At 72.6% G+C, this 55925-nt stretch carries 51 protein-coding genes and 2 tRNA genes (1 of these 53 cut by a window edge); 29 read left to right on the top strand and 24 right to left on the bottom strand.

The genetic code is table 11. From position 1 onward, the window contains the following. Positions 1-117: 117 nt before the first annotated feature. Positions 118-930, bottom strand: coding sequence for a DUF5753 domain-containing protein (locus tag ACFWIS_RS15955; protein WP_380458640.1), 813 nt, complete (start codon positions 928-930; stop codon positions 118-120). A gap of 266 nt (positions 931-1196) precedes the next feature. On the opposite strand from ACFWIS_RS15955, the gene ACFWIS_RS15960 reads away from it, so the two are divergent. From ACFWIS_RS15960 to ACFWIS_RS15980, 5 genes are all read left to right on the top strand, one after another. Continuing rightward, positions 1197-1553 (top strand): ATP-binding protein, encoded by a 357-nt coding sequence (locus ACFWIS_RS15960; RefSeq protein WP_380458638.1) that lies wholly within the window; start codon positions 1197-1199, stop codon positions 1551-1553. After that, complete coding sequence (locus ACFWIS_RS15965; RefSeq protein ID WP_380458636.1) at positions 1550-1822, top strand: hypothetical protein; 273 nt, start codon at positions 1550-1552, stop codon at positions 1820-1822. The genes ACFWIS_RS15960 and ACFWIS_RS15965 overlap by 4 nt, the downstream gene beginning before the upstream one ends. A gap of 352 nt (positions 1823-2174) precedes the next feature. Continuing rightward, positions 2175-2579, top strand: a complete 405-nt coding sequence (locus tag ACFWIS_RS15970) for a hypothetical protein (protein WP_380458634.1) — start codon at positions 2175-2177, stop codon at positions 2577-2579. Positions 2580-2838: 259 nt separating this feature from the next. Further along, a complete protein-coding gene (locus tag ACFWIS_RS15975) occupies positions 2839-3051 on the top strand; it encodes a DUF4287 domain-containing protein (RefSeq protein ID WP_380458632.1) in 213 nt (70 codons plus the stop codon). A gap of 256 nt (positions 3052-3307) precedes the next feature. Continuing rightward, on the top strand, positions 3308-3862 hold the full coding sequence (locus ACFWIS_RS15980) for a GNAT family N-acetyltransferase (RefSeq protein ID WP_380458630.1): 555 nt from the start codon (positions 3308-3310) through the stop codon (positions 3860-3862). A 25-nt stretch (positions 3863-3887) separates the two neighbouring features. Here ACFWIS_RS15980 and ACFWIS_RS15985 read toward each other — a convergent pair whose 3' ends face one another. Together ACFWIS_RS15985 and ACFWIS_RS15990 are read right to left on the bottom strand one after the other, a co-directional pair. Then, on the bottom strand, positions 3888-4724 hold the full coding sequence (locus tag ACFWIS_RS15985; protein ID WP_380458628.1) for an NmrA family NAD(P)-binding protein: 837 nt from the start codon (positions 4722-4724) through the stop codon (positions 3888-3890). Positions 4725-5162: 438 nt separating this feature from the next. Beyond that, positions 5163-6152 (bottom strand): zinc-binding alcohol dehydrogenase family protein, encoded by a 990-nt coding sequence (locus tag ACFWIS_RS15990; RefSeq protein ID WP_380458626.1) that lies wholly within the window; start codon positions 6150-6152, stop codon positions 5163-5165. A 110-nt stretch (positions 6153-6262) separates the two neighbouring features. Here ACFWIS_RS15990 and ACFWIS_RS15995 point away from each other — a divergent pair, with 110 nt between their 5' ends. After that, positions 6263-6676 (top strand): ArsR/SmtB family transcription factor, encoded by a 414-nt coding sequence (locus tag ACFWIS_RS15995; protein WP_380458624.1) that lies wholly within the window; start codon positions 6263-6265, stop codon positions 6674-6676. 3 nt (positions 6677-6679) lie between these two features. On the opposite strand, the gene ACFWIS_RS16000 is transcribed toward ACFWIS_RS15995, so the two are convergent. The 4 genes from ACFWIS_RS16000 to ACFWIS_RS16015 all read right to left on the bottom strand — a co-directional run bounded on the left by ACFWIS_RS16000 (position 6680) and on the right by ACFWIS_RS16015 (position 9442). Continuing rightward, positions 6680-7207: a hypothetical protein gene (locus ACFWIS_RS16000; RefSeq protein WP_380458622.1), complete on the bottom strand. Its 528-nt coding sequence runs from the start codon at positions 7205-7207 to the stop codon at positions 6680-6682. A gap of 121 nt (positions 7208-7328) precedes the next feature. Next, positions 7329-8096, bottom strand: a complete 768-nt coding sequence (locus tag ACFWIS_RS16005; RefSeq protein ID WP_380458620.1) for a CDP-alcohol phosphatidyltransferase family protein — start codon at positions 8094-8096, stop codon at positions 7329-7331. Positions 8097-8305: 209 nt separating this feature from the next. Then, positions 8306-8998 (bottom strand): YidC/Oxa1 family membrane protein insertase, encoded by a 693-nt coding sequence (locus ACFWIS_RS16010; protein WP_380458618.1) that lies wholly within the window; start codon positions 8996-8998, stop codon positions 8306-8308. A 150-nt stretch (positions 8999-9148) separates the two neighbouring features. Further along, a complete protein-coding gene (locus ACFWIS_RS16015; RefSeq protein WP_380458616.1) occupies positions 9149-9442 on the bottom strand; it encodes a DUF6412 domain-containing protein in 294 nt (97 codons plus the stop codon). Positions 9443-9662: 220 nt separating this feature from the next. On the opposite strand from ACFWIS_RS16015, the gene ACFWIS_RS16020 reads away from it, so the two are divergent. After that, complete coding sequence (locus tag ACFWIS_RS16020) at positions 9663-9947, top strand: type II toxin-antitoxin system Phd/YefM family antitoxin (RefSeq protein WP_380458614.1); 285 nt, start codon at positions 9663-9665, stop codon at positions 9945-9947. Continuing rightward, positions 9940-10362, top strand: a complete 423-nt coding sequence (locus ACFWIS_RS16025; protein ID WP_380458613.1) for a type II toxin-antitoxin system VapC family toxin — start codon at positions 9940-9942, stop codon at positions 10360-10362. The genes ACFWIS_RS16020 and ACFWIS_RS16025 overlap by 8 nt, the downstream gene beginning before the upstream one ends. A gap of 60 nt (positions 10363-10422) precedes the next feature. On the opposite strand, the gene ACFWIS_RS16030 is transcribed toward ACFWIS_RS16025, so the two are convergent. Beyond that, positions 10423-11511: a Gfo/Idh/MocA family oxidoreductase gene (locus ACFWIS_RS16030; protein WP_380458611.1), complete on the bottom strand. Its 1089-nt coding sequence runs from the start codon at positions 11509-11511 to the stop codon at positions 10423-10425. A gap of 162 nt (positions 11512-11673) precedes the next feature. Here ACFWIS_RS16030 and ACFWIS_RS16035 point away from each other — a divergent pair, with 162 nt between their 5' ends. The 4 genes from ACFWIS_RS16035 to ACFWIS_RS16050 all read left to right on the top strand — a co-directional run bounded on the left by ACFWIS_RS16035 (position 11674) and on the right by ACFWIS_RS16050 (position 15936). Further along, positions 11674-12453: an HAD-IIA family hydrolase gene (locus tag ACFWIS_RS16035; RefSeq protein WP_380458609.1), complete on the top strand. Its 780-nt coding sequence runs from the start codon at positions 11674-11676 to the stop codon at positions 12451-12453. Between the two features lie 82 nt (positions 12454-12535). Continuing rightward, complete coding sequence (locus tag ACFWIS_RS16040; protein WP_380458608.1) at positions 12536-13870, top strand: low temperature requirement protein A; 1335 nt, start codon at positions 12536-12538, stop codon at positions 13868-13870. A gap of 78 nt (positions 13871-13948) precedes the next feature. After that, positions 13949-14677: a uracil-DNA glycosylase gene (locus tag ACFWIS_RS16045; protein WP_380458606.1), complete on the top strand. Its 729-nt coding sequence runs from the start codon at positions 13949-13951 to the stop codon at positions 14675-14677. Between the two features lie 224 nt (positions 14678-14901). Beyond that, positions 14902-15936, top strand: a complete 1035-nt coding sequence (locus ACFWIS_RS16050) for a glycoside hydrolase family 6 protein (RefSeq protein ID WP_380458604.1) — start codon at positions 14902-14904, stop codon at positions 15934-15936. A 136-nt stretch (positions 15937-16072) separates the two neighbouring features. On the opposite strand, the gene ACFWIS_RS16055 is transcribed toward ACFWIS_RS16050, so the two are convergent. The 4 genes from ACFWIS_RS16055 to ACFWIS_RS16070 form a co-directional block, all read right to left on the bottom strand. Next, positions 16073-18004, bottom strand: coding sequence for a galactose oxidase-like domain-containing protein (locus ACFWIS_RS16055; RefSeq protein ID WP_380458602.1), 1932 nt, complete (start codon positions 18002-18004; stop codon positions 16073-16075). A gap of 35 nt (positions 18005-18039) precedes the next feature. Further along, positions 18040-20313, bottom strand: a complete 2274-nt coding sequence (locus ACFWIS_RS16060) for a glycosyltransferase family 2 protein (protein ID WP_380523877.1) — start codon at positions 20311-20313, stop codon at positions 18040-18042. Positions 20314-21002: 689 nt separating this feature from the next. Further along, positions 21003-21617 carry a 3-oxoacid CoA-transferase subunit B gene (locus tag ACFWIS_RS16065; protein ID WP_380461257.1) on the bottom strand — a complete coding sequence of 205 codons (615 nt, stop codon included), beginning with the start codon at positions 21615-21617 and terminating at the stop codon, positions 21003-21005. A 106-nt stretch (positions 21618-21723) separates the two neighbouring features. Further along, positions 21724-22485: a CoA transferase subunit A gene (locus tag ACFWIS_RS16070; protein ID WP_380461254.1), complete on the bottom strand. Its 762-nt coding sequence runs from the start codon at positions 22483-22485 to the stop codon at positions 21724-21726. Between the two features lie 350 nt (positions 22486-22835). Between ACFWIS_RS16070 and ACFWIS_RS16075 the strand changes: the two genes are divergently transcribed. From ACFWIS_RS16075 to ACFWIS_RS16100, 6 genes are all read left to right on the top strand, one after another. Continuing rightward, positions 22836-24110 (top strand): substrate-binding domain-containing protein, encoded by a 1275-nt coding sequence (locus ACFWIS_RS16075; RefSeq protein WP_380461253.1) that lies wholly within the window; start codon positions 22836-22838, stop codon positions 24108-24110. A 5-nt stretch (positions 24111-24115) separates the two neighbouring features. Then, positions 24116-25009: an ABC transporter ATP-binding protein gene (locus tag ACFWIS_RS16080; protein ID WP_380461252.1), complete on the top strand. Its 894-nt coding sequence runs from the start codon at positions 24116-24118 to the stop codon at positions 25007-25009. Between the two features lie 104 nt (positions 25010-25113). Further along, the gene (locus tag ACFWIS_RS16085) at positions 25114-25905 is read left to right on the top strand and encodes an ABC transporter ATP-binding protein (RefSeq protein ID WP_380461251.1); all 792 of its coding nucleotides are present in this window, start codon (positions 25114-25116) and stop codon (positions 25903-25905) included. Further along, positions 25905-26771: a branched-chain amino acid ABC transporter permease gene (locus tag ACFWIS_RS16090; RefSeq protein ID WP_380461250.1), complete on the top strand. Its 867-nt coding sequence runs from the start codon at positions 25905-25907 to the stop codon at positions 26769-26771. Before ACFWIS_RS16085 ends, ACFWIS_RS16090 begins: the two co-directional genes overlap by 1 nt. 248 nt (positions 26772-27019) lie before the next feature. Then, a complete protein-coding gene (locus ACFWIS_RS16095; protein WP_380461249.1) occupies positions 27020-28108 on the top strand; it encodes a branched-chain amino acid ABC transporter permease in 1089 nt (362 codons plus the stop codon). Next, the gene (locus tag ACFWIS_RS16100; RefSeq protein ID WP_380461248.1) at positions 28105-29010 is read left to right on the top strand and encodes an alpha/beta fold hydrolase; all 906 of its coding nucleotides are present in this window, start codon (positions 28105-28107) and stop codon (positions 29008-29010) included. Before ACFWIS_RS16095 ends, ACFWIS_RS16100 begins: the two co-directional genes overlap by 4 nt. Before the next feature lie 181 nt (positions 29011-29191). Here ACFWIS_RS16100 and ACFWIS_RS16105 read toward each other — a convergent pair whose 3' ends face one another. After that, a complete protein-coding gene (locus ACFWIS_RS16105; RefSeq protein WP_380461247.1) occupies positions 29192-30472 on the bottom strand; it encodes a hypothetical protein in 1281 nt (426 codons plus the stop codon). Between the two features lie 356 nt (positions 30473-30828). Further along, the gene (locus ACFWIS_RS16110; protein ID WP_380461256.1) at positions 30829-31416 is read right to left on the bottom strand and encodes a DedA family protein; all 588 of its coding nucleotides are present in this window, start codon (positions 31414-31416) and stop codon (positions 30829-30831) included. A gap of 285 nt (positions 31417-31701) precedes the next feature. On the opposite strand from ACFWIS_RS16110, the gene ACFWIS_RS16115 reads away from it, so the two are divergent. Next, the gene (locus ACFWIS_RS16115) at positions 31702-31866 is read left to right on the top strand and encodes a hypothetical protein (RefSeq protein ID WP_380523879.1); all 165 of its coding nucleotides are present in this window, start codon (positions 31702-31704) and stop codon (positions 31864-31866) included. Between the two features lie 283 nt (positions 31867-32149). Then, entirely contained in the window at positions 32150-33241 is a 1092-nt protein-coding gene (locus tag ACFWIS_RS16120; protein ID WP_380461246.1) for an LLM class flavin-dependent oxidoreductase, read from the top strand. 115 nt (positions 33242-33356) lie between these two features. Here the strand turns inward: ACFWIS_RS16120 and ACFWIS_RS16125 are convergent, their stop codons facing one another. Together ACFWIS_RS16125 and ACFWIS_RS16130 are read right to left on the bottom strand one after the other, a co-directional pair. Continuing rightward, positions 33357-35456 carry a putative bifunctional diguanylate cyclase/phosphodiesterase gene (locus tag ACFWIS_RS16125; RefSeq protein WP_380461245.1) on the bottom strand — a complete coding sequence of 700 codons (2100 nt, stop codon included), beginning with the start codon at positions 35454-35456 and terminating at the stop codon, positions 33357-33359. 494 nt (positions 35457-35950) lie between these two features. After that, positions 35951-36376 carry an OsmC family protein gene (locus ACFWIS_RS16130; protein WP_380461244.1) on the bottom strand — a complete coding sequence of 142 codons (426 nt, stop codon included), beginning with the start codon at positions 36374-36376 and terminating at the stop codon, positions 35951-35953. A gap of 236 nt (positions 36377-36612) precedes the next feature. On the opposite strand from ACFWIS_RS16130, the gene ACFWIS_RS16135 reads away from it, so the two are divergent. Both ACFWIS_RS16135 and lepB read left to right on the top strand, forming a co-directional pair. Beyond that, positions 36613-36948: a chorismate mutase gene (locus ACFWIS_RS16135; protein WP_380461243.1), complete on the top strand. Its 336-nt coding sequence runs from the start codon at positions 36613-36615 to the stop codon at positions 36946-36948. A gap of 217 nt (positions 36949-37165) precedes the next feature. Beyond that, positions 37166-37987, top strand: a complete 822-nt coding sequence (gene lepB / locus ACFWIS_RS16140; RefSeq protein WP_380461242.1) for a signal peptidase I — start codon at positions 37166-37168, stop codon at positions 37985-37987. A gap of 10 nt (positions 37988-37997) precedes the next feature. Here lepB and ACFWIS_RS16145 read toward each other — a convergent pair whose 3' ends face one another. The 3 genes from ACFWIS_RS16145 to ACFWIS_RS16155 all read right to left on the bottom strand — a co-directional run bounded on the left by ACFWIS_RS16145 (position 37998) and on the right by ACFWIS_RS16155 (position 42029). Beyond that, positions 37998-39122, bottom strand: coding sequence for a DMT family transporter (locus ACFWIS_RS16145; protein ID WP_380461241.1), 1125 nt, complete (start codon positions 39120-39122; stop codon positions 37998-38000). Positions 39123-39338: 216 nt separating this feature from the next. Continuing rightward, a complete protein-coding gene (locus tag ACFWIS_RS16150) occupies positions 39339-41732 on the bottom strand; it encodes a transglycosylase domain-containing protein (RefSeq protein WP_380461240.1) in 2394 nt (797 codons plus the stop codon). Between the two features lie 223 nt (positions 41733-41955). Further along, positions 41956-42029, bottom strand: a tRNA-Lys gene (locus tag ACFWIS_RS16155). 217 nt (positions 42030-42246) lie between these two features. Between ACFWIS_RS16155 and ACFWIS_RS16160 the strand changes: the two genes are divergently transcribed. Together ACFWIS_RS16160 and ACFWIS_RS16165 are read left to right on the top strand one after the other, a co-directional pair. After that, positions 42247-43077 (top strand): DUF998 domain-containing protein, encoded by an 831-nt coding sequence (locus ACFWIS_RS16160; protein ID WP_380461255.1) that lies wholly within the window; start codon positions 42247-42249, stop codon positions 43075-43077. Beyond that, positions 43074-43976, top strand: coding sequence for an alpha/beta fold hydrolase (locus ACFWIS_RS16165; RefSeq protein ID WP_380461239.1), 903 nt, complete (start codon positions 43074-43076; stop codon positions 43974-43976). Before ACFWIS_RS16160 ends, ACFWIS_RS16165 begins: the two co-directional genes overlap by 4 nt. A gap of 91 nt (positions 43977-44067) precedes the next feature. On the opposite strand, the gene ACFWIS_RS16170 is transcribed toward ACFWIS_RS16165, so the two are convergent. The 4 genes from ACFWIS_RS16170 to ACFWIS_RS16185 form a co-directional block, all read right to left on the bottom strand. Then, positions 44068-44141, bottom strand: a tRNA-Lys gene (locus tag ACFWIS_RS16170). A gap of 109 nt (positions 44142-44250) precedes the next feature. Then, positions 44251-46308 carry a dipeptide ABC transporter ATP-binding protein gene (locus ACFWIS_RS16175; RefSeq protein WP_380461238.1) on the bottom strand — a complete coding sequence of 686 codons (2058 nt, stop codon included), beginning with the start codon at positions 46306-46308 and terminating at the stop codon, positions 44251-44253. Continuing rightward, a complete protein-coding gene (locus ACFWIS_RS16180) occupies positions 46305-47267 on the bottom strand; it encodes an ABC transporter permease (RefSeq protein WP_380461237.1) in 963 nt (320 codons plus the stop codon). Before ACFWIS_RS16180 ends, ACFWIS_RS16175 begins: the two co-directional genes overlap by 4 nt. Positions 47268-47283: 16 nt before the next feature. Continuing rightward, on the bottom strand, positions 47284-48264 hold the full coding sequence (locus tag ACFWIS_RS16185) for an ABC transporter permease (RefSeq protein ID WP_380461236.1): 981 nt from the start codon (positions 48262-48264) through the stop codon (positions 47284-47286). A gap of 326 nt (positions 48265-48590) precedes the next feature. Between ACFWIS_RS16185 and ACFWIS_RS16190 the strand changes: the two genes are divergently transcribed. Both ACFWIS_RS16190 and ACFWIS_RS16195 read left to right on the top strand, forming a co-directional pair. Then, entirely contained in the window at positions 48591-50294 is a 1704-nt protein-coding gene (locus tag ACFWIS_RS16190; protein ID WP_380461235.1) for an ABC transporter family substrate-binding protein, read from the top strand. A gap of 598 nt (positions 50295-50892) precedes the next feature. After that, positions 50893-52101, top strand: coding sequence for a low temperature requirement protein A (locus tag ACFWIS_RS16195; RefSeq protein ID WP_380461234.1), 1209 nt, complete (start codon positions 50893-50895; stop codon positions 52099-52101). A gap of 100 nt (positions 52102-52201) precedes the next feature. Here ACFWIS_RS16195 and ACFWIS_RS16200 read toward each other — a convergent pair whose 3' ends face one another. Continuing rightward, positions 52202-53176 carry a LysR family transcriptional regulator gene (locus ACFWIS_RS16200; RefSeq protein ID WP_380461233.1) on the bottom strand — a complete coding sequence of 325 codons (975 nt, stop codon included), beginning with the start codon at positions 53174-53176 and terminating at the stop codon, positions 52202-52204. A 269-nt stretch (positions 53177-53445) separates the two neighbouring features. On the opposite strand from ACFWIS_RS16200, the gene snpA (ACFWIS_RS16205) reads away from it, so the two are divergent. The 3 genes from snpA (ACFWIS_RS16205) to ACFWIS_RS16215 form a co-directional block, all read left to right on the top strand. Further along, complete coding sequence (gene snpA, locus ACFWIS_RS16205) at positions 53446-54084, top strand: snapalysin (RefSeq protein ID WP_380461232.1); 639 nt, start codon at positions 53446-53448, stop codon at positions 54082-54084. Positions 54085-54418: 334 nt separating this feature from the next. Then, positions 54419-55057: a snapalysin gene (snpA, locus tag ACFWIS_RS16210; protein WP_380461231.1), complete on the top strand. Its 639-nt coding sequence runs from the start codon at positions 54419-54421 to the stop codon at positions 55055-55057. Positions 55058-55274: 217 nt separating this feature from the next. Beyond that, positions 55275-55925, top strand: the 5' portion of a protein-coding gene (locus ACFWIS_RS16215) for a pentapeptide repeat-containing protein (RefSeq protein ID WP_380459762.1). It continues 9 nt past the right edge of the window; 651 of the gene's 660 nt are visible here — the first part of the coding sequence; its start codon is at positions 55275-55277; its stop codon lies beyond the right edge, outside the window.

A 55925-nucleotide genomic window follows, 5' to 3' on the forward strand; every position in this document is an offset into this window, starting at 1 on the left:
GGCGTCGGGGAGCAGGCTGCTGCGGACGTAGACGGCGTCGGGGGCGATAGCTACCTCCGGGCAGTTGCTCGCATTGGAGCATGCGCTGGGCCGGATCCAGTTGGGGTTCTCCATCGGCTATATCTCCTTCTTGATCTTCGCGATCAGATCGCGGGAGCCCTCGACCGAGAGAGACCTGTCGGCCATCTGCTCGACGACCGAGCGGTACTCCTCCAGATGTTCGGCCCGGTGGAGGAAGATCGGACCCTCCATGGAGTCATAACTCACGGTGTCGAGCCGGGGGACTGGCCCGTTCGCGTAGTTGATGGCCTGGCCGGGCCCCTTGAAGCCTCCAGCGGCGAAGCTGATCACTCGAAGCGTGACATGTGGCAGCTGGGACAACTCCACCATCCAGTCCAGCTGTTCCCGTGCCACGTCGCGGCCGCCGAACTGCATGCGGAGGGCTGCCTCGTGGACGATCGCCGTGTAGGGATGGGTGCCCTTCGCCATCAGCATCTCTGAGCGCCGCATCCGCTGCTCGACACGCGTTTCCACGACGCGCGGAGTCAGTCGGACCTGGTTGTCCTGGAAGATCGCCCGGCTGTATCGCTCCGACTGCATGGGGCCTGGCGGGTGGCAGATTTGGTAGGAGTACATGCCCTGCGCGTGGTGCTCGAACTCGCAGATGTCGAGGAAGCCCTGCGGCACGAAGCCCCGGTATTCGTCCCACCAGCCCTTGCGTCGGTCCTCGGCCATGGCTGCAAGGGCATCGATGTATGCGGAGTCGGTCTCGCCGAACGCTTCGGCCAGTGTCCGGACCCGCTCGGCCGTGATGGGGTAGTGCCCCTTCTCGACCTGAGTGATCTTCGTCCGGTCCAGGCCGAAGACTGCAGCGGCTTGCGCAGTTGTTCGGCGGGCGCTGTCGCGCATCTTCCGCAGCTCGATGCCCAACCGTTCCTGCCGGGCTGTTGGGGTGGTCCGTGGTGGCATGGCCCAAGCATCTACGTCGACTCGTGATCAGTCCAGCGACGACCGGTGGACCATGTTTCGTGATCCGGTGGCACATGTGAGTGGCGATGCCCTGCAGTCTGTGATGCACCGATCACCGAACGGATCGTCAATAACGCCGCTCGGGCACCGAAGAACACCCATGTCCAGTGGGCTTGTTCACGGCGACGCATCCGCCGATCTCACCCGTTCCCCTCTGGGAGATCCCTGTGCGCAACCTCAACTCCCCCTCCCTCGGCCTCTCCCGCGACACCCTCCGGGACGCCCTCGACGGCTGGCCCCCGTCCCTCATCGCCGATGCCCAGCTCGCCCTCGTCGAACTGATCGTCAATGCCTGGCACCACGGTGACACCCCCGCCCCGGTCGTCGTCATCCTCCTCCGCGACCGCACCCTCCGCGTCGGCGTCTCCGACCGTTCCTCCGCCCTCCCCGAGCAGCGTTCGCACGACCTCCTCTCCGAGTCCGGCCGCGGCCTCCGGCTCGTCGCCGGCCTCACCCACCGCTGGGACGTCAGTCCCCAAAAGCTGGGCAAAACCGTCTGGTTCGAGCTGGACGGTGCCGCATGAGCGCCCACCACCCGATCCACCCCGCCGATCCGGCCCTGCTCCACCTCGCCGGCCGCCAGCTCACCGAGCTGATCATCGAACTCCGCACCGAGGGCCGCGAGTTCGGCCTCCTCTGGCCCTCCGCCCATGCTGGCGAGACCAACCTCAGCGGCCGCCGGCTCGTCAACTTCGGCAACGTCCCGGCGAGCACCCTCATCAACCTCCTCGCGCTGCTGCGCGAGTACAAGCGCAACCGCGACGGCGACCACCACCGATGCTCGGACTCCTGATCCTCAACCTCATCGCCGCCCTCTTCGGCGGTCTCTGTGAAACCCGCTCCTCCCGCTTTCGGCGGAAACCGATGGAAGCGCAACCCGCCTCCGGCGGCCCCCGTCACCGGTGAGCAACTCCCACTCGTGCGTAGGAAGTCGGTCCGTTCGACTTCCTACGTACACCCTGCCCGCCCCAGCTCTGCCTGCGAGATCCATAAACACTCATGCGACCGAAGTGGCGCAACGCGATCCTTGCTGCACAACGGACTTGACGTTGTCATCGCGCCGTTGAAAGAGTCGTCGATCGCGCGAACTCCATTGCTAAATAAGCGAGTTCGATGCTAATTCATCGACAGCGGGGAGATGTCTCATGTTCAACAGGAAGATTCCCGTCGCAGCCGTGGCAGTGGCCGCCGCAGGCGTCCTCGGCACCGCAACCACCGCTTCCGCGGCGACCACGGTGTACGACACCAAGACGATCGTCGTGAAGAACGCCAGCGTAGGGACGACCTGCACCTCCCGGACCATCACCCTGGCCGCGGGCTCGTACGGCTGGGGCTGGTACGACATAGCCCCCACGGTGAACACCACCGTCAAGCTCGCCGCGGGCACCTACACCTGGTCCGACTGCCTGACGATGGGCTTCGACTACGACTACCTGGACTCGAAGCTCCAGCTCAACGGCAGCTCCTCGTCCCCCGCGACGATGCGCGTCAGCCGCTGGCTGTTCGACGGCTCCTACACCTTCGGCAGCTTCCTCAAGCCGAACTTCTAGGCCCCGCGGCACGCCGCCCGCCGCAACGATGCCCCGACCAACGGCGGTTGGTCGGGGCATCGCCTACCGGATCGTCCCGGTCGTCGTCCTGGCCGGCTTCGCGGGTTCCGGAGCCACCGTCATCGCCTCCACCTCGGCGCGGGCTTCGGTCTCCTCGCCCTCATCGTGGCCATCGCCCGTGTCAGTGCCAGCCGCTAACGTCGTATCAGCAAGTCAGAGCATCGCCCGTCGCCTGAGACGAGAACAGGACACCCGCGCCATGACCACCCCCGTCAAGGGCCCCGTCAGCTACTTCCCGGCCATCGAGAAGAAGTACGGCCGTCCGGTCGAGGAGTGGAAGGGCCTGATCCGCACCTCGCCGCTCACCAAGCACATGGAGCTCGTCGCCTGGCTCAAGAGCGAGCACGGCCTCGGCCACGGCCATGCCAACGCGCTGGTCGCCCACACCCTCGCCGAGCACCGGGCCGACTGAGCGGCCGCTCCACCCGGCCCTGGCTGGGCTCCGCATCTTTCGTGTGATCCTGCCCCGCGCGGCGGGGTGGCTCGCGGTCGGGCGGGAGCGCGCCGTGTGACTGACCGCACGCTTCCGGGTACGGCGGCCTGCCGCGGTGGTGTCTCACCGCCGGGGCAGGCCGCCGTCTGTGAGGGGGGTGCTGTCAGTCGGCCGGCGGCTGCGCGGTCTCCGAAAAGGGGTTGTGCGGAGGCCCTGAACCGCTGACGATCATCGGATGAGCACAGTGATCAGACGCGTCCGGACCGAGGAATGGGAGCAGGTCAAGGAGATCCGCCTCGCCGCGCTGCAGGACCCGGCGGCGAGCATCGCCTTCCTGGACACCTACGAGAGTGCCGCCGCCAGGCCCGACGGGTTCTGGCAGGAGCGCGCCGCCGGAGCCGCCGAGGGCGACGTGGTGCACCAGCTCGTCGCGGAGGCCGCGGACGGCCGCTGGCTCGGCACCATGACCGTGCTGGTCGAGCGGCCCGGCGGGGACGGCGCCCTCGGTGGCGACGTCATCACCGTCCCGCAGACCCATATCGTCGGCGTCTATGTCCGCCCCGAGGCGCGCGGCACCGGGCTGGCGCACGAGCTGATCCGGGCCGCCCAGGAGTGCTCCTGGTCGCTCACCGAGCCCCGGATCGAGCGGGTCCGCCTGTTCGTCCACGAGTCCAACGCCCGCGCCGAGGCGATGTACCTGCGGGCCGGCTTCCGGCGCTCCGGAGTGTCCGTGCCGGTGCCGGGCGACGAGACCCACCGGGAGATCGAGCTGGCGGTCGAGCGGGGCTGACCCCCGCGCCGCCCGACCCGGCCGGTCAGCGGAAATCCTCCACGTGCTCCCGCACCCACGAGCGGAAGCTGCGGGCCGGGCGGCCGAGCACCCGCTCCACCGTGTCGGTCACCCGTTCCGGCTCGCGGGTGAACGACTCCCAGGCCCGCAGCCGGGCTGCCACGAAGGCTGGGTTCCCCCAGGCCGCCGTCAGCTGCTCGCGGGCCGCCTCCGGGGCCAGCTCCTCCCAGCTCACCTCGGTGCCAAGTTCCTCGCCGATGATCCGCACCAGTTCGGCGTGGGCGATCGACTCGGGCCCGGTGACCAGGTACTTGCCGCCGTGGTGCCCGGCCTCGGTGAGTGCCCGGACCGCCACCTCCGCGATGTCCCGCTCGTGGACCAGCGAGCGCCGGGCCCGTCCGTACGGCCAGCGGACGACGCCCGTGCGGACCTGGTCGGCCCAGCCGAGCGCGTTGCCCGCGAAGTCGATCGCCCGCACGAAGGTCCACTCCAGGCCGGACCGGCGGATCAGCCGCTCGATCTCCTGATGGAAGCTCACGGCCGGCTCCCCGTCCGCGAGGTCCGGCACGTCCGTCGACAGGTAGACGACCCGCTTCGCGTGCTCGGCGATCAGCTCCACCACCCGGGGCCGGACCGGGATCCCGGGCCACATCAGGTAGACGGCCTCCACCCCGCCGCCCAGCGCGGCCGACAGGCTCTCCGGCTCCGCCAGATCACCCCGGACGACCTCCACCCCCGCCGGCAGCGGGACCGTGGCGCCGTCCCGCACCAACGCCCGCACCTCGTGCCCGCCTTCGGCCGACGCGGCCACAACCTGCCGGCCCACACTGCCGTTCGCGCCGATCACCAGAATCTTGGTCATGCCCGCCCCAACGCGATCCCGTCCCGGCCTATGCCCCCCGTGCCTGCCCAGGCCGCTGCACGGGAGGTCGGACCGGCCGACTTTTCGTGCACAGGGCCAGGCCTGGCGTATGCCTGACTCCGTATCCGACTTCGTATTCGACTTCGTTCGACTTCGTGTCCGCCGTCGGCTGCGACCTGTTGCCGTGCGAGGCGGAGGACGATGACCCCGTGCACCCCGGCGCCGAACATGCCGGCGCCGAACATGCCGGCGCCGAACATGCCGGCGCCGAACATGCCGGCGCCGAACATGTCGGTGCTGAACAGGGGGGCGCCGTGGCCGGGTTGGCCGGGCCGGTCGAGCACGCCGACCCGGGGGCGGTCCTCACGCTCCGACCGCCCGGTGCCCGGTGCCCGGTGCCCGTCAACCGGACGGCGAGCCCGCCGCTCCCGTCAGCGGTCAACCACCCACCCGCACCACGTACTTGCCGGTGGCCCGGCCCTCCTGCATCGCGTCGTGGGCGGCCGGGATGGCCTCCAGGCCGGGTAGTTCGGTGAGTGGCACGGTGAGGCCATGGTCGGCCTGGAGGTCGAGGGTGGTGCGGATGGCGCGGGCGAGGCGGTCTGGGGCGGTGGCGGCGAAGGCGCGGTGGCTGTACCCGGTGACGGAGAGGTTGCCGCCCATCAGTCGGCCGAGCGTGGGCAGGTCGCTGACCTCGCCGCCGCCCGCGTTGCCGAACAGGACGATCCGGCCGCCGGGTGCGGCGACGGTGAGGTCGAGGTCCAGGGCAGCGGTGCCGAGCGGGTCGAGGACGAGGTCGACGCCCCGGCCGTCGGTGGCGGCGCGGACGGCGTCGGCGAGCTTCTCGTCGCGGGCGAAGGCGTGGTGGTAGCCGAGGTCGACGGCGGCCGCGGCCTTCTCCGGGCGGCCGACGGTGCCGATCAGGGTGCCTCCGCCGCCGAGCAGCGGGACGAGTTGGGCGATCGCGCTGCCGATGCCGCCGCCGGCCGAGTGGACCAGGACGTTGTCCCCGGCGGTCAGCCGGCCCGCGTCGGTCAGCAGCAGGACGGCGGTGGCCAGGCCGAGCGGGGCGGCGGCAGCGGCGCTGAGCGCCAGCCCGTCCGGGACGGGGACGGTCAGCGCGGCGTCGGCGAGCACGACGTCGGCCAGTCCGCCGCCGACCGGTGCGGCCGCCACCCGGTCGCCCACGGCGAGCCCGGTGACGCCCTCGCCGAGCGCCCGGACCGTACCGGAGACCTCCTTGCCCGGTCGGTGGGGCCACTCGGCGGTGTACCCGCCGTCGCCCCGGCGGGTCATCACGTCCACGAAGTTCAGTCCGGCCCAGGCGACGTCGATCGCCACCTGGCCGGGGCCGGGGTGCGGCGCATCGATCTGCTGGATCTCTGAGTTCTCGGCTCCACCGGGTGCGGTCATCACCAGTGCGCGCATGTCGGGCCCCCTCGACTACGATGTTCGACGAACGACGAAACTGCTGGGGCACAGTGGTACCACCGCGTTTCGTCATTTGTCGAACATCGCAGATCAGAGGAGGTCTGAACATGCCCCGCAGTACCCGCCGCCGACCGGCCCTCGCCCATCCCGCGGCCGAGGAGATCGACTTGTACGACGTCCTGCACGCGCTCTCCGACCCCACCCGGATGACCATCGTCCGGGTTCTGCGCACGGAGTCCGAGCGTGCCTGCGGGGCCTTCCCGGTGGACGTCGCGCCCTCCACCCTCAGTCACCACTTCAAGGTGCTGCGCGAGGCCGGGGTGATCAGCCAGCGCGAGGAGGCCAACCGCCGGTTCTCGGTGCTGCGGACGGTCGACCTGGAGCGGCGCTTCCCCGGCCTGCTGGACACCGTCCTCGCCGCCCTCGCCCGCAACGAGCCCGAGTCCGCGAGCGGGCCCGAGTCTCTCGACGAGCCCGAGCACGTCGACGGGCCGGGCGCCGAACCGGCCTGGCACGGCTAGGAGTTACGCGCCGATCCCACGGTGCCGCCGGTGGTACGAGACGGTGACCGCGGCCAGCAGCGGGCCCCAGGCGACCGCGGGCAGGTAGAGGAAGCCGACCAGCAGGTGCCCGAGCGGGGTCATGTTCGGGTGCGACACCGCCCACCAGGCGAGGAACGGCGTCCAGAGCACCGTCAGTCCGGCCGCGCCCAGCGAGGCCGCCAGTACGACCCGGCGCGGGTTCACCGGCCGCCCGCCGAGGAACGGGACCCAGCGCGGCGGCACCGTGCCCCAGGGGCGGACCAGGCCGAGGGTGAGCAGCGCCAGCGCCTCGGTGAGCACGCTCAGGGTGAGCGGCCACACCGCGTCCCAGCCGGTGAAGCCCACCGCGTGGTAGCCCGCGTCGGTGTAGCCGCCGTGTCGGCCGAGGACCAGTCCGACTCGCCACAGCCCGGTCGGCAGGGCGGTGACCGCGGCCAGGTGGGCGGCGCGGACGGCCCAGCGGGGCGGGGCGGGCACGGCGGGTGCGGCAGTGGCGGGCGACGTCGTCATGGCTCCACCCTCCCCGGCGGACCGCAGTCCCCGCGTCCGCCCGGCGACGGGCATGCGGCGGACCCCTCCCCCTGGCGGGGGAGGGGCGTCTCGGTCCCGCTGCGCAGCGGGACCCGGAGGCTCAGCGCAGCCGTGAGGAGGACAGGATCGACGCCAGGTGCGCCACCACCATCCCCCAGGTGATCACCGCGATCCCGGCGAGCGTCCACCGGGTCGCGTCCAGGTCGTGCAGCCCGGTGTCCACCGCGGCCGCCGCCAGCAGCACCAGCGAGGCCTCGATGCCGTTGGTCACCCGGTGGATCTTGAAGATCGAGGCGAACCGGCGGGCCGTCGCGATGCCCTGGGAGCGCGGCTGGGTCGACTCCTCGTCCGCCGGCGGCTGTCCGCTGCGGGCGCGGGCCACGTCCACCAGGTCCGTCGAGGCCTTGAGCAGCACCACGCCCAGCGCGGCCGCCAGGCCCGCCGAAACCCATAGCTCGGAGCCCCCGCGCGCGGCCCGCACACCCGCGCCGACCATCAGCGCGGCGTCCGCGAGGTAGGCGCCGAGCCGGTCCACGTACACCCCGGCCATGCTGAACCGGCGCTTCCAGCGCGCCACTTCGCCGTCCACGCAGTCGAACAGCAGGAACAGCTGGAACAGCACCGCCGCGAGCACCGCGCCGGTCAGGCCGGGGATCAGCAGGGCCGCGCCGCCGCCGACCCCGCAGACCACCATCACCCAGGTCAGGGTGTTCGGTGAGACCGAGGTGCGGACCAGCTGCCGGGTGGTCCGCAGTGAGATCGCCCGCATGTAGAGCCGGCCCGCCCAGTGCTCACCGTTGCGGCTCTGCAGCTTGGCCTGCGGCTGGCACACCTCGCGCAGCTCGGCGAGCGCCGGAGCAGCCACCATGACGACATCCCTCCACCCGTCCCGAAACGGGACCCGAAACGATCACCACAGGCTACGGCCTACGGAGGGGGCGCCGGACCAGCCGGTACGACCCCTGCGGCAGTCGCCGTGGTGCGGCCTCCACGAAGCGGCCGAGGTGTCCGCCGGCGCCGACCGTCGGCCCCCGGTCGTCCCGGAGCTTCCCCCCGCGTCACTCCCGGGCGACGGGGCTACACCGCCAGCGCGGTCGCCGGAACCTGACCGGTGCCCCGGTACAGCCAGGCCCGCTCGGTCGCCGACCACACGCTCGTCGTCACCAGGTAGAGCGCGGCGGCCACCGGCACCAGCAGCGCGAACAGCACCGAGGCGAAGGACAGGTAGGGCATCAGCGACGACCCCGGCTGCGGGGTGGTCTGCGCCGCCGCCGCCCGCCGGGCCCGGCGGTAGTTGACGTACCCCACGGCCGCCAGCCCGGCCTCCAGCACCGCGAACACCGCGAACTGCCCGGCGCCGTGCGCGTTCCCGACGTGCAGGCCCAGCGGCACCCCGAACAGGGTGTGGTCCAGCAGGTCGTTCGGGGTGGTGAACAGCCGGTACATCACCGAGAAGAACGGGATCTGGACCAGCATCGGCAGGCAGCCGGCGAACGGCGAGACCTGCTCCTTCCGGTACAGCTCGGCGAGCGCCTCCCGGGCCTTCTCCGGGTTGTTCTTGTGCTTCTTGTTCAGCTCGGCGACCTTCGGCGCCAGCTTGGAACGGGCCTTCTCGCCGCGTGCCGCCGCCCGTGCCAGCGGGTGGAGGCAGAGCCGGACGGCGAGGACGAACAGGACGATCGCGAGTGCGGTCGGCAGGACGTGGGCGATCGCGGAGACCAGGCCGTGGGCGACGGTGACGGCCGGGTCGAGAACGGACAGAACGGACATGGTGAAGCGAGCCCTCCGGGGTCTCAGAACATGAGTGGTCGGCGGAGGACGGCCGCGAAAGGTCGTACGGGGAACCCGGGGGAAGCACGGGGCCGTGGCGAGCACGGGAGGACCGTGGACGCACGGGAGTCGTACGGAGGAAGTGCGGGACTACGCGGCCGCCGGGGCCGCCCCCGGCGCCCTGGGGCGTCGCCTGCCCCGGGCGTCCGGATCACGCTGCGGAAGGAACGCCGTACGGAACGCCCGGCGTCGCAGCACTCCGCTGCGCACCGCCGCCGGGGCCCGCGCCCCGAGCAGTCGCCGGCCGGTGAAGGCCCCCGCGACCGCGCCGGCCACCAGGACCACGGCCGCCATGGCGGCGACGGACGCCAGGGCGCCGCCGTCGGTCACCAGCTGTCCGGTCAGCACCCGGAGCAGGCCGAGCAGCATCGCCACGACACCCACGGCGACCCCCCTCTCGGTGTGTTCCCGGTTTCCTGACGTCGGAACGTCCGGACGTTTCGTGTGCCCGGCACTCGCATGCCCGGACGTCATGTGCCCGGACGTCATATGCCCGGACGTTCGGAAGCCCGGACGCCCAGCACGACGATCGTACGGCCCGGCGGGTTCCCGGAGTACCGCCCCGGGCGTAGCCACCGGTGCTACACGGGGCTACCGTGGAGGCATGAAGACGATTACCCAGCGGGAGTTCCGGAACAACTCCGCCGCGGTGATGGACGCGGTCGAGGCCGGGGAGACCTTCCACATCACCAGGAACGGGGTCGAGGTGGCGGAGCTGCGACCGGTGTCCGGGCGGCGGCGGCTCACCGCGGAGGAACTGGTGGCCCGGCACGTGAAGCTGCCGCGGGTCGACTACCAGCAAATGCGCAAGGAGGCCGAGGAGTACTTCGGCCCCGACGAACTGCTGGGCGACGACGGCGACGACCCGTTCGAGCGGCGGCGTGGCTGAGCGCCGGAGAGCACCCCGGCGGCGGCCGGCCGGAGTGCTGGACACCTGCGTCTACATCGACCTCGCCCTGCTCAACCCCGGCGACCTGCCCGCGGTGCCGGAGCTGACCGCGATCACCTTCGCCGAACTCCAGCAGGGCGTCTCGATGGCGCGCGACCCGATCAGCCGGGCGGCCCGGCTGGAGGTGCTGGGCGCGGCGATGGCCGACTTCGACCCGCTGCCCTTCGACGCGGCCGCCGCCGCCCGCTACGGCACCCTCGTCACCCTGACCATCGCCGCCGGACGGCAGCCGCGCCCGCGCCGGATCGACCTGATGATCGCCGCCGTCGCCTCCGCCCACGGGCTGCCGCTGTACACCCGCAACGTGGCCGACTTCCGGGGCCTGGGCTCGGCGGTGGAGGTCATCGGGATCTGAGGCGCCCCAGGGGGAGCCCGCCCCCGGGAGCTCACCCGGCGGCGCTCGGGCCGGCGGCGCTCAGGCCGGCCGGACCGTCGTCCCGGTGGCCGCCGAGGCGCGGGCGGCCTCCAGCACGGCGAGGGTGGCCACCGCGTCGCGCGGGTCGACCGGGGGCGGGGCGCCGGGGGAGGCCAGGGCGGCGGCGATGCCCGCGTAGTAGGCGGGGTAGTCGCCCGGGTCGGTGGGCAGGGAGATCGCGGACTCGTCGGTGCCCAGGGTGCCGTAGTGCGCGGGCAGGTCGGCGCCCCACGGGTGGGCGCCGTCCGGGCGGCGGCCCGCCCGCAGCTCGCCCTCCTGCGGGTCCATGCCGTGCTTGACGTAGCCGGCGGCGTCGCCGAGCACCCGCAGCCGGGGGCCGATCAGCGGGGTGATCGCGCTGGTCCAGAGGTGCGAGCGGGTGCCGGAGGCGTGGGTCAGTGCGAGGAAGGCGTCGTCGTCCACCACCGCGCCGTCGCGCCGCACGTCGATCTCCGCGTACACCGTCTCGACCGGCCCGAACAGGGTGAGCGCCTGGTCGACCAGGTGGCTGCCCAGGTCGTACAGGGTGCCGCCGACCTCGGCCGGGTCGGCGAGCTCGCGCCAGCCCGGCTTGGGCTTGGGGCGGAAGCGCTCGAAGCGGGACTCGAAGCGGTGCACCCGGCCGAGCGCGCCGCCGCGCACCAGCCGGCTCGCGGTGAGGAAGTCGCCGTCCCAGCGCCGGTTCTGGAACACGGACAGCAGCACGCCCCGCTCCTCGGCGAGCCGGCACAGCTCCAGCGCCTCGGCGGCGGTCGCGGCCAGCGGCTTGTCCACGACCGTGGCCAGGCCCGCCCGCAGGGCGGCGCGGGCGAGCGGGGCGTGGGTGCGGTTCGGCGAGGCGATGACGACCAGGTCCAGCCCGTCCGGGTCGGCGAGCAACTGCTCCGGGGTGTCGACGGCCCGGGCGTCCGGGTGCTCACGCCGCAGCTGCTCCCGGCGCTCCGGGTTGGCGGTGACCACGGCGTCCAGCCGCAGCCCCGGGGTGGTCGCGATGAGCGGGGCGTGGAAGGCGGAGCCGGCCAGGCCGTAGCCGATCAGTCCGACGCGCAGCGGGCGGTCGTGCGGGGAGCGGGGGGTCTGCGGGTTCATGCCGCCCACTCAATCACGAGGCGCCCGGTTGCTCCCGGTTTCCGCCGGCCGGCCGTCGCATCCCGCGCAGCGGGACGTCCTGTCCCCGGCCACCGGCGCCGATTAGGCTGTGCCGCGTCAGGGCCCTCCGCACGACGCTGCAACACTTCAGGAGATACGCACGTGGCAGACCGCAAGCCCATCGAGTCCTGGCTGACCGACATGGACGGTGTCCTCATCCACGAGGGCACGCCGATCCCCGGCGCGGAGGAGTTCCTGCGCAGGTTGCGGGAGTCCGGCAAGCCCTTCCTCGTCCTCACCAACAACTCCATCTACACCCCGCGCGACCTCAGCGCCCGACTGGCCGGGATGGGCCTGGAGGTGCCGGAGGAGTGCATCTGGACCTCGGCCCTGGCCACCGCCAAGTTCCTCAAGAGCCAGCGCCCGAACGGCACCGCGTACGTGATCGGCGAGGCCGGCCTCACCACCGCGCTCTACCAGGCCGGTTACGTGCTGACCGACAACAACCCGGACTACGTCGTCCTCGGCGAGACCCGCACCTACTCCTTCGAGGCGCTCACCAAGGCGATCCGCCTGATCAACCAGGGCGCCCGGTTCATCTGCACCAACCCGGACGAGACCGGCCCCTCCCCCGAGGGCGTGCTGCCGGCCACCGGCTCGGTCGCGGCCCTGATCACCAAGGCCACCGGCGTCGATCCGTACTTCGTCGGCAAGCCCAACCCGCTGATGATGCGCGAGGCCCTGAACACCGCCGGCGCCCACTCGGAGACCGCAGTGATGATCGGCGACCGGATGGACACCGACATCGTCGCGGGCATGGAGGCCGGCATGGAGACCATCCTGGTGCTCACCGGTCTGACCTCCGCCACCGACGTGGAGCGCTTCCCGTACCGGCCGACGCGGGTGGTCAAGTCGATCGCGGACCTGGTCGAGCTGGTCTAGCCTCTGCGGTGCAGTCGCGAGCCCCGTCCTGGCCGAGCGCCGGGGCGGGGCTCGTTCGGTACGCGTGGGGAGGGCCGGGCGGATGAGCACGACGGGGGAAGCGGCTAGAGCGGCCGCGGGCGGGGCGGAGGGGCTCGCGGAGAAGCGGGTCACCTGGGCGGAGCTCTACTTCGACCTGGTCTTCGTCTTCGCGATCACCCAGGTCTCCGGGCTGCTGCACCACCAGCACGACCTCACCGGACTGGCCCGGGCGCTGGTGGTGTTCGTGCCGGTGTACTGGTGCTGGGTCGGCACCACCGTGCAGGCCAACATCCGGGACGTCGACAACCTGCGCGACCGCCTGGGCATCCTGCTGGTCGGACTGACCGGCCTGTTCATGGCGCTCGCCGTCCCGGCCTCGTACGGGAGCCGGGGCGTGCTGCTCGGCGCCGCGTACTGGTCGGCCCGGGTGGTGCTGCTGCTCATGCTGCTGCGCGTCCCGGGCGTGTGGCGCGGCCCGTACGGCGCGGGCGTGCTGGTCAGCGGGCCGCTGCTGCTGGTCGGCGGACTGCTGCCGGACGGGCCGCGGCTGGCACTCTGGGCGACGGCCGCGCTCTGCGACCTGTCCGCGCCACTGGTCTTCCGGCGACGGCTCGCGGACGTGGCGTACCACCCCTCGCACATGCCGGAGCGGTTCGCGCTGTTCCTGCTGGTCGCGATCGGCGAGTCGATCGTCGGGATCGGCGGCCCGGCCGCCGCGGCCAGGCTGGACGCGCCCGAACTGGTCGCCGTGGCCGCCGCGTTCACCATCTCGGCCGGGCTGTGGTGGCAGTACTTCGTCTACGCGGCGGACGCCATGCGGCACGCCGTGGAGGTCGCCGACTCGCGGCGGGACGTGATCCGGCGGATCTTCCAGTACGGGCACCTGGCGCTGGCGGCCGGGGTGATCGGGGTGGCGGTCGGTTTCGAGGAGACGGTCGCCGACCCGTGGCGGGCGCTCGGCGCCGGGTCGGTCGCGCTGCTGTACGGCGGGTGCGGGCTGTACCTGCTGACCTTCGGGTACACCCGCTGGATGATGTTCCGCCGGGTGTCCACGACCCGGATCGTGGCGGCGGTGGTCGTGCTGGGGCTGCTGCCCGCGATGGTGCGGCTGCCGGCGCTGGTGGTGCTGGTGACCCTGGCGGTGCTGCTGGTGGCGCTCAACGGGGTGGAGCACCTGCGGGTGGCGCGGGCCGCTGCGGCTGGTGCTGCTGCGGAAGCCGCTGCCGTTGCCGCTGTGGCTGCGCTGGGTGCTCCGGGCGCCCCCGGCGAGGCCGCTTCCTCCCCGGCCCCCGCCGCCGCCCCCGCCCTCACCTCCTCTTCGGCCCCCGCCTCCCCTTCGGCCCCCGCCGCCCCTTCGGCCCCCGCCGCCCCCGGCGAGGCCGTTCCCGTGGAGTGAGTTGTCGGTGGGGCTGTGTAGCGTTCGGGGTGTAAGAGGGCGGGCGGCGCAGCAGCCGCGGTGTGGGAGGTAGATGTCGTGACGGACACGGTCGAGGCGGGCTTGGTCGAGGCCGGCGGGGGCGGCGGGCTGGAGCTGCCCGAGTCCTGGCGTGCGGTGCTCGGTGCCGAGACGGAGAAGCCGTACTTCGCGGAGCTGGCGGCCTTCGTGGCGGCCCAGCGCGCGGAGCACGAGGTGTTCCCGCCGAGCGGCCAGGAGTTCGCCGCGCTGGAGGCCACCCCGTACGAGAAGGTCCGGGTGCTCGTCCTCGGTCAGGACCCGTACCACGACAACGGCCAGGCCCACGGCATGAGCTTCTCGGTGCTGCCCGGGACGAAGACGCCGCCCTCGCTGCGCAACATCTTCAAGGAGATGGACGCCGACCTCGGCATCCCCGCCCCGGACAACGGCTACCTGATGCACTGGGCCGAGCAGGGCGTGCTGCTGCTCAACGCGGTGCTCACGGTCCGCGCGCACGAGGCCAACTCGCACAAGGCCAAGGGCTGGGAGAAGTTCACCGACGCGGTGATCAAGGCGGTGAGCGAGCGCGCGGAGCCGGTGGTCTTCGTGCTGTGGGGCAACTACGCCAAGAAGAAGCTGCCACTGATCGACACCGAGAAGCACGTGGTGGTCCATGGCGCGCACCCGTCGCCGCTGTCGGCCAAGCTGTTCTTCGGCAGCCGCCCGTTCTCGCAGATCAACACGGCGCTGGCCGGCTTCGGCGGCGAGCCGATCGACTGGCGGGTGCCGAACCTGAAGCAGGACTGATGCGCCGTCGGGCCGGTGCCCGGCCGGAGCCGCCGGTTCGGTCCGGTGCGGTGGCCGCGGGTGGACGGGTTCGGATTCCCGTTCGCCCACGGCCACTTGCCGTTCACCGCTGGCGACCGCCCGCCGGGGTGGGGTGTGCTTAGCTGGAGCCGACCGGTCGTCGGAGCGGTCCGACGGGGGTGGGAGTCAGCTCGGAGGGGCGGTACGTGCGCGGGGTGGGACGGGTGGGAACGGTTCGGTGGGCGGCGCTGATCGCCGGTCTGGCGATGCTTGCGGTCTCCGGCTGCAGCGGTGCGGACGGCGGTGCGGCGAGCAGTGGCCCCGGCGCTCCCGGCGTCTCCGCCGCGCGCCCGACGGGTGGCTCCGCCGGCCTCGACCAGCTTCCCGGACAGGCCTTCTACGTTTCCGACCAGACGAATGCCGCCCAGCAGGTCGCCGCGCTGCGCGGCCAGGGCCGCTCGGCCGAGGCCGACACCCTGCTGCGGATCGCCGCCCAGCCCTCCTCCCAGTGGCTCGGCGAGCAGGGCGCCCGGGAGATCGCCGACCAGGTGAGCCGGCGGGCCGCCGAGGCCGGCCGGACGGCCGTCTTCGTCGCCTACGACATCCCGCACCGCGACTGCGGCCAGTACTCGGCCGGTGGCGCGCCCGACGCCGCCTCCTACCGCTCCTGGATCACCGGGATCGGCCAGGCCCTCGGCGACCGCAGGGCCTGGGTGGTGCTGGAGCCGGACGCCGTCGCCCACACCCTGGACACCTGCGGGATCAAGGGCGACCTGGCCGCCGAGCGGTACGGCCTGCTGGCCTTCGCCGTCCAGGAGTTGAAGAAGCACCCCAACGTGCGGGTCTACCTCGACGCGGGCAACCCCGGCTGGGCCCAGGACCCGGAGGAGATGGCCGCCGCGCTGCGCAAGTCGGGCATTGCCACGGCGGACGGCTTCGCGGTGAACGTCGCCAACTTCTACCCGACCGACCGGAACGTGGACTACGGCAACCGGCTCTCCGCCGCCCTGGGCGGGAAGCACTTCGTCATCGACACCAGCCGCAGCGGCAACGGCTCGGCCGGCGCCGAGTCCTGGTGCAACCCGCCCGGCCGGGCGCTCGGCGAGGCGCCGACCGACGCGACCGGGCGGCCCGGGGTGGATGCCTACCTGTGGATCAAGAACCCGGGGGAGTCGGACGGCGAGTGCGGCCGCGGCGAGCCCCGGGCGGGCCAGTTCTGGCTGCCGTACGCGCTCGGGCTGGCGCAGGCGGCGCACTGACCCGCCCGTCGGCGCTGACCGGCCGCCCGTGCTGACTACCGCCCGTGCTGCCCTGTCGGCCGGTGTCTCGCGCGGCCGGTGACCGGCTCGGTGACTCGCGCGCCCGGTGACCGGCTCGGCGGCTCGGCCGCGCCGGTCAGCCGACGACCTGGACCCAGCGGGCGACCGACGGCGTGCCGGCGGCGTCCGTCAGGAACAGCATGTACCAGCCGGGCGGCAACAGGTTCGGGTTGCCCGGGAGGGTGAGCGAGACCCCGTCGGCGGTGCGGCCGGTGATGTCCAGGGCGACCGAGCGTTGCTCGACATCGGTCGCGTGGGTCACCGAACTGGGCCTGATCAGCTTGGCGGTGGTCACCGCGTCGGGCCGGGCGGTGCCGATCTTCAGGGTGCCGCCGGGCTTCGCCGTCGAAGGCGCCGCGGTGACCTCCGGGCGGTCGCCGTGGTACAGGTACGGCGGGGTGTAGATCTCGATGCGCTGCTCGAAACCGCCGGGCTGGGTCTCGGCCTTGTCGGCGAACAGCGGGTTGGAGCCCAGGACGGCGACCCGGCCGTCCGGCAGCAGCAGCGCCTCGGAGTGGTAGTCGCGGCCGACGGCGGGCTCGGCGGCGGTGCTGAAGCTGTTCGAATTCGGGTGGTACACCTGTGCCTTGAGCAGGTCGCTGTCGCCCCGGCCGCGGTAGCCGCTGGAGCCGCCGGTGGTGAACACGGTGTCGTCCGGGAGGATCACGCTGTTGAGGTAGCGGGTGCCGCCGCCCGGCAGGTCCGGGCCCGGAGTGAAGGCGGGCGCGGGGGCGGACAGGTCGACGATGTCGGTGCGGGCCGTGGACAGCGGGGACTCGCCCACCCCGCCGCCGCCGAGCACCATGACCTTCTGCGCCTGCGCGGGCGGCAGCAGCACCGAGGAGGAGGTCTCGGTCAGGTTGGGGTCGCGCAGGCCGGGCACGGGCTGGAAGGAGTCGTTCGAGAGGTCCCAGACGCCGGGCTCGCGGCCTTTGTCGGCGGGGCCGTAGCCCGCGTTGGAACCGGAGTAGAAGAGCTTGCCGCTCGCCGTCAGGAAGATGGACGGGTAGGTCGGGAAGTAGCGGTCGGGGGCCTTGGCCCAGGTCTTGGACTTCGGGTCGTAGACCTCGTTCTCGTTGCCGTCGAGGATCTGCCCGGTGTCGTCCAGGCCGGAGACGGTGACCACCCGGCCGTCGCCCAGCCCGGTCAGGGTCGGGTACCAGCGGGCGTGCGCCATGTCGGTGACCTGCTCGTACAGCTCGGTGTCCGGGTTGAACTCGAAGGCGGAGCGGATCCCCTGGTATTCCTGCTTGTCCAGGGTCAGCTTCTCGCTCTGCCCGTACAGGTTGTGCGCGTCGATGCCGGTCAGGCCCTTGATCCGGTACTGGGCGGGCGAGTTGGTCACGTAGTCGGGGCCCGTGCCGACCGCCTCCACGAACACGTGCTGCTCGCCGGCGGTGACCACGGTCTGCTTCCCGGAGCCGCTCTTGGTCGCGGCGGGGACGGTCACCTCGACGGTGCTGGCGTACTCGCGGCCGTTGGGGGCGACGAACACGGTGCCCTTGGGGAAGGTGCGGTCGTGCTCCGGGCTCTCGTTGCGCACCCGCATCATGCCGGCCGCCTTCTTCACCGCGCCTTCCAGCTTCTCGTACCGCTGGGTGCCGCCGGCCACCAGCACCCGGCCGTCCGGGAGGGAGGTGTGGCCGCCGCAGAACATGTCGGCGGGGGTGGGTACCAGCTTGTAGGTGTTCTTCGCCGGGTCCCAGAGCAGGCTCTTGAAGGTGCCCGCGTTGAACTGCTTCTCATCGTTGCCGGAGCCGGCCACGATGAGCACCTTGCCGGTGCGCAGCAGGGTGGCGTGGACGGCGTTGACCCGGAACTCGGCGGGCAGCGTCAGGGTCTGCCAGTGGCCGTACTGCGCCTTGTACTCGGGGCGGTTGATCACGTACTGGTGGTACTGGCTGCTGGCGAAACCGAGGACGGCAGGGGCGTTCATCCCGGCGACGGTCAGCGCGACGGTGCTGCCGAGGGCGAAGCGCTTGGTGCGGCCGGTCTTGTGGATCTTCACGGTGGTGATCCCCTCGGGAGGCGGGCGGGACTGGCTCAGTGGGTGGGCGTGCCGCTCTGGGCGTGGTCGGGCGGCTGCCGGCCGGGGGTGCGGCCGTCGTGTGCTTGGCTGCCGGGCGTGAGGTCGCTGTGGCCGCCGTGGGCGTGGTGGTCGCTGTGGGCGTGGTCGTCGAGTGCGGCCAGGCGCAGTTGCAGCGTCGGGCTGTCGAGCCCGTCCGGGCCCGGCCGCGCCCCCTGCGCCGGGACCCTCGCCGCCGGGACCCTTGCCGCTGCGACCCTCGCCGCTGCGACCGTCCCCGCCGGGGGTGCGGCGGCGGTACGGGCGTGGCGCGGGTGGCGCTTCTCCAGGACGACCCTGGGGGTGGCCGACGGCCCTCCGGTCACGGTGAGGGTGGCTGTGGGCGGGGTGCGCCGACGGCGGACGGCGTCGCCGGCCGAGATCAGCAGCGGCAGCACGGTCAGGACCAGGGCGATGCAGGCCCAGGTGCGCATCGCGACGTGGTCGTAGCCGGTGTGGAAGGACGCGGCCACCGCGCCGCCGAACACCAGGGCCCAGAACAGGTGGTAGCGGAAGGTGCGCAGTCCGTCGGTGCTGGCCGAACTGCCCTTGGGCGTCACCACGAAGCGGTTGCGGCGACGTACCAGCGCCTGGAGCAGCGAGGCCGCGTACACCGGGCCGCAGAGCGCCGACATCACCATGCCCGCGACCCCGGAGGAGCCGGCCGGCTCGTGCGGGCTCACGTTGTGCTTGCGGTTCCAGGTGTAGAGCAGGAGTTGGAGCGCGGCGGCGTCGCTGTAGAGCATCATCCACAGCTCCGAGGAGACGTGTACGCCGGAGGCGCCGAAGCCCAGGTAGAGCACGCTGGACACCCCGCCGAGCAGCCAGGTGAGCGCCGCCATCGGGTAGAAGCCCACCATCAGCGTGTAGTTGAGCGCCCGGCCGGGCGACAGCCGCCAGAGCACCCGCCAGTACTGGCGGAGCAGGGTCTCGTAGGTGCCGCGGCTCCAGCGCAGTTGCTGGGAGAAGAAGTCGGTCCAGGAGGACGGGCCTTCGCCCACCGCGAGCACGTCCGGGGTGTACACGGACTTCCAGCGTTCTCCTGTCTCCGGGTTGCGGCTCCGGTGGAACTCCAGACCGGTCGCCATGTCCTCCGTGATGGAGTCGTACAACCCGCCGATCGACTGGAGCGCGCGGATTCTCACGGCGTTGTTGGTTCCGACGAACATCGGTGCGCCGTAACGGTTTCCGGCGCGCTGGATGAGTGCGTGGAAGAGGTACTGCTGGCTCTCGGAGAATTTGGTGACGGCCGATCCCGAGCTGCGGTAGTTCCCGTACACCTGGGGGCCGACCACGAATGCGACGTCCGGATCGCGGAAGTAGCCGAGCATGCGCTCGCAGAAGTCGGGCAGCGGTACGTGGTCGGTGTCGACGGACACCCAGAAGTCGTAGTCGTCGCCGTGGGCCTGGAGCCAGGCGTTGTAGTTGCCGTGCTTGGTCCGGGCGCGCAACCGCCCCTTCGGCCGGTTCCAGCGCGGGTGTCCGGCGCGACTGAAGTGCCGGACGCCCAGTTCGGCGCACAGGGACTGCATTGCAGGATCGTTTCCCTCGTCCAACAGCCAGACGTCGTACGGTCCTTCGTGTCGCACCGCACGGGCCGCCGTCAGCGTGGCCCGCACCATCTCCGGCGGTTCCTTGCCCGGCACGCAGGTGGTGAGGAACGCGACCCGGGTTCCGGACTCCGGCGTCACCGGTATCGGATCGCGGGCCACCAGGGTGGCGTGGGTGTTGGAGATGACGTTGACCAGCCGGAACACCTCGACCACGGCGATGATCCCGATCATCACCTTGTCGCCCAGCAGCACCAGGGTGTTGGTCTCGTCGGCACGCTCCGGCCAGTGCTCCGGCAACAGCAACCAGACCAGCAGGATCATCTCCACCAGCGGCGCGGCCAGCAGCAGCAGGGCGGCCCGGATCCGGTGCGGCTCGTGGCGCAGCAGGCTCCGGTACTGCACCCGGTAGGGAGCGGCCGGTTCCGCGCCGGTGGACTCCCGGACGTCGGCGTCGGCGTCGGCGTCCGGGAGTCCACCGGCGCCCGGTTCCGGTCGGTAGACACCCCCGCCGAGTTCCCGGTCCTCGTCCGGATCGACCGCCGGACCCGCCAGACGACTGAAGTGACCGTAGTCGTACGGGGCTTCGGGTACCGGTATGGCGCGTAACGCGCTCTCGTCCAGCGGCCCGGCGCCTCGGCGGCGGCCCCGGCGACCGGCTCGGTCGCGTTCGTCCTTTCGCTGCGAGGACGGCGTGGTCATGGCGTACTCCCCCCGGAGTGTTGCGACGTGCTGTGCTTGGCGTTGCCCGCCCCGGCCCAGAGCTGCCCGGGTCGGCCCGGAGCCGCTTGGGTGGAACGCGGCCCGGCGGACTGCGGGAGTTCCCTGGGCACCGGGCTGTCCGACGCGCTCTGACACGCCCTGACGCGCCCCGACGCGCCCCGACATGCTCTGACGCCGGAATCCGGCACATGGGAGCCCGACGCGTGGAGTGTGTGCGACCGGTTCGATCGCGGGCCGACGCGGCGGCTCCGAATGCGGGAACCCGATGCGCTCCCCGGCTTCCCCCGTGGGCGTGAAGGGATCCCCGGCTTGCTCAACTCTCCTGGAGCGTAACGTCGATCGCAACCGCTCCACCAGACGATCGCCGCTCAGGCGTGAAGATACTACGGTTCCTGGCCACGGTGGCTTGCCATGGTGCTAATGCAGAAGAATTCGACCCGATGGTGGTTGGACGATGCCTCGGAGGGAAAGCGAACGGCCGGACCACCGGGGGGAGCCGTCTCCCCGTAAGTGGTCCGGCCGGGTGGGGCGTTGCGGTTTTCGGCGGCCGGCGGCCGGCGGTCGGCGTCCGCGGGCGGGGCCGCGGGCCGCGCGGCCTGTGGTGGCCCGTTGCACCCCGGTGCGGCTCGTGGTGCGCCGGTACGGTTCAGAGCGGGGGCAGCAGGGCGTCAGAGCGGGGAAAGCAAAGTGGCGTCGGTAGCCGCCCGCACCTCGGTGGGGCTCACCCCCGGGGCGGTCTCCACCAGGCGCAGCCCCTCCGGGGTCACGTCGACGACGGCCAGATCGGTGACGATCCGGTCCACGACCCGCCTGCCGGTGGCCGGGAGCGTGAGCTCCCGGACGATCTTCGGAGAGCCGTCCCGAGCGGTGTGCTCCATCACGACCACCAGCCGGCGGGCGCCGTGCACCAGGTCCATCGCGCCGCCCATGCCCTTGACCATCCGGCCCGGGATCATCCAGTTGGCGAGGTCACCGGCCGCCGACACCTGCATCGCGCCGAGCAGCGAGACGTCGATCCGGCCGGCCCGGATCATGCCGAAGGAGAAGGCGGAGTCGAAGTACGAGGCGCCGGGCGCGACCGTCACGGTCTCCTTCCCCGCGTTGATCAGGTCGGCGTGCTCGGCGCCCGCCACCGGGTACGGGCCCACGCCGAGGATCCCGTTCTCCGAGTGCAGCACCACCTGGACGCCCGGCGGGAGGTGGTTGGGGATCAGGGTCGGCAGACCGATACCCAGGTTCACGTACTGCCCGTCGCGCAACTCCCGGGCGGCGCGGGCGGCCAGGGCGTTGCGGGCGTCGAGGGTGTCAAGGGCGTTGCGGGCGTCGAGCGGCGCGGGGCCGGAGGCGGATGGCTGAGCGGCAGCAGCAGTGGCAGCAGCGGACACGGGTTCAGGCCTCCTGGAGGGCGGGGCGGACGGTCCGGCGCTCGATGCGGCGGTCCTCGGGATCGGCGGGCACCACCCGGTCGACGTACACCCCGGGCAGGTGCACCGCGTCGGGTGCCAGCTCGCCCGGTTCGACGATCCGGTCCGCCTCGACCAGGGTGATCCGGCCCGCCGCCGCGCAGAGCGGGTTGAAGTTGCGGGCGGCCGCGTGGAAAACGCAGTTGCCGTGCCGGTCCGCGACCTCCGCCCGGACCAGTGCGAAGTCCGCCGTGATCGCCTCCTCCAGCAGGTACCGGCGGCCGTGGAACTCCCGCACCTCCTTGGGCGGTGAGGCCAGTGCCACCGAGCCGTCCGGCGCGTAGCGCCAGGGCAGCCCGCCCTCCTCGACCTGGGTGCCGACCCCGGCCGGGGTGAAGAACGCCGGGATGCCAGCGCCGCCGGCCCGCAGCCGCTCGGCCAGCGTGCCCTGCGGGGTCAGCTCCACCTCCAACTCCCCGGTCAGGTACTGCCGGGCGAACTCCTTGTTCTCCCCGACGTACGAGGAGGTCATCCGGGCGATCCGGCCCGCCCGCAGCAAGCGGCCCAGCCCCCAGTCGTCCACCCCGCAGTTGTTCGACACCACGCGCAGCCCGGTGGTGCCGGCGTCGACTAGGCCACCGATCAGGGTGCTCGGGATGCCGCAGAGGCCGAAACCGCCGACGGCCAGCACCGCACCATCGGGGATGTCCCCGACCGCGGTGGCGGGGGAGTCCAGGACCTTGTCCAAGGGATCACCTCAGGAGGATATGGGAGGGAGAGGGAAGGAGAGGGGAGGAGGAACGGGGAGGAGGAACGGGGAGGAAGGGGGCGCGATGCGCGGCGACGGCCCGGCGTCGCACTGCTTCCACCGTCGCCGGGCACGGGGTGCCGCAGCCATGGTGGCCGGCGCCATGGACGGGGCCGGATCGGTGTCGGCGGACCACATCCGGGCGCCCGGAGAGCGGCGCGGGGCCGACGGTATGTCGACCGGAGCCACATCGCCGCAGGCTGCTACGTCGACCGGGAACATGTCGCCGGTCGCACCGCACACCTACGGTTCCGGCATCCACCCCGCCGCACCCTCAGGAGTCGGTCACCATGCGCAGCACCACAGTCCCCACCAGGACCGCCTCCGGCGCCCGTCCGGGCGGGCCCCTGACCGGTGGCCCGGCCCGGAAGCTCGCCGCCGTCGCGGCGTGTGTCCTGCTCGCCGCAGGCTGCGCCAAGGCCGGTACCGCCGGGACGGCCGCGGCGGACGGTGGCGGCGTGAAGGCCCCGGTCAAGGTCGGCCTGGTGTACTCCAAGACCGGTCCGCTGGCCGCCTACGGCAAGCAGTACCTGGACGGCTTCAAGGCCGGCCTGGGCTACGCGACCAAGGGCACGGGCGAGGTGGACGGGCACCGGATCGAGTTCGATGAGCAGGACGACGCGGGCGACCCGGCCAAGGCGGTGTCCGCCGCCAAGGACCTGATCGGCAAGGGCTACAAGGTCCTGGCCGGCTCCACTGCCTCCGGTGTGGCCCTCCAGGTCGGCCCGATCGCGGCCCAGAACAAGGTGCTCTTCATCAGTGGCCCGGCCGCCGCCGACAAGGTCACCGGTCTGAACAGGTACACCTTCCGTTCGGGTCGGCAGTCCTACCAGGACATCAGGACCGCGGCCTCGTTCATCGGTGATGCCAAGGGCAAGAAGGTCACCGTGCTCGCTCAGGACAACGCCTTCGGGCAGGCCAACGTGGCCGCCGTGAAGGCTGTGCTCGGCACCCAGGGCGCGACGGTGGAGCAGGTGCTCGCCCCACCGAGCGCCACCGACCTCACCCCCTTCGCCACCCAGGCCAAGACCGCCAAGCCCGATCTGCTGTTCGTCGCCTGGGCCGGCGACACCGCCTCGGCCCTGTGGACGGCGCTCAACCAGCAGGACGTGTTCACCGACACCAAGGTCGTCACCGGCCTGGACTTGGCCGCCTCGTACCCGCTGTTCGGCCCGGCCGGCGAGAAGATCTCCTTCCTGAACCACTACTTCGACGGGGCCGCCGGCACCCCGGTGGAGAAGGCCATGACGGAGGCCGTCACCGCCGCGGGCGGCAAGCCCGACATCTTCACCCCGGACGGCTTCACCGCCGCCCAGCTGATCGTGCACGCCGTCGAGGCCAACCACGGCTCGGTCGACGACACTTCGGCCCTGGTCAAGGCGCTGGAGGGCTGGAGCTTCGACGGGGTGAAGGGCCGCACCACGGTCCGCGCCGAGGACCACGCCCTCCTCCAGCCGATGTTCCAGGTCCGGCTGGCCGGTACCGGGGCCGCGGCCAAGCCGTCGGTGGAGAAGGCCCTGACCGCGGACGAGGTGGCGCCCCCGGTCACCCCGATGGCGGGCTGATCCCGATGCCCGCCCCAGCCGCCTCCACTCCTCCGGCCGCTTCTCCGAACCGCTCCTCTCCGCACTCCGCGCCGCAGTCCTCCCCTCCGCAGTCCTCCGATCCGCACTCCTCCGATCCGGGCATCTCCTCTCCGCGCTCCACCTCGCCCACAGCGTCGGTGCTGCGACTGGACGGACTCTGCTGGTCCGTTCGTGGTGTGCCGATCGTCGAGGACGTCTCCTTCTCGGTCGGCGAAGGCGAGTTCATCGCTTTCATCGGGCCCAACGGTGCTGGCAAGACCTCCCTCTTCAACCTGATCTCTGGCATCTATCCGGCGACCAACGGCAGCCTCCACCTCGACGGCGCGGACGTCACCGCCGAGGCCGTGCACGCCCGGGCCCGCCGTGGGCTCGGCCGTACCTTTCAGACCTCCTCCCTCTGGCCGGGGATGACCGTCGCCGACCACGTCCGGTTGGCCGCCCAGGCGGCGGCCGGGCCGGGCGCCTCCTACCGCCTCTGGCGCCGCGCCGACCGTTACGCGGAGCAGGTGGCGGACACCCTCCACCGCACCGAACTCACCCACCGTGCCGACACCCTGGCCGGAGCGCTCTCGCACGGTGAGAAGCGCAAGCTGGAGCTCGCCGTGCTGCTCGTCTCCGACCCGAGGCTGATCCTGTTGGACGAGCCGATGGCCGGTGTCAGTGCTGAGGAGGTCCCGACCCTCACCGAACTGATCCGTTCCGTTCACCGTGATCTCGGCCGGACCGTCCTGATGGTCGAGCACCACATGGACGTCCTGCTCGGCCTGGCCGACCGCCTGGCGGTGATGCACCACGGCACCCTGCTCGCCCTGGACACCCCTGAGGCCGTGATGGCCGACCCGATCGTCCAACAGGCCTATCTGGGCGAGGCGTTGTGACCTCTTCTCCGCGTCGCTCGACGCACCTGTCCTCCTCTTCTTCCTTCTCTTCCTCGGCCTCCGGTCGGTCCTCCTCGCAGTCGCCCTCCTCACGGTCGTCCGCTGTGGAACCCCTCCTCTCCGTCCGCGACCTGCGGGTGGTCATCGACGGGTTGCACATCCTGCACGGCGTTGATCTCGACGTGGCCCCTGCCGGGGTCACCGCACTGTTGGGCCGCAACGGTGCGGGCAAGACCACCACGGTGAAGGCCATCATGGGCCTGGTGCCGCGAACCGGGAGCATCCGGCTCTCCGGCGCTGAACTCTCCTCTCTCCCTGGTCATCTGGTCGTTCGTCATGGCATCGGCTATGCGCCCGAGGATCGGGGGATCTTCGTCGGCCTGACGGTCGCCGAGAACCTCCGCCTCGCCGAGCGCGGAGCCCGGGACGGGGGCGAGGCCGGCGAGCCGAACTACTCGCTCGTCCATGAACTCTTCCCCGAACTCAAGCAGCGGGCGGCACAGTTGGCCGGCACGCTCTCCGGAGGCCAGCAGCAGATGGTGGCGATCGGCCGGACGCTCCTCAACCGGAACCGGCTGATCATCGCCGACGAGCCCACCAAGGGCCTGGCGCCGAAGATCGTCGCCGAGGTGGCCGAGGTGCTGGCGCGAGCGGCCGAGGCCGTGCCCGTTCTCCTGGTCGAGCAGAACCTCGCGCTCGTCCGCCGGGTGGCCGGCACCTGCGTCGTCCTGGCCGACGGCCGGACCGCCCACCGGGGCGACACCGCCGAGCTGTTGGCCGACGAGGAGGCCGCCCGCCGCCTGCTCGGCGTCGGCTCCCGTCACCCGCTCGTCGGTGGACCTCGGCCAGCCGCCTCCTCGGCCGCCCCTGTCGTCACCTCGGAGGTGAAGCCCTGATGGACACCGTCGTTCTCCTTTCCTGTACTGGTCTCGGTCTCGGTGCGCTGTACTTCCTGGTCGCCTCCGGTCTCTCGTTGATCTTCGGTCTGATGGATGTGCTCAACTTCGCGCACGGCGCCCTGCTCTCCATCGGTGCCTATGCGACCTGGTGGGCCGGTACGGAGGCCGGCCTCTCCTTCTGGCTCGCGGTGCCGTTCGGCACCCTGGTCGGGACGGCCGCCGCCGTCCTCCTGGAGCTCTTCCTGATCCGGCCGCTCTACAGCCGCCCGCGCGACCAGATCCTCGCCACGGTCGGTGTCGGGCTCGCCGTACCCGCCCTGCTCATGGGGATCTGGGGCGCGGACGCCCGCCCCTTCCCCCAGCCGGCCCTGCTGGCCGGCACCTGGCACGTGTTCGGCGCGACCGTCCCGGTCAACCGCTTCGTGCTCGTGGCAGTCGCCGCGCTGCTGTTGCTCACTCTTCGGTTGTTCCTCGCCCGTACCCGCTACGGGCTGATCGTCCGGGCCGGCGTGGAGGACCGGGCCATGGTCACCGCGCTCGGCATCGACGTCCGGAAGGCGTTCACCCTCGTCTTCGCCATCGGTGGGGCGGCCGCCGCGCTCGGTGGCGCCCTCGGCGGCCTCTACTTCGGTTCGGTCAATCCCGGTCAGGGGACCAGCCTGCTCATCTTCGCCTTCGTCGTCGTGGTGATGGGTGGCATGGGATCCGTGACCGGTGCCGCCGCCGCCTCGGTGGGCGTCGGCCTCGTCCAGCAGTTCGCCAACTACTACACCGGCGCCGGGCTCGGCGACCTCTCGGTCGTCGTCCTGCTCGCAGTGCTGCTTCTGGTCCGACCCCGTGGACTCACCGGGAGGCTCGCGTGAGCGCCGAAACTCCGATCACGAGCACCGGTGGCCCCGCGGCCGCCCGCGGCGCCGCCACCTCGGCAGGGGGGACTGACACCAGCCCTGCCGTGATTGCCATGTCAGCAGAGGGGACTGACACCAGCTCCGCCGACACCACCACTATGACGAGGGGGACTGACACCGGCCTCGTCGGAACCCATTGTGAACACGGGGACGAGTCCCGCACCATCCCTCGAACAGGTGATTCAGTCACTAACCGCTGGACAGTGCTGCACGGAACGCTACGCTGGTGGCCGATCGCCCTGCTGATCACGCTCCTTGTCGCCCCATACAGTGCGCTTCCCGTCCCGGGACTGCTCGACGGCCCGCTCGGCAGCCCCGGAAGTCTCCAACTCATCGCCCTGTGCCTGCTCTACGGGGCCCTCGCCACCGGCTACGACCTCCTGCTCGGTCGCACCGGACTGCTCTCCTTCGGCCACGCGCTCTACTTCGCGACCGGCCTCTACGCCACCGACCTCGGCATGCTCGAACTACGGCTCCCCTTCGCCGCCGCCGCGGTGTTCGGCGTCGTCTGCACCGCCCTGCTGGCCCTGCTGCTCGGATCGGTGAGCCTGCGGGTCACCGGCATCGGCTTCTCCATGGTCACCCTCGCCTTCGCCCAGGCCGGCGCGATCCTCGTCCAGCGCAACCCCGGTGGTGTCACCGGGGGCGAGGAGGGCCGCTCCGCCCCGGCCCAACTGCTGCCCTCCGGCCTGCTCGGGATCGAGAACACCGCCAACCTCTACTGGATCGCCGTCGGTTACCTGGTGCTGACGGTCGTCGCGGTCCACTGGGCCGTCAACTCCCCGGCCGGGCGGGTCTGGGAGGGCATCAGGGAGAACGAGCGCCGGGTGGAGGTGCTCGGACTGCGGCCCTACGGCTACAAGTTGGTCGCCTTCGTGCTGGCCGGCGCGCTCGCCGGGCTGGGCGGAGTGGTCTACCTGCTGCTCGCCGGCGGGGCCACCCCGCAGGCCGCAGGCTCGGACGCGACGCTCGCGCTGCTGGTCATGGTGGTCCTCGGCGGCTCCGGCAGCCGTTGGGGGCCGCTGCTCGGCGGTGTGCTCTACACCTGGGCCGGCCACCGCCTCGGGGACCTCGCCAACTCGAGCGCGGTCGCGGACCTGCCCGCGGTGCTACGCGTCCCGCTCTCCCAACCCCCGTTCCTGCTGGGCACCCTGTTCGTCGCCGTGGTCTACCTGCTCCCCGGCGGCCTGGCCGGACTGCCCGCCCGCATCCGCGCCGCCCGATCCGCCCGCTCGGCCCGTACGCCGGCCGGCGTACGCGCCGCCCGCTCCACCGGAGGTACCCCCGCGTGAGTCGATCACCCCTGAAGCCCGAGGAGTCGACCGTCCCCGTACCCGGCGGGGACCTGGCCGTCCTACGCTGGCCGGCCGACCGACCGGGTGCTCCGACGGTCGTGGCGGTGCATGGCATCACCGCCAACGGCCTGGCCTGGTACGAGGTCGCCCGCCGCCTCGCCGGCCGGGTCACCCTGCTCGCGCCCGACCTCCGGGGCCGCAGTGCCAGCCGCTCGGTCGCCGGACCGTACGGGTTGGCCCGGCACGCCGACGACGTCGCCGCACTGATCGCCGCCCTTGATGCGGGGCCGGTCACGGTCGTCGGCCACTCGATGGGGGCCTGGGTCACCGCGCTGGCCGCCGTCCGGCACCCCCAACTCGTCCGCAGGGTCCTGCTGGTGGACGGTGCGCTGAGCTTCCCGCTCCCGGAGGGCGTCCGCGAGGAGGACGCCCTGGCCGCGGTGCTCGGCCCCGCGCTGGCCCGGCTGTCGATGACCTTCCCGGACCGCGCCGCCTACCGGGAGTTCTGGCGGCGCCACCCGGCGCTCGGTGACGACTGGTCCGACGGGATCGACGCCTACACCCAGCGCGACCTCGTCGGCGCCGAGCCCGAACTGCGCTCCTCCTGTGTGCTGGAGGCCGTGCAGACCGACGGCGCCCAGGTCCTGCTGGACCAAGAGGCTGCCGGGGCCGTGCACCGACTGCCTTGCCCGGCCGAACTGCTGTGGGCGGAACGCGGCCTGCTCGACGAGCCGCAGGGCCTCTACGACCAGCAGCGGATCGGGCTGTCCGGGCTGGACCGTGATCGGGTACCGGCCTCGCCGGTGCCGGACACCAACCACTACTCGATCCTCTGGGGCGAGGCGGGGGCCGACCTCATCGCCCGCAAGTTGCTCGCGGACGTCCCCGCGGCCGAGTAGTCGCCCGAGCCGGAACGGCCGCGGCCGGCGGGGTGCGAACACCCGCCGGCCGTAACGGTCAGTCCAGGCCTCGTCGCCCCGATCCCGTCGGTCCCGGTCCCGGTCCAGTCCCGCCGGTCCGGTCCAGTCCCGCCGGTCCGGTCCGGTCCGGTCCTGTCGAGTCCGGTCCGCCCCGGGCGGGTCAGCCCGCCGCGCCGAGGAAGGCTTCCCAGCCGCCCGCCGGCGCCTGGCCGACGTTGAGGGTGCGCAGCTTGCGCAGGGTCGACTGGTCCTGCACCTCCAGCCATTCGACCAGCTGCTTGAACGAGACCAGCCGGACCTCGGGCTTGCCGGCGATGGCCTTGAGGGCCTCTTCGACGGCGTCCATGTAGATGCCGCCGTTCCACTGCTCGAAGTGGTTGCCGACGAAGAACGGTGCGCGGTTGCTGTTGTAGGCGCGTTCGAAGCCGGCCAGGTAGGAGTTGGTGGCCTGGGTCCGCCAGTCGTTGTACTTGGACGGGTCGCCCTTGGTGCTGCCGCTGGACTGGTTGGCCAGGATGTTGTAGTCCATCGAGAGCACCTGGAAGGTGTGCCCGGGGAAGGGAATGGACTGCAGCGGGAAGTCCCAGATCTTGCCGTCCTGCACCTTCTGGGGCCATATCTGCAGACCACCGGAGGAGCTGGCGTCGTACTTCCAGCCCAGCTTGGCGATGGTCGGCAGCAGCGCCTTCTGGCCCTCCAGGCACGGGGTGCGGCCGCCTATGAGCTCCTTCTTGTAGTCGAAGGGCAGCGGGTCGACGTCGGTGAAGCCGGTGTTGGTCCGCCACTGGGTGACGAAGGAGATCGCCTGGTCGATCTCGCTCTGCCAGTCCTCCGGGGTCCACATGTTGACCCCGTTCTTGTCCGGACGGCTGGAGCAGAAGTGCCCGTTGAAGTGGGTGCCGATCTCGTGTCCGGCCAGCCAGGCCTGGCTGACGAGCTTGAGGGTGCTCTTGACCGCGCCGTCCGACAGGTACGGGATGTCGGAGGCGCCGACCGCGTGCTTCGGCGGGTGGTACATCTGGGACTTGCCCTTGGGCAGGGCGTAGATGCCGGAGAGGAAGAAGGTCATCGTGGCCTTGTACTGCTCCGCCAGCTTGAGGAAGCGGGGGAACTGGCCGTCATCGGTGCCGCCCGCGCCGTCCCAGGAGAACACCACGAACTGCGGCGGGCGCTCGCCGGGCTTGAGCTTCTCGGGCTTGGGCTGGTTCGGCTGCGGGCCGGTGTCCGCGTTGGAGCCGTCGCCGATCGGGCTGCCCTTGGGCACTACGGCCTGGGTCGGGTCGGTGGTGCCGGACTGGCCGGAGTTCCCACTGCCGCCGGAGGAAGGTGAGGTGGAGTTCTGCCCCGAACCGGATCCGCCGCTGGAACAGGCCGAGACCGCGCCGAGGGCTGCGGTCGCCGCGGTTGCACTGAGCACCGTCCTGCGCGAGATGCTGGTCATGGTCTCCCCTGGGTGCCGATGACCGGTGGTGAGGGCGGCCCGGGGCCGTACCGGTCAAATCGGGCAATTGATGAATATTCCGCCGTTAGCATGTCATGTCGCCGCAGCGGTTTCCAAGGTCGCCCGGCCCCGACGACAGTCAACACGCGGGGAACGCCAGACCGGGCTGCAGGGATTCGTCGTCTGTTGCGGTCCTGTGACGCTTCGCACCGCACGGCGTCAGGGGAGTACGGTACCGCCGCTCTGTCCCGCTTGGTCAGAGTTCGTCAGCGCTCGGTACGGGCCATCGCCTGTAAGGGAAAATTGTGCTCCTGACGGAGCCCCGTGGCCGGATCGCGCCGACCGTCCGGGGCCGGTCAGAGCGCGGCCAGCCGCCGGTTGCGACGCACTATTCGCGCGATCGCGGTGCTGACGGCGGTCGCCGCCGCGCAGGACACGGCCAGACTCAGCCAGGCCGTGTTGAACCAGTGGCTGTTCAGCCAGCCCAGCGTCACGATGTAGGCGGCCCAGACCAGCGCCGCCAGCGCCGACCAGTGCAGGAAGCGGTGCGGGTGGGCGGGGGAATGGCCGATGGCCAGGTCCAGGACGGTTCGCCCGGCCGGAACGAACCGTGCGACCACGACCATCGCGGCCGCCCCGCCGTGCGGGCGCTCGACCAGTGACTGCTGGACCCTGGCGACGCTGGCCGCCAGTTTCGGACGCTGGGCCAGTCTGCGCTGCAACACCGGGGCGCCGCGCCGTGCGAGGTGCAGCAACAGGAGGTCGCCGAGGAAGGAGGCCACCGCCACGCCCAGGCCGAGCATTATCGGAGCGCCGTTGATCTGAGCCGTCTTGAGCACGGCCAGGATGACCAGCGTGCCGCTCGGGATGAAGGGGAGTAGCGCGTCGCCGAGTACGGCGAAGAGCGCAAGGGCGCAGATCCACGAGGATCCGATCGCCGCCACGAAGTTCAAGGCCTTACTCCCTCCACGCCGCCCTGGTGGAGCGGGTGGCTCTGAGGCCAACGCTAGCGCCTCGACTTTTCATCTCATGAAGCACCCCGGGGCGGCGGAGGTCACACCAGGGGCCTCGGCTTCAGGGTTCGGTCGCGCCGCACGGCCCACCCGCGGGCGGACAGGGCACTGGGTTCGGCCGCGACGGGCCGGCGGGTGAGGGCGGCGAAGGAGCGCCGGAAACGGAACGAGCCCCCGGGGCGGGGTGCCGCGCCGAGGGCTCGCAGGGATCGTCCGGTGCTGGTCCAGCCCGGCGACCTTGCTGACGGAACGCGGATCCGCTCGGTGATCCAGCTCCTGATCGCCAGCCTGCCCGATGCCCGCGGCCGATCGCGAGCGATGCGGCTGGCGACTTCCGACCCTGGCGTGAAGTCGCCATCCGTGTCCGCTCACTGGCTCTGAGTCATCCGAACGGTCGGTCGGCCGACCGGTGCTCAACCGGCCGCGATGCAGCGGAAACTCACGCGAATCTCATCCGGTCGGCAGTCGAACCGCGCCCGGAACGCACCCGGAACTCACCGGGATCGCTCCTGCATCGGGCGCCCGGCACGGGAACAGTGGGCCCGTGGCGGTGGTTGACGTCCCTCGGCAGCAGCGACCGCCGGGCCTCCGAGGCCCGCGCGGCCGCCCACGACGGCCCGGCTCGCAGGAGAGCCGGACCACCACAGCCAGGAGGGCGGACGGCATGACCACCGAGGACCAGCAGGAGCACGGAACCGGGCCGGGGGCCAGCGAGGCGATCCGGGGCACCGCCCGCGGCACGGCCCCCGCTCCGCTCTCGATCCTCGACCTGGCCACCGTCGGCGTCGGCTACACGCCCAGCGAGGCCCTGGCCGCCACTACCGAGCTGGCCCGCCGGGCTGAGCAGTGGGGGTACCACCGCTTCTGGGTCGCCGAGCACCACGGCATGCCCGGAGTGGCCAGCTCGACCCCGGCCGTCCTGCTCGCCCACCTCGGGGCCCACACCACGACGCTCCGGCTCGGCTCCGGCGGCGTCATGCTCCCCAACCACGCACCGCTGGCCATCGCCGAGCAGTTCGGTCTGCTGGAGGCCCTGCACCCGGGCCGGATCGACCTCGGGCTCGGCCGCGCCCCCGGCACCGACCCCGCCACCGCCCGCGCGCTGCGCCGTGGCGTCAGCGAGGGCGCGGACGACTTCCCGCTGCAACTCTCCGAACTGACCCACTTCCTGGACGGCGACTTCCCCTCCGGCCACCCGTACGAGCGGCTGACCGCCGTGCCCAAGGGCGAGGGCCGCCCGCCGGTCTGGCTGCTCGGGTCCTCCGGCTTCAGCGCCCAGCTGGCCGGCCGGCTCGGCCTGCCGTTCGCCTTCGCCCACCACTTCAGCAGCGCCAACACCGTCCCGGCCCTGGACCTGTACCGGGCGTCCTTCCGCCCCTCCGCCGTGCTCGACGAGCCGTACGCGCTGATCGGCGTGAGCGCCGTCGCCGCCGACGACGAGAACGCCGCCCGCCGGCTCGCCCGTTCCGCGGCCCTCGGCATGCTCCGGCTGCGGCGCGGCAACCCCGGTCCGATCCCCACCCCGGAGGAGGCGGAGGACTACCCGTACAGCCCGGTCGAGGCGGACTTCATCGACAGCTGGCTCGACAACGTGGTGCTGGGCGCCCCGGGCCAGGTCGCGGACGGGCTGGAGGCCCTGCGCAAGCGGACCGGGGTGGACGAGCTGATGGTCACCTCGCACATTCACGGCCACGAGGCCCGGCTCCGGTCCTACGGCCTGATCGCCGAGGCGTACGGCCTTGCCGCCACGGCCTGACGGTCTGACCGCCAAGGCCTGACCGACAGCGTCTGACCGCCACAGCCGGACGACGACTGCCGAGCGCCGATGCTCCCGCTTCCGGCTCGCACCTTCCGCTCCCGCCCCGCCTGCCTCAACGGCCGGTCGGGGCGGGGCGGCCCTCCCGGAGTATGGCCGCGACCAGTTCGGCCTCGCCGGGCCGGGCGAAGTACCAGCCCTGGGCGGTGTCGCAGCCGGTGAGCCGGAGCCGCTCGGCCTGGGCAGCGCTCTCGATGCCCTCGGCGGTGACGGTCAGGCCGAGGGTGTGGGCCAGCTGCACCATCGCACCGACGATCTGCTCGTCCGCGTCGCTGCGCCGGGAGCGGAGTGCCGGAAGGGTCGGCCGGTCAGGCCCACCGGACCCGCCCGGCCCGCCAGATCGGTCGGACCCGCTTGACCCGCCAGACCGGTCAGGCCCGCCTGGCCCGCCAGACCGGTCCGACCCGTCGGACCCGCCAGGTCGGTCCGTCGCCGCCGTGCCCGCGGCGGCGACCGGCGCCGGGTCGCGGAAGCCCTCGATGAACGTCCCGTCGAGCTTCAGGACGTGCACCGGCAGCCGGGAGAGGTAGGCCAGGTTGGAGTAGCCGGTGCCGAAGTCGTCGATCGCGATCCGCACGCCCATGTCGGCGAGCGCCTGCAGGGCCTGCAGCGGTCGGCCGCCGGGGCCGAGCAGGGCGCTCTCGGTGATCTCCAACTGGAGCAGCCGGGCGGGCAGGCCGGTGCGTTCGAGGGCCCGGGCGACGTCGGCGACCACGTCGGAGTCCCAGATCTGGCGGGCCGCCAGGTTGACGCTCACGAAGGTCTCGGTGTCCGGGAACTCGGTGAGCCACTGCCGGGCCTGTCGGCAGGACTCCTCCAGCACCCACTTGCCGAGCGGCACGATGGCGCCGGACTCCTCGGCGAGCGGGATGAAGCGGTCGGGGGAGAGCGTCCCGTACCGGGGGTGGCGCCAGCGGACCAGCGCCTCGGCGCCGTGCACCGTGCCGTCGGCCAGGCCGACCAGCGGCTGGTACTCGATGGTGAACTCGCCGCGCTCCAGGGCCGGCCGCAGCGCGGTGGCGAGGCGCTGGCGGGTGAGCTGGTGGGCGCCGCGGTCCGGGTCGTAGAGGGTCCAGCGGGCGCGGCCGTCGGCCTTGGACCAGTAGAGCGTGGCGTCGGCGTCCTTGACCAGGTCGGTCGGGGTGGTCTCGTGCACCGACCGTTCGACGACGCCGACGCTGGCGGTGATCACCAGCCGGTGTCCGGCGACGTCGAAGGGACGTTCCAGCACCTCCAGGATCCGGTCGGCCAGCGCGGTCAGCTGCGCGCTGTCGGTGCTGTCGCTGACCAGGACGGCGAACTCGTCGCCGCCCATCCGGGCCACCAGGTGGGCGTCCGGTCCGGAGAAACTGCTCCGCAGTCGGGCGGCGACGGCGATCAGCAGCTGGTCGCCGACGTGGTGGCCGAGGGTCTCGTTGATCGCGGCGAAGCCGTCCAGGTCCAGGTAGCAGACGCCCACCCGCCGTCCGTCCGCCGCAACCGCCGCAACCGGCGCAGCCACCGCCGCCACCGACTCGGGAGCCGTGCGCTGGTCCCCGGTGCCCGGCAGGCAGGCGGCGTCGAGCCGTTCGAAGAAGAAGGTCCGGTTGGGCAGCCGGGTCAGCGGGTCGTGCAGGGCCTGGTACTCCAGGCGGTCGCCGAGCCGGCGCTGCTCGGTGAGGTCCTCGACCAGCGCGAGGGTGTAGAGCGGCTGCCCGGCAGGGTCCCGGATCAGCGAGACGGTCACCTTGCTCCAGACCGTGTGGCCCTCGCGGTGCCGCAGCTGCTTCTCCACCCGGAACCGTTCCCGCCCGCCGTGGACGAGCCCGGCGAAGAGCCGGTGCGGCAGGCCCTCCGGGTCGATGATCTCGTGCAGGTGGGTGCGGGCCAGCTCGCCGACGTCGCGGCCGATCAGGGCGGCGAAGGCGGGGTTGACCTCGATGATCCGGTCCTCGGGGTCGATCAGCGCCATGCCGATGACGGCATCGCAGAAGGCGGCGCGGAACCGGGACTCACTGGCCCGGAGCGCCGCCATCAGCCGGTCGGGGCCGCCGTCCGGCCCGCCGGGGGCGTCGACGGCACCGGAGTGCGGGCCGTCCGCCAGCGGGGCCGAGCAGGTCGGGCAGAGCAGCACCCCCGGGTCCTCCAGGGTGCCGCAGGCCGTAGCCGTAGCCATGGCGGTGGCCGTAGCCGCGGCGGGGGAGGCGGCCGGCGCTGCGAGGTGGCGGTGGTGTGACGATTCCTCGTGTCGCACGCCTGGGTGGTGTGCGTCGGCCCCCTCGTTCTGGCCCGGCACGGCATGCTCCCGTCCGCTGCTGACACTTGACGATGGTCCGCCAGGCCGATCGGGATTCCGGTGGCCGGCTCCGCACTCTGTCGGGGCCTCGGGGTCGGTCCGCTGCGGGGCGTCCGCCGTGGGGCGTTGTCGCGCGGGGACCCGGGTGGAGAACAGGGCGCTTCGGCCGATCATAGGCCGCGACGGCAACGCGCGGTGACCGCCGGCAGGGTGATTCGCCCCGTTTGTGATCATGCATGGCGGAACGTTCGGACGCCCCCGGTACACCTCACCTGAGGTGCGTCGGGGGCGCGTGCGCCGAAGCCGCGCCCCCGGGCGCCGATTGTGCGCCGGGGGCGAGACCGGGGTGCGCCCCGGCCGGGCCGGGGCGGCGGTCAGGCCAGCTTGGCCGTGAGGGTGATGGTGGTGCCGGTCAGGGCCTGGCTGACCGGGCAGTTGGCCTTGGCGTCCTCGGCGGCGCGGACGAAGCCGGCCTCGTCCAGCCCGGGCACCTCGCCGGTGACGGTCAGGTGGATGCCGGTGATACCGGTGCCGGGCTGGAAGGTGACGTCGGCCTGGGTGTCCAGGCTGGTGGGCGGGCTCCCGGCGCCGGTGAGGCCGTGCGAGAGGGCCATCGAGAAGCAGGCGGAGTGGGCGGCCGCGATGAGTTCCTCGGGGCTGGTCTTGCCGTTGGGCTCCTCGGCGCGGGCCGGCCAGGAGACGGGGTACTCGCCGATCCCGGAGGAGGCGAAGGTCACCTGCCCCTTGCCGTGCAGGAGGTCGCCCTCCCAGGCGGTGCGGGCGGTGCGGGTGGTTGCCACGATCGGTTCCTCCAGGGCTGAGGGACTGCTGAGTCGTCACTTCCGGTCATGCACGCACCACCCTACGGGCAGCCCCGTCGCGGAGCGGGGCGGCGGACGGTCCGTCGGCTGTCCGGATGCCGGACGGTTCCCCCGAACGGTGGCAGTCCGGCGCGGGGGCCCTGTTAGATTTGCCGGGGCCCGAGCCCGGCCGCCGTACGGTCGGGCGCCCACCCCAGACACCGGGAGCCGCCCCGATGACGGACCAGCCCACGACCCCCGACGCCGGCGTGCCCGAGGGGATCGACGACGCGGTACGGGCGGAGCTGACCAGCCTGCGCGAGAGCATCGACAACATCGACGCCGCGGTGGTCCACATGCTGGCCGAGCGCTTCAAGGCGACCCAGCGGGTCGGTCGGCTCAAGGCCGAGCACAAGCTGCCGCCGGCCGACCCGGCCAGGGAGCGCGACCAGATCAAGCGGCTGCGGGAGCTGGCCGCCGGGGCCAAGCTCGACCCGGTCTTCGCGGAGAAGTTCCTGACCTTCATCATCGCCGAGGTCATCCGCCACCACGAGGCCATCGCCCGCGCCTGAACGCGCCACCGCTGAGGGCGGACCGGGGCCGGCGAGGACCCCGGTCCGCCCGCAGCGGCAGCCTCCCGGCCGGCGTGAACCGACGGCGACCGGGGCCGCCCTCCGGCGGCGGCCCGCAGTCCGGTGATGTCGGGAGGGGCTAAGTCCCGGATTTCGTGCGGCTCCCCGGTTGGCGTAGCGTGCAGGTTTCCCCAGCCGGAGAGGTGGAGCAGCGACGATGGCGGTGAACCTGCCCGAAACGCCCAGCGGAGCTCCCAGCGGACCCGCCGGGTCGGCCCTACCGGCCGTAGCGGCCGTACCGGTCGCCGGGAACGATCAGGACGCGCCCGGTGGCCGTGCCGAGGCCCGCCGTCGGGCCGGCGGTCCGCGTGGTCGCAAGGCCCGCCGGGCGGGGCGTCGGCCCCGGCCGTGGTGGATCGAGCTGCCGGTGATGGTGGTCGTCGGACTGGTGGTCGCGCTGCTGATCAAGACCTGCCTGTTCCAGGTCTTCACCATCCCGTCCGGCTCGATGGAGAACACCCTGCGGGTCGGCGACCGGGTCGGCGTGAACAAGCTCGCGCCGCTGACCGGCTGGGAGCCGGAGCCGGGGCAGCCGGTGGTGTTCAAGGACCCGGGGAACTGGCTGCCGCCGCAGCCGGTCGACTCGAACCCGTTCACCGACGCGGTGAGTTCGGTGCTGAGCTTCGTCGGGCTGGTGCCGCCGAAGGACGACAACTACCTGGTCAAGCGGGTCATCGCGACCGGCGGGCAGACCGTGCAGTGCGCCGGCACCACACTGACCGTCAACGGCAAGAAGGTCGACGAGCCGTACCTGCACCCCGGTGACGACTCCTGCGCGGGCATGGACTTCGGCCCGGTGACGGTGCCCTCGGGCTACATCTGGGTCGAGGGCGACCACCGGAGCGACTCGGCGGACTCCCGCTGGCACCGGCAGGGCCCGGGCGGCGGCGCCGTGCCGGTGGGCAACGTGGTCGGCCCGGTGTCGGCCGTGGTGTGGCCGATCGGTCACTTCGACTGGTTCGGCTGGACCGGCCGCTGACCCGGCCGGACTAGAGGTCCGCGCCAGCGACTCCGGAGGCCGTCGCACCCGAGGTCATCGCCCCGGAGGCCGTTCCCCCCAGGCCCGTCGCACCCAGGCCCGTCGCCCCCGCGGCGGTGACGGGAGCGGCGACGGAACCGGTGACGGGAGCGGAACCGGCGACGGTGACCGCTCCTCCACCGCCGTCCTCCGCAACCGCCTCCACCGCCGACGGCTTGCTGGTCTGCGCGGCGACCGCGCCCGCCAGCACCAGCAGACCGCCCGTGACCTGGGGCAGCCCCAGGTGTTCGCCGAGCAGGACCCAGGCCAGCACGGTGGCGACGACCGCCTCCAGGTTGGCCACCACCCCGGCGACCGGAGGCGAGAGGTAGCCGACGGAGATGACGCCGGTGAGGTAGGCGAGCACGGTCGCGATCAGCACCATCCAGGCGGCCGGGATCAGCGCGGGCAGGCTGTGCCCGTTCATCACCACGGACCCGCCGAGCAGGCTCCAGTCGGCCTGCCAGGGCCGGGTGAGGACGGTGAGCAGCACGGCGCCGATCAGCAGCCCGAACGCGCTGACGGCCAGCGGGTCGACCGGGCGCTCGCCCCGGCGGCCGGCGTCGGCGAGCAGGAAGTAGCCGACCTGGCAGAAGGCCGCGCCGAGGCCGAACAGCACGCCCAGCGCGTCGAAGCTCAGGCCGTTCCAGACCTCCACCACGCAGGCCAGCCCGGCCACCGCGACGCCGGCACCGATGGCAGCGCCCCGGGTGATCGGCTTGCGCTGCACGAACTTGACGTAGCCGATCAGCAGCGGCGGCCCGAGGTACTCGATGAGCAGGGCGACGCCGACCGGGATGCGGGAGATCGCGGCGAAGTAGCAGGCCTGGACACCGGCCACGGCGAGCAGGCCGAAGCCGAGCATCAGGCCGGGGCGGCGCAGGACGGCGTCCCGGTGCCGGTAGGCGATCGGGAGTAGGGCCACGGCCGCGCCGGTGACCCGGAGCCACACCACGTGCATGGGGGAGAGCCCGGCCTCGATCAGCGGCTTGGCCGCGGTGCCGGAACCGCCGAACGCGAAGGCGGACACCAGCGCGAGGCCGAGGCCGAGGGTTCGGCCTGGTGGGAGGGTGGGCGAGGCCGTTGATCTGTGCACTGGCGCATTCTGACAGTCATATCGACGCTTCGGTAAGGCGCCATTTCGTCATTCGGTCCTGGTTCCAACTGTCCGTAAAGGCGCCCTCACCTCAACCCGCCGGCGCATCGAGACACCGACGCCCGCCGGCGCATCGAGACACCGACGCCCGCCGGCCACCGAGCGAGGTCGGTGGCCGACGGGCGTCGGTGTGAGGGCGGTGCGGCCCGGAGCCGGTCAGTTCCCGGTCCTGGCCCCCGCCCCCGAGAGCGCGCCCGTCCCGCCGGTGGGCTGGGTGGTCGGCTGGCCGGTCGGGCTCGTGGTGGGCTGGGTGGTCGGCGTCGGCCGGGTGGTCGGCCGGCCGGTGGGTCGCGAGGTGGGCTGGGTGGTGGGCTGCCCGGTCGGGTCCGTGGTCGGCCCGGTGCCGCCGCCGGAACCGGAGCCGGAACCCGAACCGCCGGACGAGCCCGCGCCGGAGGTGTCGCCCTGCCCGGTGCCGGTGCCGGTGCCGGTGCTCGGCGTGGCGCTGCCGGTCGACGGGGTACCGCTCGGTGTGCTCGGGGCGGTCGGCAGGTCGGTGGCGCCGGAGTCGCCGCCGTCCGCCGGGGTCGGGAAGTCGCTGACCGGTTGGCCCTTGAGCGCGGCCTTCATGTAGCTGGTCCAGATCTGCGCCGGGAACTGGCCGCCCGCCGCGCCGTTGATCCCGCCGACGCCGCTCAGGCTGACCTGGGCACCGGTGCCCGGGTCCTGGCCGAACAGGGCCACCGAGGTGACCAGCTCGGGGGTGTAGCCGACGAACCAGACGGACTTCTGGTCGTCGGTGGTGCCGGTCTTGCCCGCCACCGGGCGACCCAGCGCCTGGGCTCGGAAGCCGGTGCCGCCCGGGTCGCTCACCACGCCCTGGAGCATCGAGGTGACCCGGTTGGCGGTGTCCGTGCTGATCGCCTGGGTGGTCTTGTGCGCGGGCAGCTGCACGGCCTCGCCCGCCTGGTCCACCGACTGCACCAGCCACGGGGTGATCTGCTTGCCGCCGTTGTCCAGCGTGGCGTAGACGCCGGCCATGTCGAGCACGCTCGGGGTGGCCGCGCCCAGCGGGATGGAGGGCACCGGGTCCAGGCCCGGGGTGCTGCCGGGCAGGCCCAGCGCGATGCCGGTGTCCTTGACCTTCTGCAGACCGGTGTCCTGCGCGAGCTGGGCGAAGGCCGAGTTGACCGACCAGTCGATGGCCTGCTGAAGGGTGATCTGGCCGTAGCTCTTGTCCCCCTCGTTCGGCGGTGCGTACGGGGTGCCCTTGCCGCCGCGGACCTTGCGGCCGCTGGTGCCGTCGTAGACGGTGCGCGGGGTGATGGTCCGGCCGTCCTGGGTCTTGGCGTTGTTCTCGAAGGCGGCGGCCAGCGCGATCGCCTTGAAGGTCGAGCCGGCCTGGTAGTCGCGCCGGGTGGCGTTGTCGACGTAGTGCTTCACGTAGTCGACGCCGCCGTAGAGGGCGACGACCGCGCCGGTCTTCGGGTCCACCGAGGCGGCGCCGGCCTGGGCGGCCGCGTCCTTCTTCCGCTTGTCCGGGTTCAGGGTGTCGTGCAGCTGCGCCTGGACGGAGTCCTGGAGGGCCTGCTGGCGACTCGGGTCGATGCTCAGCTTGATCGTGTAGCCGCCCTTGGCCAGCTCGGTCTCGCTGATGACGTTGTTCGAGGTGAGGTACTGGGTGGCTGCGTCCACCAGGTAGCCGGACTGGCCGGACAGGCCCGGGTTGGGCTGCGGGTCCTTGACGTCCGGGAAGGTGGTCTTGGCCCGCTCGTCGGCGGAGAGCCAGCCCTCCTTGACCATGCCGTCCATGACGTAGTTCCAGCGGTTGACGGCGTTCTGCTTGCCCGCCGGGGTCGCGGTGGCCACGTCGTAGGCGCTCGGGGCGTTCAGCAGGGTGGCCAGGTAGGCGCCCTGGGCCGGATTGAGCGCGGAGGCGTCGACGCCGAAGTACGCCTGGGCGGCGGCCTGGATGCCGTAGGCGCCGCGCCCGTAGTAGGAGGTGTTCAGGTAGCCGGAGAGGACGTCGTCCTTGCTCTCGGTGGCGTCCACCTTGATGGAGATGAAGAGTTCCTTCACCTTGCGGGTGATCGACTGCTTCTGGTCCAGGTAGGTGTTCTTCACGTACTGCTGGGTGATGGTGGAGCCGCCCTGGGTGCCCTCGCCCTTGGCGGTGTTGAGGGCGGCCCGGACCAGGCCCTGCACGTTGACGGCGCCCTCGTTGTAGAAGTTGCGGTCCTCGGCGGCCAGTGCCGCGTGCTGGGCGGCGGGGGAGACCTTGTCCAGGCCGACGTTCTGCCGGTTGGTCTGGCCGGTGCGGGTGATCACCGAGCCGTCGGAGTAGAGCCAGGTGTTGCTCTGGGCGGTCGCGGCGGCGTGCGCGTCCGGGACCTTCACCAGCGCGACCCCCAGCGCGAACAGGCCGACGCCTAGCAGCAGCGCCGAGGCGAGGCCGAGCAGCGTCATCCGCCAGGTGGGTATCAGCCGGCGCCAGCCGGTGCGCTTGGGGCGGCGCGGCTTCTTGCCGCCCGGTGGGGTGGTGGAGCGCTTGAGCCGTTTGACCGGCCGGAGGCCGATCGGCTGCCGGCCGCTCTGGGCGTTTCGGAACAAGGCGCGGCCTTTCCTGCGGGCGGACCGGGCCAGCCTGCACAGACGGGGACATCGGTGGTTAGGGACCTTTGTCCCGATTCCGGTTTACTGCCCTGGACGAGCCGGGCGGGCCCAATGGCTCCACCGGAACGGCAATCGAGACCGACATCACACATAAAACGGACATCGAGGGCCAAAAAATCGGGGAGCCCCTCGCTGCTGCGAGAGGCTCCCCAACTGTCTGTGCGCCGCCAGGGACTCGAACCCCGGACCCGCTGATTAAGAGTCAGCTGCTCTAACCAACTGAGCTAGCGGCGCTTGCTGACCTGGAAAACAATACACGGTTCCGGGGAGTGCCTCGAACCATGCCCGCCCCGCCGATGCTCCGGGCGCCCGTTTCCTCCCGGTTGGGGCGGAGTTCTTGCCCGGTTAGGGTGGAAGCGTGCCCAGCTCCCAGCCCGGACACCTCGACCCCCACTCCCGACGCCCCCACCCCCGGAAGCGGTCCGACCGCGCACGGACGGCGGTCGCCGCCCTGCTGCTGCTCAGCGCCGTGGCCTACACCGCGTGGGTGCTGGAGGTGGTGCTGAGCACCGGACTCGACCCGGTGCAGGCGTACATCAGCGAACTCGCCGCCGAGGACCAGCCGCTGGGCGGCCTCTTCCGCGCCACCGACCTGGCCGCCGGACTCTGCGTGCTCGCCGCCGCCGTCATCGCCCTCGTCACCGGGCAAACCCGGTACCCCGGCGTCTCCGACCCCCGCCCCGGCGTCCCCGGCCGCGATCCCGGCGTCCCCGGCCGCGATCCCGGCGTCCCTGGCCGCGGCGATCGCTGGGTGCTGGCCGGCTGGTCCGCCCTGGCGCTGTTCGGCGCCGCGACCGCCGCCGACTCCCGGCTGCCGCTCAGCTGCGCTCCCACCAGTGACGAGATGTGCGCCGCCCGGGAGACCGCCGGGCTGGTCCCGGCCACCCATACCGCGCACGCCGTCACCAGCAGCCTCGCCATGCTCGGCGCGCTCACCGGACTGGCCGCGCTCACCGTCGCCGCCCGGCGGCACCACCGCTGGCCGGCCGTACGCAGGCTCGGGCCCTGGCTGCTCGGCGCGGAACTGCTGGCCACCGGCTGGAGCCTCGGGGCGATCGCCGCCTTCCAGGCCGGGCGGGGCACCTGGGCGCTCGGCGCCGGGCAGCGGCTCCAGGTGCTGCTCGTCGCGCTCTGGCTGGGCGTCCTCGCCGTGGCCGTCGCCCGCTCGGCCCGCACAGCCCGCCCCGGCGGCCCGGCTCGCTCGGCCCGCACAGCCCGCCCCAGCGGCCCGGCCCGCACGGGCGACTCGGGCGGCCCGGCCCTCGACCGGAGGCGGGCATGACCACCCCCGAGACCCCAGCGACCCCTGACACTCCCGCGACCCGGGCGCGCTTCCTGCGCATCGACGGTGTCCCGCTGCACGTCCGCACCGAGGGCAGCGGCCCGGTCTGCCTGCTCACCGGCGGCCTCGGCAGCAGCTGGTTCGACTGGGACCTCGTCGTCCCCTTCCTCACCCCGTACCGCACGGTCGTCCGCTTCGACCGGCCCGGCTACGGGCTCAGCGCCGCCGAACCGGCCACCGGGCGGCGGCCCGCCCCGACGCTGGCCGGCGAGGCCGGGCGGATCCGCGCGGTGCTGGACGGCCTCGGGCTGGACGGGCCCTGCACCGTGGTCGGCCACTCGCTGGCCGGCTTCCACGTGGAGGCCTTCGCCCGGCTGCACCCGGAGCGGGCCGCCGGACTGGTCCTGGTCGACGGCAGCGTGGAACCGGGGGCCCGCCCGTACCCGGCGCCGGTCGTACGGGACCTCGCGGCCCGGGCGGCGGCCGGCCTCGCGACCGCGCTCGCGGTGCCGTACCTGTTCGGCCCGACCGCGCGCCGGGTGACCGCCCGGCTGTCCACCGTCCGCCGCGAGGACCTCGCCCCGGCGCCGCTGGTCCGGCACTGCTACCGCACCGGCCGGGCGCTGCGCGCGCTGCTCCGGGAGAACGGGCGCTACCTCGACATGGCCGCCGAGCTGGACGGGCTGCGGCGCACCCGGCCGCTGTCCGAGGAACTGCCGGTCACCGTGCTGGCCGCCGACGACGGCTGCCGGAACGGCCGCACCGAGTCCTGGCTGGCCGAGCAGCGGGAGCTCGCGGCGCTGCTCGGGGCCGACTTCCGGACCACGGCGCCGGCCGGGCACCTGGTGATGTTCGACCGCCCGGACGCGGTGGCCTCCGCCGTCCTCGACACCCACTGAGACGTCGCCCGCCGCCCCGGGGGGGACGGCAGTCGCTCCGAGAAACGCCTCAGGCCGCCCATCGGAGTGGACGGCCTGAGACCTTGCCATGTGCGCCGCCAGGGACTCGAACCCCGGACCCGCTGATTAAGAGTCAGCTGCTCTAACCAACTGAGCTAGCGGCGCTTGCTGACGTGGAAGACAGTACACGGCACCGGACCGATCCGCCGAATCGTATTCGGCTGATCACCCGGCGTAACGCGCATCCTCCTCCCCGCCGGTCGCTCCCTCCCCGTCAGGCCGGGTGGTGGCAGGCGGCCTGCTGGTCGGCCGCCGTCCGGTCGCCCTCGAGCGTCGGCCGCTCCTGCTCGCACCGCGCCCGGGCCGTCGGGTCCGCGAGCCCGGCGTAGAGCGGGCAGCGGGTGCGGAACGGGCAGCCGGTGCGGCGCTCGGTGGGGGAGGGTGGGTCCCCGGCGAGCAGGATGCGGTCGCGGGCGCGTTCGGCGGCGGGGTCCGGCAGCGGGACGGCGGAGAGCAGGGCCCGGGTGTACGGGTGGCGGGGGCGGTCGAAGACGGCGGACACCTCGCCCTGCTCGACCGTCCGTCCGAGGTACATCACGCTGACCCGGTCGGCGAGGTGCCGGATCACCGAGAGGTCGTGCGACACGAACAGGTAGGACAGCCCGAGCTCGGCCTTGAGCGACTGCAGCAGGTTGAGCACCCCGGCCTGGATCGAGACGTCCAGGGCGGAGACCGGTTCGTCCAGCACCAGCAGCTTCGGCCGGACGGCCAGGGCCCGGGCGATGGAGACGCGCTGGCGCTGCCCGCCGGAGAACTGGTGCGGGTAGCGGACCGCGTGGTCCGGGTCGAGGCCGACCTGGTGCAGCAGTTCGGGCACCCGGCGGGCGATCTCCTCGCGCGGGGCGCGCTGGGCGCGCAGCGGCTCGGCGACGATGTCGCCGATCGGCATCCGGGGGTCGAGGCTGGCCATCGGGTCCTGGAAGACGATCTGCAGCTCGGCCCGGAGCCGCTGGGCCTCGGCCCGGGTGAGCCGGGCGGTGTCGTGGCCGAGGAGTTCGATCCGGCCGGTCTCCGGGGCGCCCAGTCTCAGCAGTTCGAACAGGGTGGTGGACTTGCCGGAGCCGGATTCCCCGACCAGGCCGAGGGTCTCGCCCTCCCGCAGGTCGAGGTCGACGCCGTCCACCGCGTAGACCTCACCGACCTTGCGCTTGAAAACCGCGCCCTTGAGCAGCGGAAACGTTTTTCCGAGCCCGCTGACCGCCAGTACCGGCGCCCGCTCGGAGCGGTCCCCGGTCGCCGGCCCGGACGGCAGTTCCGGCACCGGGTACACCTCGCTCGGCGCGGGCCGCCCCTCGGCCAGCTCGGCCGAGCGCACACAGGCGGCCAGGTGCCCGTCGTCCCCGCTCAACGGGGGCTCCGTCGCCGAGCAGCGCGCCTCGGCCAGCGGGCAGCGGGTGGCGAAGGGGCAGCCGGGCGGCAGTTCGGCCATCGGCGCCGGGGCGCCGGGGATCGGCACCAGCGGGCCGCCGCCACCGTCCAGTCGGGGCAGCGCGCCGATCAGTCCGAGGGTGTACGGGTGGCGCGGGGCCGCGAACAGCTCGTCCACCCCGGCGGTCTCGACCACCCGGCCCGCGTACATCACGGCGACCCGGTCGGCGGCGCCGGCGATCACCCCGAGGTCGTGGCTGACCAGGACGAGGGCCGCGCCGGTCTCCCGCCGGGCGGTGCGCAGCACGTCGAGCACCTGGGCCTGGATGGTGACGTCCAGGGCGGTGGTGGGTTCGTCGGCGAGCAGGATGTCGGGCTCGTTGGCGATGGCCATGGCGATCATCGCGCGCTGGCGCATACCGCCGGAGAACTCGTGCGGAAAGCTGTCCAGGGCCCGGTCGGGCGCCGGGATGCCGACCAGGTCGAGGAGTTCGGCGGCCCGGCGGCGGGCGGTGGCCCGGTCGACCGGCTGGTGCACCCGGACGGCCTCGGCGATCTGGTCGCCGATCCGGTAGACCGGGGTGAAGGCGGACAGCGGGTCCTGGAACACCATGGCGACCTTGCGGCCGCGGATCGCGGCGAGCTCCCTGCCGGGCAGGCCGACCAGCTCCCGGCCGTCGAGCCGCACCGAGCCGGAGACCCGGGCGGTGCCGGGCAGCAACCCGAGCACGGACAGCGCGGTGACGGACTTCCCGGAGCCGGACTCGCCGACGATGCCGAGGGTCTCGCCGCGCCGCAGGGTGAGGTCCACCCCGCGTACGGCGGGCACCGGGCCGTGCGGGCCGGCGAAGTCCACCCGCAGGTCCCGGACGGCGAGCAGCGGGGTTTCGACGGCGGTGGTCACTTCTGCTTCCTCCGGGGGCGGCGGGAACGCCGGGGCGCGCCCTGGGCGGTGGGGTCCAGGGCGTCGCGCAGCCCGTCCCCGACCAGGTTGACGGCGAGCACGAACAGCACCAGCAGCCCGGCCGCGAAGTAGAACATCCAGGGGAACACCGGGGCTTCGCTCGTCCCGGCGGCGAGCAGGGTGCCGAGCGAGACGTCCGGCGGCCGGACGCCGAAGCCGAAGTAGGAGAGCGCGGTCTCGCTCATCACCGCGCCGCCGACCGCGATGGTGGCGTCGACGATGAGGAAGGAGGCGACGTTCGGCAGGATGTGCCGGCTGATGATCCGTAGCGGCCGGACGCCCATGAACCGTGCGGCGCGCACGAATTCGCGCTCGCGCAGGGAGACGGTCATCGAGCGGACCACCCGGGCGGTGATCATCCAGTTGAACAGGGCGAGCAGCAGCACGAAGGCGATCCAGCCGCTGCTGCGCAGCCGGGGCGAGACCACGGTGATGATCAGGAAGCTGGGGAAGACCAGCATCAGGTCGACCAGGAACATCAGCGCCCGGTCGGTCCAGCCGCCGAAGTAGCCGGCGCAGGCGCCGACCAGGGAGGCCAGCACGGTGGAGAACAGGGCCACCAGCAGGCCGATGATCAGTGACTTCTGCAGCCCCCGGACGGTCTGGGCGAACACGTCCTGGCCGACCCCGTTGGTGCCGAACCAGTGCTCGGCGGAAGGGGGTTGGTGCAGCGCGGTGAAGTCGGGGGCGGCGTAGTCCCAGGGCGTCAGGTACGGGCCGCCGAAGGCGAGCGCGAACAGCAGCAGGATCAGCACGGCCCCGGCGACGGCGCCCCGGGCGGCGCGCAGCCGGGCCAGTACGAGCCGGCCGCGGCCGGTGGCCCGCGGCGGTCGTCCGGGGGTGCCGGCCGGGGCGCCGGCGGGGGAGTCGGGGCCGGCCGACTCGGCGACGACGGTCATCTCAGCTCACCTCCGGTCAGACCCGCACGCGCGGGTCGAGGGCGGCGTGCAGGGTGTCGGCCAGGAAGCCGGAGGCGAGCACGACGACGGCGGTGAACAGGTTGATCGCCACCACCGAGTTGACGTCCTGTTCGTTGATCGACTGGATCAGCCACTCGCCCATGCCGTGCCAGCCGAAGATCGTCTCGGTGAAGATCGCGCCGGTGAAGATGGCCAGGAAGCTGTACGCGAACATGGTCGACATCGGGATCACGGCGGTGCGCAGCCCGTGCTTGAGCAGGGCCCGGCGGCGGGTGAGGCCCTTGGCCTCGGCGGTGCGCAGGTAGTCGGAGCCGAGCACGTCGAGCATGGTGCCGCGCTGGTAGCGGCTGTAGGTGGCGAGGCCGCCGAGGGCGAGCGAGACGGTGGGCAGCAGCAGGTGCAGGGCCCAGTCGCCGAGGTGGGTGCCGAGGCCGCCGGTCAGTCCGGGGGTCTCGTAGCCGGTGAACGGGACGACCTCGTGGCCGGCCGCGTCCTTGGCGGCGATCGCGCCGTTCTTGAGGAACAGCGCGACCAGGAAGACCGGGGTGGAGAGCAGCACGAAGGACACCACGGTGAGCAGCCGGTCGGAGATCCGGTACTGGCGCACCGCGCTCCACGCCCCGGCGGCGACGCCCAGGACGGTGCCGAGCAGGCTGCCGATCAGCAGCAGCCGCAGCGAGACCCAGACCCGGCGGCCGAAGTCGTCGGTGACCGGGGTGTCGTGGATGGTCCGGCCGAGGTCGCCGTGGAGCAGGCCGCCGGCCCAGTGGCCGAAGCGCTCGACGACCGGGGTGCGGTCGTTCAGGTTGAGCGCGGTGAGCTGGCGCTCGACCGACTCGGCGGACGGGCGCGGCACCTTGGCGTCGAAGTAGGTGCGCGGCTGGAGGGCGCTCGCGGAGATCGCGTACGCCAGGAACACGGCGGCGATCAGCAGCGCCGCGTAGTAGCTCAACCGCTTCGCCAGGTAGCGGAGCATCAGCGGCCGCCCGGGGCGGGGGCGGCGACGCGTCTGGTGGGCATCGGCTGGTGGCCTTCGGTCGGAGCCCGGTCGGGGCGTCGGTCGGCAGGGTGGGGAGGGCTGTCGGGAACGCGCAGGTCAGAGTGAAGCACCGTGGTGCGGCCGCGGTGTTGCGCCGGGATTGCGCCGTGTGACGGCTGGATCAGGTGTGCGTTCCTCCCCCTGGTGGCGGATCTGATCCGCTGTTACGTTCCTCTGGCTCGGTGCCGGATTGAGTGCCCACGCTCAAGCCCGGTCATGCCTCCCGCGACCCAACTCCTGCCACCGATCCCAGGGGGACCCTCATGGACGCTTCCCGTACGGCCCGTCGCCTCGGCCGGTCGGCCGCCCTCGCCGTCGCCGTCGCGCTGGCTCTCACCGCGTGCACCTCCGGCGGTGGCTCGGCCGGTGACGTGGCCAAGAGCGAACCCCCGAGACAGGACTCCCAGGACATCAACGCCAAGCCGCTGGACCAGGTCAAGGACGGCGGCGAGGTGCGCTTCCAACTCGACCAGTGGATCACCCAGTGGAACCCGCTCCAGGTCGACGGCGGCTCCTACACCGACACGGTGGACCTCATCCGGGCGCTGGAGCCGACGCTGTTCGGCACCGACGCCTCCGGCACCTTCCAGCCGAACCCGAACTACCTGGTGGACGCCAGGGTCAGCTCCACCTCGCCGCAGGTGGTCACGTACAAGCTGAACCCCAAGGCCAAGTGGTCGGACGGCAAGCCGCTCAGCTACCTGGACTTCAAGGCGGACTGGCAGACCAGCAACGGCAAGGACCCGGCGTACAACATCGCCGATCCGTCCGGCTACGAGCTGATCTCCGCGGTCGAGCAGGGCGCCGACCCGTCCGAGGTGAAGGTCACCTTCGCCCAGCCGTACGCGGACTGGCAGAACCTGTTCCGCCCGCTGATCCCGGCGGCGGGCATCTCCACCCCGGACGACTTCAACAAGGCCTGGGTGGAGCGGATCCCGATCACCGCGGGCGCGTTCAGGATCGGGACGGCGGACAAGACCGCCCAGACCCTCAGCCTGGTCCCGGACCCGGCCTGGTGGGGGACCAAGCCCAAGCTGGACAAGATCACCTTCCGGGTGATGGACAAGTCGGCGAGCATCCAGGCCTACCTCAACAACGAGATCGACCTCGCCTCGGCCGGCACCGCCGCCGCGTACGGCCAGCTCAAGGACGCCAAGGACACCGTGATCCGGGCCGCCAGCCCGTGGGACGAGGTGCACATCTCGTTCGGTGGGAACGGCGCACTGGCGGACCAGAAGGTCCGCCAGGCGCTCGGCAGGGCGCTCGACCGCTCGGCGCTGATCAAGATCGCCAACAACGGGGTGCCGGTGGCCTTCAAGCCGCTCGGCAACCACATCATCATGCCCAACCAGGCCGGCTACCAGGACAACTCCGGCGACTGGGCCGCGTTCGACCTCGCCGCGGCCAAGAAGCTGCTGGACGAGGCCGGTTGGAAGGAGTCCGGCAGCGGTCAGCCGCGGACCAAGGACGGGAAGCCGCTGGAGCTCCACTGGGTGCTCAGCGACGGCACCGCGCAGGCCCAGCTCGACCTCGCCACCGCGGCGGCGGCGATGTGGCAGCAGGCCGGGGTCAAGGTCGACCTGGACAAGGTGGCCGCCAACGACTTCTTCTCCAAGTACATCACCCCGGGCAAGTTCGACCTCGCGAGCTGGCGCAACACGGACTCGTTCCCGAACTCCAAGAGCCTGGCCAACTTCCGCCTGCCGGTGGGCGACAACTCCTTCCAGAACCCCTCGCGCCTCGGCAGCCAGGAGATCGACGACCTGCTGAAGAAGGCGGCCGGAACGGTCGACCCGGCGGAGGCCGCGAAGCTCTACAACCAGGCGGACGCGAAGATCTGGGAGCTCGGCCACACCGTCGAGCTCTACCAGCGGCCGGTCGTGGCGGCGGTCCGCAAGGGACTCGCCAACTACGGTGCCTTCGGCCTCGGGAGCGAGGACTACAGCAAGGTCGGCTGGGAGAAGTAGCCCGGGCCGCCGAGGCGGCGAGGGCGACCGCACGGCAGGCGCTGGCGAGCAGCGCGGTGATCACGAGGCCGGTGGTGCGGACACGCGTGGGCCGGCTCCGCCGCCCCCGCTGTCCTGCCACCGGCCTTGACCTTCCGCGTTGCCCGCAGGCCGCCCGTGTCGTGGGGCCCCGCAGGGGCCCGCGCTCGCTTCCAACCGGGGACGAATCTAGCGGGGTGTCCCGGCCGGTCGCGGCGCAGCGCGCAGGCGCGCCCGGAAACCCGCCGTGCTGTCACCCACTTCGCGCACCGAAGCGTCAACTCTCGCTGACGGTAAGGAGAAAAGGGGCATAAGCGGGCATCGTGCCGGGGCTCGAACGGAGTTGTCGCACGGAGGCGGATCGGTGCGCGAATACGGCGCCCGGGCCCGTGAGGGGTCGGTGCCGGCGTCGGTGTCCGAACCGGCGCGGGGCCGGTGTCCGAACCGGTACGGGGGTCGGTGCCCGGCGCCGCGCGCGCCGCGCCGGTGCGTGCGCCGGGCCCGGGCCGCTGCCAGGATGCGCGGGACGGCGGCCCTCCCGGGCCCCGTCCGCCCCCTCCCGACCCCCGGAGCAGCACCGATGCCCAGTGAACCCGCCGCCGCGGCAGCCCGAGCGCACCACGTCGACCCGCCCCCGGTGCGCCGGATGGTCCCCCGCGACCGCGACGAGCCGCACCGGGTCGCCACCCCGCTGGAACTGTTCTTCGACCTCTGCTTCGTGGTCGCGGTCGGCCAGGCCGGCCGCGAACTCGCCCACTCGCTGGCGGCCGGGCACTACGGCGAGGGCCTGCGCGGCTACGCCCTCGCCTTCTTCGCCATCTGGTGGGCCTGGATGAACTTCACCTGGTTCGCCTCCGCGTACGACTGCGACGACGTGCCGTACCGGATCACCACGCTGGTGCAGATCGCCGGCGTGCTGATCCTGGCCGCCGGGGTGCCGCGGCTGTTCACCGCCCAGGACCTCACGCTGTCGATCGTCGGCTACGTGGTGATGCGGCTGGCGATGGTCACCCAGTGGCTGCGCGCGGCGGCCGGCGAGCAGGGCGAGGCCCGGCGGGTCGCGCTGCGCTACGCGGTCGGGATCATGCTCTGCCAGGTGGGCTGGGTGCTGCTGCTGCTCCTGCCGGACGCCGCCCGGTCGGTGATCATCCCGATCGGGGTGCTGTGCGAGCTGGCCGTGCCGGTGGTCGCCGAGCTGCGGATGCAGACCGCCTGGCACCCGCACCACATCGCCGAGCGGTACGGGCTGTTCACCCTGATCGTGCTCGGCGAGACGGTGGCCGCGGCGACGGTGGCGGTGCAGTCGGCGGTGGACGAGCACGAGGAGCTGGGCCGGCTGGTGCCGGTGGCGGTCGGCGGGCTGCTGATCTGCTTCGCGGCCTGGTGGATCTACTTCGCCCGGCCCGTCCACGACCACCTGCGATCCAACCGGCAGGCCTTCGCCTGGGGTTACGGCCACTACCTGGTGTTCGGGTCGGCGGCGGCGATCGGCGCGGGGCTGGAGGTGGCGGTGGAGTCGGCCGTGCACAAGGCGGAGATCTCCGAGGCGGCCGCCACCGCGACGGTCACCGTGCCGACCGCGGTCTACCTGGTCACCGTCTGGTACCTGCACTCCCGGCACACCAAGCGCGGCCCGGTCGCCCAGTCGGTGGCGCCGGTCGGGGCGGCGCTGGTGCTGGCCTGCACGGCACTGGGCGGGTCCGGGGTGCTGGCGGCGGGCCTGGTCTGCGCGCTGATGGTCGCCACGGGCGTGCTGGTCCACGGCCGGGAGCGCCGGGCCGGGGGGTAGGGCCCGCCGGGCGGGCCCGGGGTCTTGTCCGGTGGACCCAGGTCCTTGGGCCGGTGGACCCGGGGTCCGTCCGGCGGACCCAGGGCCGCTCCGGCGGATCCTAGAGCCGCCCCAGCAGCACCGGTTCGTGCCGCGCCAGCCAGGCCAGGTAGGCCGGGTTGACCTTGGCCAGGTCCAGGTAGGCGGCGCGCAGTTCGCCGTAGAGCGCGTCCAGGGCGGGCGGGCTGAGCACCCGGGGGCGCCAGGTGAACAGCAGTCGGACGGCGAGCGGGTCCCCGTGCACGGGGCGGACCACCGTGCCGGGCCCGGGCAGCGAGGTCGGCTGGCAGGGGCGGACGGCCTCGCCGGAGGCGACCAGTTCCGCGGCGGTGGCGTTGTCCCGCACCTGCACCACCCGGGGGTTGAGCCCGGCCTCGCTGAAGACCCGGCGCATCGCGGCGTACTCGTGGTCGGCGGTCGGGTCGACCATCCAGGTGTCCTCGGCGAGGTCGGCCAGATGGACGACCGGGCGGGCGGCGGCAGGGTGCCCGGCGGCGAGCGCGACGAACTGCGGCTCACGGGCCATCAGCACCCGGTGCTCGGCGTCCGGCGGCACCCGCAACGGGAAGCCCTCGCTCTCGTACACGAAGGCCACGTCCAACTGGTCGGCGGCGACCATCCGCAGCAGGGCGCTGGCGGAGATGTCGACGTGGATGGTGGTGTCGGTGTCCGGCAGCCGCTCGTGCACCCGGCGCAGCCAGGCGGCGACGGCCCGGCTGCCGACGCTGCCGATCCGCAGTCGGCGCTGCCGGTCGGGGCCGGTGGTGTCGCGGGCCTCCTGGCGGGCGGCGGCGATCAGGGCGGCCATCTCGCTGATCACCGGCCGGGCCCGGGACAGCACCGAGTGGCCGAGTGCGGTGGGCCGGCTTCCGGTCTGCTCACGGGTGAACAGGGTTCCGCCGATGGCTCGTTCTATCCGGTGCAGCTGGGTGGTGAGGGAGGGCTGGGTCATGCCGAGCTGGAGCGCGGCCTTGCGGAGGCTGCCGGTGTCGGCGATCGCGCACAGCACCCGGAGGTGTCTCACGTCGAGCTCCACGACGGGAGCATAGACGTCATCGAGCCGTATCGCCAAGGACATGACAGGGGATCAAGGCATGCCGACGGCACCCACGGCGGATACCCACCGGTAGTCGGCCGGGCTATCGCGGGTTGACATCATCCGCGACGGGCCCGGGCGGGTCGAAGCTCGTGGGCACCACACCGCCCCGGCCCCGACCGGGACGGCCCCCACCGCGCGCCGCAGCCGCCCGGTCCGGCCCCCACCGGCCCCGGCGGACCGGCGCACCGTGAACTCGGAGCCCCCACATGAAGCGATCCGTGCTGTCCGTGACCCTCGGACTGGGCCTCGCCGCCACGCTCGTGGCCCTGCCCGCCACCACCGCCGTCGCCGCGCCCGCCGCTGCGGCCGCGCGGACCAGTGCCGCCCCGGCCCACGCCGGTCCGGCCGAGGAGGCCGCGAACAACCAGGCGTTCTTCCGGGCCGTGATGGCCTCCGCCGAGGCCAGGCGGGCCGCCGACCCGTGGCTGCAGTCCGTCACCGTCACCTACGACACCAGCCAGGCCCCCTCCTTCGCCGCCGACATCGCCAACGCCGCGCAGATCTGGAACAGTTCGGTGCACAACGTCCAGCTCCAGGAGACCAGCGGCACCGGCGACTTCTCGTACACCGAGGGCGACGGCAGCGGCTCGTACGCCAGCACCGACGGGCACGGGCACGGCTACATCTTCATCGACCACCAGCAGGCCCAGGAGTACTACTCGCTGCGGATCGTGGCCCACGAGACCGGGCACGTGCTCGGTCTGCCCGACGACTACTCGGGACCGTGCAGTGAACTGATGTCGGGCCACGGCCCCGGCCCGTCCTGCACCAACGCGCACCCCGACGCCAACGAGAGCGCGCAGGTCGACGCACTCTGGGCCAACGGCGTGGCAGCGGCCAACTGACGTTCCCGGCAGGTGAATCGGGCGCGGTGGCCCGCCCGGCCGGAAACGGGCGGGCCACCGCACGGGTACTTCCCCGCCGGGGAGCCTAGCCGCCCCCGGAACGGAATGCCAGGGGCATGTCTGAGTCAAGACGAGTAAAAGACGGCCGGAATCCGAAGGGGTGCGGGGTATTGCACCGGGCTATCGCGGATTGACATCATCCGCCCGGCCGCCGGGCTGCCCGAAGCTCTGGGGACACCCGGTCGCCAGGTGTCCCCCCAGTCGGCCCCCAATCCGGCGCGGCACCAGGGACCGGAGCCCCCACCACCTCCAGGACCCCTTCAGGAGCCCCCACATGAAGCGATCCGTGCTGTCCGCGACCCTCGGCCTCGCCCTCGCGGCCGGCCTCGCCGTACTGCCCACCACCGCGGCCGCCGCGGCGCCGGCAGCTCCGGCCGTCCAGGGCTACACCGCCTCGACGCACGCCGGTTCGACGTACGCCGGTTCCACCCAGGAAGCGGCCGACAACCAGGCGTTCTTCCAGGCCGTGATGGCCTCCGCCAAGGCCAAGCAGGCCGCCAGTCCGGGCCTGGCGACCGTCGTGGTCACCTACGACGCCAGCTCCGCACCGTCCTTCCGCAGTCAGATCGCCAGCGCCGCGCAGATCTGGAACAGCTCGGTCAGCAACGTCCGGCTGCAGGCCGGCTCGGCCGCCGACTTCAGCTACTACGAGGGCAACGACAGCCGCGGTTCGTACGCCAGCACCGACGGGCACGGGCGCGGCTACGTCTTCCTCGACTACCAGCAGAACCGGCAGTACGACTCGGTGCGGGTGACGGCCCACGAGACCGGGCACGTGCTCGGCCTGCCGGACCACTACTCCGGCCCGTGCAGCGAGCTGATGTCGGGCGGCGGCCCCGGCACCTCCTGCACCAACCCGTACCCGAACAGCACCGAGCGCAGCCGGGTCAACTCGCTCTGGGCGCGCGGCTGATCGGCCGGTCCACCGCCCGAGCGCCCCGGCCCGGCCGCGTCCGCAGCGGCCGGGCCGGGGCGTCGCCGCGCTGGTGACGGACGGCCGAGCGGACCGCCGAGCGGACGGCCGAGCGGACGGCTGGGTCGGCGGGCGCGCGTACGGGTGGAGCTGTCGGTGGCGCGTGCGAGCATGCGGGCGAGACCCGCTCGCCCGCGATCCGAAAGGCACCGCCGCCATGCCCCGTTCCGTCCCCGAGCAGCTCGCCGACCTCCCGTACGCCGAGCTGCTGCGCCCGCACACCGGTCCGCTGCGCAGCGACGCGCGCTACGACACCGCGCACTTCGACGGCGGCGAGCACACCGACGAGTCGGGTGCCGGCGCGGCCTTCCTGGAGTGCGCCTTCACCGGGGTCGCGCTCAGCGGGGTCAAGCTGCGCCAGGCCCGGTTCAACGACGTCTGGGTGCAGGCCGGCCGCTGGGTGGCCTGCGACCTGAGCGACACCGAGTGGCAGGACAGCGCCTTCGTCGGCGGGGTGCTGGCCGGGGTCGCCGGGTACGGGGCCGCGTTGCGCCGGGTGGTGTTCCGCGGCTGCAAGCTGGAGGCGGTCAACCTGCGGTCGGCCGTGCTGCGGGACGTCGTGTTCGAGGACTGCCTGCTGCGCGACGTGGACTTCGGCGGGGCGAAGCTGACCGGGGTGTCCTTCCCTGGCTCGACGCTGGAGGAGGTCCGGCTGCGCGGGGCCGTGCTGAGCGGGACGGATCTGCGCGGGGCCGCCCGGCTCGGCCTGGCGGACGGCCACCAGGGGCTGCGCGGGGCGGTCATCAGTACCTCCCAACTGCTGGAGTTGGCACCGCAGTTCGCCCACGCGCTGGGCATCGAGGTGAAG

It is taken from the genome of Kitasatospora sp. NPDC127060, from assembly GCF_042724935.1.
Lineage (GTDB): Bacteria > Actinomycetota > Actinomycetes > Streptomycetales > Streptomycetaceae > Kitasatospora.

What these genes read in the sequence shown, in the direction of transcription:
- ACFWIS_RS15965 (WP_380458636.1), top strand. Translation starts at nt 1,550, where the DNA reads ATGAGCGCCCACCACCCGATCCACCCCGCCGATCCGGCCCTGCTCCAC.
- ACFWIS_RS15970 (WP_380458634.1), top strand. Translation starts at nt 2,175, where the DNA reads ATGTTCAACAGGAAGATTCCCGTCGCAGCCGTGGCAGTGGCCGCCGCA.
- ACFWIS_RS15975 (WP_380458632.1), top strand. Translation starts at nt 2,839, where the DNA reads ATGACCACCCCCGTCAAGGGCCCCGTCAGCTACTTCCCGGCCATCGAG.
- ACFWIS_RS15980 (WP_380458630.1), top strand. Translation starts at nt 3,308, where the DNA reads ATGAGCACAGTGATCAGACGCGTCCGGACCGAGGAATGGGAGCAGGTC.
- ACFWIS_RS15985 (WP_380458628.1), bottom strand. Translation starts at nt 4,724, where the DNA reads ATGACCAAGATTCTGGTGATCGGCGCGAACGGCAGTGTGGGCCGGCAG.
- ACFWIS_RS15990 (WP_380458626.1), bottom strand. Translation starts at nt 6,152, where the DNA reads ATGCGCGCACTGGTGATGACCGCACCCGGTGGAGCCGAGAACTCAGAG.
- ACFWIS_RS15995 (WP_380458624.1), top strand. Translation starts at nt 6,263, where the DNA reads ATGCCCCGCAGTACCCGCCGCCGACCGGCCCTCGCCCATCCCGCGGCC.
- ACFWIS_RS16000 (WP_380458622.1), bottom strand. Translation starts at nt 7,207, where the DNA reads ATGACGACGTCGCCCGCCACTGCCGCACCCGCCGTGCCCGCCCCGCCC.
- ACFWIS_RS16005 (WP_380458620.1), bottom strand. Translation starts at nt 8,096, where the DNA reads ATGGTGGCTGCTCCGGCGCTCGCCGAGCTGCGCGAGGTGTGCCAGCCG.
- ACFWIS_RS16010 (WP_380458618.1), bottom strand. Translation starts at nt 8,998, where the DNA reads ATGTCCGTTCTGTCCGTTCTCGACCCGGCCGTCACCGTCGCCCACGGC.
- ACFWIS_RS16020 (WP_380458614.1), top strand. Translation starts at nt 9,663, where the DNA reads ATGAAGACGATTACCCAGCGGGAGTTCCGGAACAACTCCGCCGCGGTG.
- ACFWIS_RS16030 (WP_380458611.1), bottom strand. Translation starts at nt 11,511, where the DNA reads ATGAACCCGCAGACCCCCCGCTCCCCGCACGACCGCCCGCTGCGCGTC.
- ACFWIS_RS16040 (WP_380458608.1), top strand. Translation starts at nt 12,536, where the DNA reads ATGAGCACGACGGGGGAAGCGGCTAGAGCGGCCGCGGGCGGGGCGGAG.
- ACFWIS_RS16060 (WP_380523877.1), bottom strand. Translation starts at nt 20,313, where the DNA reads ATGACCACGCCGTCCTCGCAGCGAAAGGACGAACGCGACCGAGCCGGT.
- ACFWIS_RS16075 (WP_380461253.1), top strand. Translation starts at nt 22,836, where the DNA reads ATGCGCAGCACCACAGTCCCCACCAGGACCGCCTCCGGCGCCCGTCCG.
- ACFWIS_RS16080 (WP_380461252.1), top strand. Translation starts at nt 24,116, where the DNA reads ATGCCCGCCCCAGCCGCCTCCACTCCTCCGGCCGCTTCTCCGAACCGC.
- ACFWIS_RS16090 (WP_380461250.1), top strand. Translation starts at nt 25,905, where the DNA reads ATGGACACCGTCGTTCTCCTTTCCTGTACTGGTCTCGGTCTCGGTGCG.
- ACFWIS_RS16105 (WP_380461247.1), bottom strand. Translation starts at nt 30,472, where the DNA reads ATGACCAGCATCTCGCGCAGGACGGTGCTCAGTGCAACCGCGGCGACC.
- ACFWIS_RS16120 (WP_380461246.1), top strand. Translation starts at nt 32,150, where the DNA reads ATGACCACCGAGGACCAGCAGGAGCACGGAACCGGGCCGGGGGCCAGC.
- ACFWIS_RS16125 (WP_380461245.1), bottom strand. Translation starts at nt 35,456, where the DNA reads ATGGCTACGGCTACGGCCTGCGGCACCCTGGAGGACCCGGGGGTGCTG.
- ACFWIS_RS16135 (WP_380461243.1), top strand. Translation starts at nt 36,613, where the DNA reads ATGACGGACCAGCCCACGACCCCCGACGCCGGCGTGCCCGAGGGGATC.
- lepB (WP_380461242.1), top strand. Translation starts at nt 37,166, where the DNA reads ATGGCGGTGAACCTGCCCGAAACGCCCAGCGGAGCTCCCAGCGGACCC.
- ACFWIS_RS16165 (WP_380461239.1), top strand. Translation starts at nt 43,074, where the DNA reads ATGACCACCCCCGAGACCCCAGCGACCCCTGACACTCCCGCGACCCGG.
- ACFWIS_RS16180 (WP_380461237.1), bottom strand. Translation starts at nt 47,267, where the DNA reads ATGACCGTCGTCGCCGAGTCGGCCGGCCCCGACTCCCCCGCCGGCGCC.
- ACFWIS_RS16185 (WP_380461236.1), bottom strand. Translation starts at nt 48,264, where the DNA reads ATGCTCCGCTACCTGGCGAAGCGGTTGAGCTACTACGCGGCGCTGCTG.
- ACFWIS_RS16190 (WP_380461235.1), top strand. Translation starts at nt 48,591, where the DNA reads ATGGACGCTTCCCGTACGGCCCGTCGCCTCGGCCGGTCGGCCGCCCTC.
- ACFWIS_RS16195 (WP_380461234.1), top strand. Translation starts at nt 50,893, where the DNA reads ATGCCCAGTGAACCCGCCGCCGCGGCAGCCCGAGCGCACCACGTCGAC.
- snpA (WP_380461232.1), top strand. Translation starts at nt 53,446, where the DNA reads ATGAAGCGATCCGTGCTGTCCGTGACCCTCGGACTGGGCCTCGCCGCC.
- snpA (WP_380461231.1), top strand. Translation starts at nt 54,419, where the DNA reads ATGAAGCGATCCGTGCTGTCCGCGACCCTCGGCCTCGCCCTCGCGGCC.